This is a genomic window from Niallia taxi, assembly GCF_004005475.1.
Taxonomy (GTDB): domain Bacteria; phylum Bacillota; class Bacilli; order Bacillales; family Cytobacillaceae; genus Niallia; species Niallia taxi.
On the sequence record NZ_RZTZ01000002.1, the window covers coordinates 574,825 to 632,495 of the forward strand.

A 57,671-nucleotide genomic window follows, 5' to 3' on the forward strand; every position below is an offset into this window, starting at 1 on the left:
TGACAGCATTAAGATAAAGGTCGCGCTTGATAACGGTAATATTGTAGGCTTTGCTGCAGAAGATTACTTAAAACAGCATAAGAAACGGGATATTCCAGATCCTGTTATTTCAAAAGCTGAGGCACAAGATAAAATCAGTAAAAACGTAAAAATAATGCAGGATGGGTTAGCAGTCATACTTAATGATTTGAATCAAGAAGTGCTTTGCTATGAATTTATCGGGACATTGGATGATGATACGTATCGCATTTATATTAATGCAGAAACAGGCACAGAAGAAAAAGTGGAAAAACTCAAAAATGCTGAACCATTATATGATGAAGTTGTTTAATCAAGAAAGCAGTAGGAAAGTACTATTTCCTGCTGCCTTTTTTGCTGTTATTTTGAAGGTGACTATTGATATCCAGCAATTTTCTGCGATAATATAGGTAAAAAGAATTACTATTAAATTGCACAAGAAGGCGTGGTACAGTGATAAACATTGGAGATACTTTAATTTTAGAACCAGCTCATAGTGAAACTCCAGAACAATATAAATGCCGTTTAGTTGAAATGAACGATAACGAAATTTTTATAGATTATCCTATTAATTCCAAAACAAAAAAAGCCGTATTCCTGCTTAATGGCACACAACTGAAGGTCAGCTTCGTGACAAGCCATGGGACAGTTTATATGTTCGATTCCGAAATAATAGGGCGCCAAAAGCAAGGGAATATTCCGATGTTACTTCTGCATTATCCACCGAAAGACCAGTGGATTAAGATCCAAAGGAGAGAGTATGTAAGGGTGGAAACGAGTGTGGATGTTGCGATTACTTCCATTGATAATGAACTAAAACCGTTTGCTACCATTACAACAGACATAAGTGCAGGTGGTGCTGCAATTCTTGTTCCAAAGAATTCAAATATGAAGCCAGAAACAATTGTTGAGCCGTACTTTGTTCTACCGATGCAAAATGGCGAATATTACTATCCGAAAGTAAAAGCACATGTTAAAAGTATTTTTCATCATAATGAAACACACAACAAAGCACCGCTTGAGTTTCTTGAAGTAAGTCCTGCTGATAGACAGCTATTCTTGCGTTTTTGCTTTGATCGTCAACTCTCATTCCGTAAGAAAGGCTTGGAACTCTGAATAAACTGTTCCTCATATTCCGATACTAATATTAAGTAAAATAAGCAAATACAAGTGGAGGTATCGGAATATGAAGCGCCTTGAACGGTTATTGATTAAGCTAATTGCCATTCAATTGTTTTTTTTGCTAGCTGGACAAGTACTTATATCTGCAAACATACTACCAGGATTGCAAACTCTTGCCCAATATGAAGGGGTAACGGAGTCGAATTATACCTCTATACTGGAAACAATTGGACTTAATCAGAAATAATGCAGGAAAAACCTTTCGATCTGGGATTTGAAAGGTTTTTTTAAATCATATGAATCCACAAAAAAATAGTATGGATTTTAATAGGTTTAATCAACAAATAAAAACATAAAATATGATAAAATAAACTTGCGAATAATAATTTGTTCTAAGTAAATTCAATAATTAACGTTGAATACGAAGAATGGATAAGGTTTCTAGGAGGAAATATGGATAAGAAAATCAGCATTGCAATAGATGGACCGGCAGCAGCCGGAAAAAGCACTGTAGCGAAAATTGTGGCAGAACAGCTCGGTTATATATATATCGATACTGGGGCGATGTACAGAGCACTAACCCTTAAGGCTATAAACAATGAAATAAGCTTAGAGGATGAGGCAGCATTAGTAGACATGCTTTCAAGTACAACAATTGAGCTGTTTCCCGGCGAAAAAGGGCAAAAAATCTTCTTGGACAGTGTGGATGTCACAGAAGATATTCGCAGAAGCAATGTAACTAACTCGGTGTCTATTGCTGCTAAGCATAAAGAAGTGCGGGAAGAAATGGTTCGCAGACAACAGGGGTTTGCAACTGGCGGCGGCGTGGTAATGGATGGTAGAGACATTGGAACACATGTTATCCCTACAGCAGAAGTGAAGGTATTTTTGCTTGCTTCTGTCGAGGAAAGAGCAGTTAGACGCCACAATGAGAATTTGAATAAAGGCTTTGAATCAGATTTAGAGCAATTGAAATCAGAAATAGCTGCAAGAGATAAGCTGGATTCTGAACGTGAAGTTGCTCCGCTTAAAAAAGCAGATGATGCCATTGAAATTGACACTACTTCTTTGTCCATTGAGGATGTTGTAGGTGAAATTATGGGATTAACAGAGGACAAAATTACTAACTGATGTCCTCTGATTAGCTGATAATGCACGCTAGTGTTTCTTACTTGACAAATAATCGCATTTATAAGAAGTTAGATAGAAGAAATAAATTTTTATTATTCTATTAATTTTTTATGAAAGCTATATGGGATAAGCAACCTGCTGCATAAAATTCCAATAGAAAAGTTGAAGGAGGAGTACATATGTCTGAAGAATTAAATGATATTGTCGTTCATAATTACACAGTTGGAGACCGAGTTTCCGGTAAGGTAACAAAAGTCGAAGAGAAGCAAGTTATTGTCGCGATTACTGACAGCAAACTGGATGGAATTATTCCAATCAGCGAATTATCAAGCCTTCATATTGAAAAGGCTGAAGATGTTGTATCAGAAGGTGAAGAGCTTGACCTTCAAGTAATTAAAGTAGAAGAGGATGCTCTTGTTCTGTCAAAAAGAAAAGTTGATGCAGAAAAAGCTTGGGAAAGCTTAGAAGAGAGATTTAATTCTGGCGAAATCTTTGATGCAGAAGTGAAAGATGTCGTTAAGGGCGGTCTTGTTGTTGATTTAGGCGTACGCGGTTTTGTCCCTGCTTCCCTTGTGGAAGCTCATTATGTGGAAGACTTTTCTGACTACAAAGGCAAAACCATCTCCTTTAAAATTGTCGAATTGGAAAAGGATAAAAATCGTTTGATTCTTTCTCATAAGGCTGTAGTTGAAGAGCAAAAGAGCAAACAAAAACAAAATGTGCTTGAATCATTGCAGGAAGGGCAAACACTTCAAGGTGTTGTTCAAAGAATAACTGATTTTGGTGCGTTTGTTGATTTAGGCGGAATTGACGGGTTGGTTCACATCTCTCAACTGTCACATGAGCATATCACAAAACCTTCTGATGTTGTTCAGGAAGGTCAAGAAGTGAATGTGAAAATCCTGAGCGTTGACCGCAATAATGATCGCATTTCCTTGTCTATTAAGGATACTTTGCCAGGACCGTGGGCAAATATTGCTGAAAAAGCGGAAAAAGGCAGTATTTTAGAAGGAACAGTTAAACGCATTGTGTCATATGGTGCATTTGTTGAAGTATTCCCAGGTGTTGAAGGACTTGTCCATATTTCACAAATTGCTCATAAACACATCGGTACACCGCATGAAGTTCTTAAAGAAGGTCAAACTGTTCAAGTGAAAGTACTCGATGTAAATGAAGAGGAGCAACGTCTTTCATTAAACATCAAAGACTTGACTGAAAAAGAGCAGGAAGAAGATGAAGTATATGAGCTTCCAGAAGAATCAAAAGGCTTCCAGCTGGGAGATATGATTGGGGAGCAATTGAAAAAATTAAAGCAACAATAATAGTATAGAGCTGTCTTGAAAAGAGCAGTTCCTTCTCCGTTATGAGAAGGGACCGCTCTTTTTTTATGAGAACTTATTCACTGTATTTATTATCATTTAATGCGCGGCCTTCCGCAGGGCTTTGCAATCTTGTCGCCCCATTATAATGGATGGCCTGATCTCTGTCAGATTCTACACGATGACTTTTTTTCAATTTTTTTTCTTGTCGATCTTTACCCACTTAAACACACCCCCTAACAATAGAATGATAAATAATACCGCACTTTATTCAGATAATTTCCTTGAGATTTTGCTTGCCTGCTTTTTTCTTAGTTTAAAGTACATATTAAATTGACATAATGGAAAAAGTAGGAGTGTGAACAGATGATGGAAGGTAATTTGTTTTATTGGTTCGCGTGGATGCTTTGGATAATGTCGACCTTTTTGATGGACAAGGATAATCGAAATAGGCTATTTTACGCATCCATATTATTAATTGCAATGATTTTATTTCCTTATCATTTTTTTATAGGCGGTGTGGAAGTATCCGTCTTGTTGATAATCCAATTAGTAGCAGCATTTATATTTGCCTCAAGACTGAAGCTATCTCTGCAGCTCTTTTCCGTGTTAACTTCGTTTATGACAATGCTTGCATATGTTTCTTTCCAGCTATTGAGCATTCTTGATCCAGTGTGGCTGATTGCTGACAAAGGTTTGCTGCTAGCTGCAACGCTTGTCCTATTAGCCCTTTTATTACATAAGTCTGTATTTTGCCAAGTCATAATGATTGTATTAGGAAGTTCATTTGGTGAAGTAGTGTATGGCAGCTTGCTGCATTATTATCGTATGGATGTTGGAATTGGGTCACCTGCCTATTTTGACAGTCTGCTTACAGGGATTAGCAGTTTGGCAGTACTTCACATGACGAAAGTCTTTCTTGCAAGATGGGAACAGCATATTTACTTACTTGAAAAGGAGAAGCAAAAACTATGATGAATACATTTACATATCCAATCATGTTTGGACTTGTGATCGGCACTGCCCTCCGTATGTTTATGCTTCGTACAGATTACCGACAGTATCCAACGTATTTACATGGGAAGATTATACATATTGCCCTAGGGTTTATTGCGGCTGGTCTAGGTACAGTCGCCATCCCCTCGATATTAGACAAGGATTTCACCGCAGTGACCTTTTTAACTGTTGCAGCCTCACAATTTCGCGATGTTCGCAATATGGAGCGGAACACACTAACAGAGCTAGATAGCTATGAAATGGTGCCTCGGGGAAAGACATATATTGAAGGAATTGCGATTGCCTTTGAAAGCAGAAACTATCTTGTAATGTTTGCAAGCTTACTTTGCACCTTTGGATATATAACCTTTCACATCTGGGGAGGCTTAGTCGCTGCCATTATCTCCTTTTTTATTAGCCGGAAGCTGATGTCAGGTGGAAAGCTTCGTGACATTGTAACAATTGATTATGTGGAGCCGAGATTCGATGGACCGGGCCTTTATGTTGATAATATTTATATCATGAATATCGGGATACCGGCACGGCAGGAGGAAGTATTGAAATATGGTATGGGCTTTATCCTGACACCAAAGAATTTCAATGCGCGAACAACCATTGCTAATCTCGGCCAAAGACAGGCAATTTTGTATGATGTTTCAACAGCTTTAGGAGTATACAGGGATTCAGGAACACCTGCATTGGTCCCCTTGGCGAAAAGAGACTTAGAGGATGGAAGGGTTGCTGTGTTTATTTTGCCGCAAAACAACGAAAAGCAAAAAGCGCTTGAAATAATTGGCGCTGTCCCAACCCTTGAAAATGCCATCCGTATGCCGAGCAAAAGGCTGCGACGGGAGGAAGAAGCACGGTGACAATTGAAAAGTATATATTAGCAGCTATTACAACAAAACCGGACAAAGTAGCCCCAGGAACAGGCGTCTTTTATTGCAGTGATGTTAATGAAATGGAAGCAGTTGCAACAAACCTGGAGGCGATTCTTGACGGAATAGCCCATAAAATTAGTGAGGACGTATTTATTATCGTCAAGCATTGACTTATCAGGGTATTAGCAAAACTATGTATAGGCCATCTCCCCCTACAATAAACAAATTTCTAGCTCTTGCCTGTACAAGGCCACTCTGTTAAGATATATTAGTTAGGGGACTGCCTCAAAAAATAGGTAATCCCCTAATTGTTTTTAGTTAGTATTAAAAAGGTGGCATTTAAACAATCTTTATTTCCTTATGATAGACAAAAACACATGGCAGTAAATTAGCAGCTTGGAATAACAAATATACATAGTATTTTGTGAACATAAAGCAAAAAGACTATTTGAAGTATGGAAGGGTGTAAGTAAGAATGGCGAAACCTGTAATAGCAATAGTAGGAAGGCCTAACGTAGGTAAGTCTACTATTTTCAATAGAATTGTTGGAGAAAGAATCTCCATTGTAGAAGATATTCCTGGAGTAACAAGAGATAGAATATACAGCTCAGCAGACTGGCTGAATCATGATTTCAATCTAATCGATACTGGCGGAATCGACATTGGTGATGAGCCGTTTCTTGATCAAATTAGAGCACAGGCAGAGATTGCGATTGACGAGGCAGATGTTATCATTTTCATCACAAATGGCCGTGAGGGAGTAACAGCCGCTGATGAAGAGGTTGCAAAAATCCTGTATCGTGCAAAGAAACCTGTTGTTCTTGCGGTTAATAAAATTGATAATCCAGAGATGCGTGAGCAAATTTATGATTTCTACTCATTAGGATTTGGCGAGCCAATGCCAATTTCAGGATCACATGGCTTAGGTCTTGGGGACCTTCTGGATGAAGCAGCTAATCATTTCCCGAAAGGAAATGGACAAGAATATGATGATGATGTTATTAAGTTCTCCCTTATCGGACGCCCGAACGTTGGGAAATCCTCACTAGTAAACGCCATGCTTGGAGAAGACAGGGTAATTGTCAGCAATATTGCTGGTACAACAAGGGATGCGATTGACTCTCAAGTAACTGTAAACGGTGAAAAGTACGTAATCATTGATACTGCTGGTATGAGAAAAAAAGGGAAAGTGTATGAAAGCACAGAGAAATACAGTGTGCTGCGTGCATTAAGAGCGATTGAAAGATCAGACGTTGTTTTAGTTGTTATTGATGGAGAAGAAGGCATTATCGAGCAAGACAAAAAAATCGCAGGCTACGCTCATGAAGCTGGCAGAGCTGTCATCATTGTCGTAAATAAATGGGATGCTGTCGAAAAAGACGAAAAGACAATGAAAACATTTGAACAAAATATTAGAGAACATTTCCTATTCTTGGATTATGCACCGATTGTGTTCTTGTCTGCTAAGACGAAAAAACGTATTCATACATTAATTCCGATGATTAATGTTGCGAGTCAAAACCATACATTAAGGGTAGAGACAAGTGTATTAAATGATGTAGTTATGGATGCCGTTGCGATGAATCCAACACCAACTGATAAAGGAAAACGTTTGAAAATATACTACACGACTCAAGTTGCAGTCGGACCGCCAACATTTGTTGTGTTTGTTAATGATCCTGAGCTAATGCATTTCTCTTATGAGCGTTTCTTACAGAACCGTATACGAGATGCTTTCGGCTTTGAAGGAACACCAATAAGAATTTTTGCGCGTGAAAGAAAATAATAGAGGTGGATCTAATGGGTAATCAAACAAAAGTCGCAATGATCGGAGCTGGAAGCTGGGGAACAGCACTTGCACTTGTACTTGCTGACAATGGACACACTGTGCATCTTTGGGGAAAAAACGAGCAGGATATTGAAGAAATAAATAAAAATCATATTAACAAAAGATATCTTCCGGAAATTAAGCTTTCAGAAAACATTATTGGATTTACTTCCATGCAAGAAGCATTGCAGGATGTCCATTTTATCGTCATGTCTGTGCCGACAAAAGCGATGCGTGAAGTGATGCAGCAAATGATTCCTTATTTGGATGAGCCGAAAACATTTATTCATGTTAGTAAAGGCATCGAGCCAGGCACGCTTCTTCGTATATCTGAAATTATGGAAGAAGAAATACCGGAGCAACTATTGAAAAGTATTGTCGTGTTGTCAGGACCAAGCCATGCAGAAGAAGTGAGCTTGCGCCATTTGACAACAGTTACCGTATCTTCAAAAAATATGGAAGAAGCAGAAAAGGTTCAAGATTTATTCATTAATTCTAAATTCAGAGTTTACACAAATCCAGATATAGTCGGAGTTGAGATTGGCGGAGCGTTGAAAAATATCATCGCTGTTTGTGCTGGTATAACAGATGGATTAGGGTTTGGAGATAATGCAAAAGCGGCACTTATCACAAGAGGGCTTGCTGAAATGGCAAGATTAGGAACGAAAATGGGTGCTAATCCATTGACGTTCTCAGGCTTAACTGGGATTGGTGATTTAATCGTGACATGTACAAGCGTCCATTCACGCAACTGGAGAGCCGGAAATCTGCTCGGAAAAGGCTGCCCGCTAGAAGAGGTCCTTGAGAACATGGGGATGGTCGTAGAAGGCATCAGAACGACGAAAGCAGGACATCAGCTTTCTGTAAAATACGGAATTGAGATGCCGATAACAAATGCCTTATACGATGTGCTGTTTAACGGGAAGAATGCAAGGGATGTCGTTGAAGGATTAATGACAAGAGACAAAACGCATGAGATGGAAGATCTTGTGAATATTCTTGCTTCCCAGTATACGGAATAATCATCACATTCCTAACTTTTTTGTTTCTGTTTTTTAGAAAATGTTCCATTACTTTAGGCATTTTCATGATACGAAATATATATTTATGCATACAATGCCTTGAAGCAACCTGGTGGAATGAACAGGTGATGGGCAATATAGTCATTAAATCAAAGTAAAGGTTCCCCTGCTTTTACTTTGATTTTTTTTGAGAAGAAAAATTGGCTATTTAACTGGTGTATACAAGCGAAATAAAATAATATTTTCAAAAATTGTCATAACCCTTTTTTTTCATGTGTATACATGATTTAGAAGGGTTATTTTTTTTGGCGTGAATAAAACCCTAAAAGAAAACATCACTCGTAGCATTTCTTTTAAGGTTTGCGATAAAGTCCGCTATTTTCCTGTGTTTGTGCTAGTTATGAGAATGGTTTAAAAGAAATTAGAGCTGTTGATTTACATTGCCTAGCAAAAAAAAAGGGGGAATTTTTAAAAGTAGTCATAATGAGATAGGACAACATCATAAATATATAATGTCTAAATGTATTATATGGATTTTTGTTAATCTCTACACTAGGGAGAGTTCAGGAGGGGATCATTTGGAAAAGGTTAATATTTTTAAGGATATTGCCGAGAGAACTGGCGGTGATATTTACTTAGGTGTAGTAGGTGCTGTTCGTACAGGCAAGTCTACTTTCATAAAGAAATTTATGGAATTGGTCGTGATTCCTAATATGGATAATGAAGGAGATCGTGCAAGGACGAAGGATGAGTTACCTCAGAGCGCTGCAGGCAAAACAATCATGACGACTGAGCCAAAATTTGTTCCAAACCAAGCAGCATCCGTTACTGTAGACGAAGGATTGGATGTAAATATCCGATTGGTTGATTGTGTCGGCTACACAGTTCCAGGTGCACAAGGGTATGAGGATGAAAATGGACCTCGAATGATTAATACTCCATGGTATGAAGAGCCGATTCCATTTCATGAGGCGGCTGAAATTGGTACAAGAAAGGTTATTCAAGAGCACAGCACAATCGGTGTCGTCATTACAACAGATGGGACGATTGGGGATATACCAAGAAGTAATTACTTAGAGGCAGAAAATAGGGTTATCGAAGAGCTGAAAGAGGTTGGTAAGCCTTTTATTATGATTATCAATAGTGCTCAGCCTTTTCATCCTAACACAGAAAAACTTCGCAATGAGCTGTCTGAAAAATATGATATTCCAGTCATTGCAATGAGTGTTGAAAGCATGAGAGAGTCAGACGTTCTTAATGTAATGAGAGAAGCATTGTTTGAGTTTCCAGTATTGGAAGTTAACGTAAACTTGCCGAGCTGGGTTATGGTTCTCAGAGAAAATCACTGGCTTCGTGACAATTATCAAGAGGCAGTTAAGGAAACAGTTAAAGATATTAAGAGACTGCGAGATGTAGATCGTGTTGTACAGCAATTCAGTGATTTTGAATTTATTGATAAGGCTGGTCTTGCTGGAATTGAGATGGGGCAAGGTGTGGCGGAAATTGATTTGTTCGCACCAGATGAATTATATGATGAAATCCTCAAGGAAATCGTTGGGGTGGAAATCAGAGGGAAAGACCATTTGCTTGAGCTAATGCAGGATTTTGCTCACGCAAAAACGGAATATGATCAAATTTCTGATGCATTGAAAATGGTGAAGCAAACAGGCTACGGTATCGCCGCACCATCTCTTGTTGATATGAGCCTAGATGAGCCAGAAATCATTCGCCAAGGCTCTAGATTTGGTGTAAGACTTAAGGCTGTTGCTCCATCCATCCACATGATAAAAGTAGATGTAGAATCCGAATTTGCACCAATAATCGGTTCTGAAAAACAGAGTGAAGAACTTGTCAGATACTTGATGCAGGATTTTGAGGATGATCCACTATCAATTTGGAATTCAGATATTTTCGGCAGAAGTCTTAGCTCCATTGTAAGAGAAGGGATTCAGGCAAAGCTTTCTCTAATGCCAGAAAATGCTCGATACAAACTGAAAGAAACACTAGAGCGCATCATCAATGAAGGCTCCGGAGGACTTATTGCTATCATTTTGTAGGAAACTCTCTATTGGGAGTTTCTTTTTTTTTATTTTATAATAATCAGCTTTGAGATACATCTTGAATTACGCAGGGGGCCATTGTTTCTAGAGGTTTTGGCTGACTGTAAAATTGTGGTTTCCTTATTACACTTTTATATCAATTACTGAAAAGATTGCTATCATTATATAAAATTTCTTGATAAGCTCAAACGATTATGATAATCTTTTAAAGGAATCAGCGTCATTACAGCGATTAAAGCATTATGATGTTTCTTATTAATGCTTGTCATGTTAGAAGTAGCATCATTTTTAAACAATGGTGTGAACGAGGAGAAAATATTCTTAATGACGTATAAAATTCCGATAAATTGTTTACAAATAATGATATGAAACGATTTTTTAGGATTTATTTGAAACATTTGGGAGGAGGTGAAAGGCATGAACAAGACAGAATTGATTAACGCGGTTGCAGAAGCAAGCGAATTATCAAAAAAAGACGCTACTAAAGCAGTTGATGCTGTTTTTGATACAATCTTGAATGCTTTAAAAGATGGTGATAAAGTACAACTTATCGGTTTTGGTAACTTTGAGGTTCGTGAGCGTGCAGCACGTAAAGGACGTAACCCTCAAACTGGTGAAGAAATCGAAATTGCAGCAAGCAAAGTTCCTGCTTTTAAACCAGGTAAAGCACTTAAAGACGCAGTGAAGTAATCTACATACATTGCATATTATTTCTCTAAAAACCGCGAATTACTCGCGGTTTTTTTGCTTTTTTTTACAGAATGGCATAAGTAGCAGCTGGCTTTACTATAGGATTTACAGTTAAGCGCTGGATGTAAATGGATGATAAAAGAATTAGCAGCCATTCGTGGTGTTAGTTGTTTTTATATGCTAATATGGTTAAAGGAAATTGGATTGATAGCTTTAGGAGGAAAAAAAGAATGTCGAATGTTGATTTGGCCAAGATAGAAGATGCGGTAAAACAAATTTTGGAAGCGATAGGGGAAGATCCTGAAAGAGAAGGATTGCTGGATACCCCGAAAAGAGTTGCCAAAATGTATAGTGACATATTCTCGGGATTAAATGAGGATCCGAGAGAATATTTCCATACGATTTTCGGTGAAGAACATGAGGAGCTTGTGCTTGTAAAAGACATTCCGCTGTACAGCATGTGTGAACACCATCTCGTTCCGTTTTATGGAGTGGCTCATGTGGCATATATTCCTAGAAACGGCAAAGTAACGGGCTTGAGTAAATTAGCAAGAGCAGTCGAGGCTGTAGCAAAACGTCCACAGCTTCAAGAACGCATTACATCAACTGTGGCTGATGCCATTATAGAAATGCTTGACCCTCATGGCGTTATGGTTGTCATTGAAGCAGAGCATATGTGCATGACAATGCGAGGAGTAAACAAGCCTGGTGCGAAGACGGTTACTACCGCGGTGCGCGGAAGATACGCAGAAAATGCAGAAGCACGTGCAGAAGTGCTTGCATTAATAAAATAAGACACGACGTATAGGCCTTTTTAAGTGGTGTTGTCAGGTGTTTATGCTATAATAATCTAGACTTTATACAAATATAATGACGATTTTGTTAAAAAAGATACAAAGAGAAATTTTGGGGGAACAAGGGTGATATTATGATGTTATTTCAAGAAATGGTGGAAATGGTGCGGGAAGAGGTTTTGCAAAAGATTGCTCATCCTTATCTTTTTAAGCATATAGACAACCCGGTAATTGATGAAGACAAGCTTTTGTTAACCGTATTTCTGTTAAAGCAGGCTGACTTAAACGACAGTCAGGTCATCACTTATGCCACAACGAAGATGCTTATTCAAATTGCCCTTGATACCCATGAACTTGTAACAAATGACAGCGTTCATAAAGGAATAGAAAAGAACAGGCAGTTGACAATATTGGCAGGTGACTTTTACAGTGGCCAGTATTACAAGCTGCTGGCAGACCTGGAAGATTATGAAATGATAAAAGTATTCGCTGAAGCGATTAAAGAAGTGAATGAGAATAAAATGATCATTTATCAGCAGGCGTTTGCTGGACTGTCTGAAATGAGAGAGGCAATTGTAGCAGTGGAATTTTCCATCCTGGAAAAATTGATCGACCGTTTCCGCTTGGATAATTGGAAAAACTTTGCGATGTCCTTTCTATTTCTAAACAGAATGCTGCAAGACAGGAATACATATAATTTGACTGGTAATTCATTTTTATTCAACAGGCTGACTAAGCATAGTGAAGAGCTCGCCCGTCTCGCAGAGGAAAATAAATATCTTTTGTTTGATCCGTTTATTCAAGAGGCAACTGACATGCTCACAGAAGCACTAACGAGCTCTAAAAATGTCGAGGACAGCATTACAGCAAGGACAACAGCAATATTGGATAAAATAAAACAACAAATGTATGTGGAAGAAGGGTAAGAGGCAATGCGGGAGCACCAATCAAAGGAAGAAAAAGTGCACCATGTATTCGAAAAAATATATGGCAATTATGACAAGATGAATACAGTGATAAGCTTTCAACAGCATAAAATTTGGCGCAAAGACACAATGAAAAAGATGAATGTCACAAAAGGTGCTAAAGCTTTGGATGTTTGCTGTGGTACTGCCGACTGGACAATCAGTCTTGCAGATGCTGTTGGGCCGACTGGTGAAGTCAAAGGGCTTGATTTCAGCGAGAATATGCTGAGCATTGGGAAAGAAAAAACCAAGGGCTACAGCAATATTGAGCTGATTCATGGGAATGCGATGGAACTTCCATTTCCAGATGACAGCTTTGATTTTGTGACAATCGGGTTTGGTTTGCGAAATGTGCCAGACTATTTGCAAGTTCTTAAGGAAATGAAAAGAGTAGTGAAACCAGGAGGCAAGGTTGTCTGTCTGGAAACATCGCAGCCTACAATGCCTGTTTTTAAGCAAGGCTATTACTTATATTTCCGCTTCATCATGCCGATGTTCGGAAAGCTTTTTGCCAAAAGCTTTAAGGAATACTCATGGCTTCAGGAATCGGCACGGGATTTTCCCGGCATGAAGGAACTTGCTTCTCTTTTTGAAAAGGCAGGCTTGTCAAATGTGACGTTTAAACCATACAGCGGTGGTGTAGCTGCTGTGCATATTGGCTTTAAAGAAAAATAATGTCTGTATCTATTTTTATGCAGCAGTTAAAGACGGGTGAAGTTTAGTGAAATTAAAAATGATGTATTCATTTTTGAATTCGGATTTGGAGATAATTGAAAAAACACTTGAAGAAACAGTGAACGCCAACACTTCCATTTTAAGAGATTCGTCACTACATCTTCTCAAGGCAGGCGGCAAGCGGATTAGACCAATTTTTGTCCTGCTTGCAGGCCAAATCGGCCAATATGATATCCATGTCATTAAAAAAGCAGCTGTTGCTCTAGAGCTCATTCACATGGCTTCCCTTGTGCATGACGATGTTATTGATGACTCAGACCTGCGCAGGGGCCAGCCGACGATTAAAGCAAAATGGGATAATAAAGTTGCCATGTATACAGGCGACTATATCTTTGCTAAATCACTTGAAATTATGAGTGAGCTAAAGAAGCCTGCTGCGCATAAGGTGCTGGCTGATACGATAGTGGAGGTTTGCATAGGAGAAATTCAGCAGATTAAGGACAAATATTACTTTGAACAGAATGTCAGAGATTATTTCCGCCGTATAAAAAGAAAAACGGCCCTCCTCATTTCAGCTAGTTCTTTAGTAGGTGCAATTGCTTCTGATGTGGAAGAAAAGCATCAGAAAAAACTACATAAGTTTGGATATTACGTTGGGATGTCCTATCAAATTATTGATGATATTCTAGATTTTGTTGGTACAGAAGAAGAGCTCGGAAAGCCTGCTGGCGGTGATTTACTGCAAGGCAATATCACATTGCCTGTTCTGTATGCAATGGAAGATGAAGGTATTCGTAAAAGGGTGTCCACCGTACACGAAGAGATGGATCGGGAAGAGCTTTTAGAAATTATTGAGCTGATTAAGAGTACAGATGCTATTGACCGTTCGATGAAAATAAGTAATGCTTACCTGCAAAAAGCATTGGATGCAATTGCAGACCTGCCAAAGGGAAGAAGTAAAACAGCACTTATTAATATTGCAAAATATTTAGGTAAAAGAAAGTTCTAAGTTAAGCTTTGCAAAGTACTTCTATGTATGATATCGTTTTCATAAATACTAGTTTTTCTTTTTACATTCATACATAGGAGTGAATCAAATGGAGAAGACGTTTTTGATGGTCAAACCGGATGGAGTGCAAAGAAATTTAATCGGCAAGATTGTGGAGCGCTTTGAAAGTAAAGGATTCCAGCTTGTTGGTGCAAAATTAATGGTTGTGTCGCAAGACCTTGCCAAGCAGCATTACCAAGAGCATGTGGACAAGCCATTTTTTATGGAGCTCGTTGATTTTATTACATCAGGACCAGTATTCGCAATGGTATGGTCTGGTGAAGATGTAGTGACAAAGGCGAGGGCCATGATGGGCAAAACGAATCCGTTGGATGCGGCCCCTGGCACAATTCGAGGAGACTTTGGTGTAGTAATGAGAAAAAACGTCATTCATGGCTCTGATAGTGTGGATAGCGCTGCTAGAGAAATCGGTTTATTTTTTAAGGAAGAAGAATTAGTAGAGTATAATAAGTTAAGCAATACATGGGTCTATTAATCCAGTAATAACTGTCCTTTAAGGCGAAAAGCTTCACATTAACAATTGTGAGGCTAGCTTTAAAGGACAGTTTTTTTAATTTCTAACAAGTATGAATGTGGGCACAATCCAAATAATAGGAATACGCGTAATAGGCGATATTTGCCTTTCAATCATAAACACACCTAAATTATTACCCCATTTTCAAGAAATATCGTTTATACTAATAAAAAGAAAATTAATAGCAGCAGGATGCGAGGTTTAACTATGGAAAAAGACTACCAAGAGTTCATCAAAAATTTTCATCAAGTATCAGGCATCGATTTATCTTTGTATAAGGAAGCACAAATGAAAAGAAGATTGACGTCCCTTTACGAAAAAAGAGGATATCGTTCCTTTAAGGAATACTCGATGGCAATCGGCAAAAATAAGGAGCTTCTTGAGGAATTGCTGGACCGCATGACGATTAATGTGTCAGAATTTTACCGTAATTTCAGAAGGTGGGAAATACTGGAAAATAAAATATTGCCAAACCTGATAAAAACCAGTGCTAATCTAAAGGTTTGGAGTGCTGCTTGTTCAACGGGCGAGGAGCCTTATACGCTTTCCATGATTCTGTCAAACCATCTGCGTCCGTCCAACTTTCAGATAAAAGCAACTGATATCGACATAAATGCTATTGAAAGAGCAAAGGTAGGTCTTTATGTGGAGCGTTCATTAAATGAGGTTCCAGCAGTACAAAAGCAAAAGCATTTTAGTCAGTCGGGGAGTATGTTTAAAATTAGTGATGAAATAAAAAGGCCTGTTACCTTTAAGCAGCAGAACCTATTGTCAGATCCATTCCAAGGGCCTTTTGATTTAATAGTCTGCCGCAATGTTATGATATATTTTACAGAAGAAGCAAAGGATATTTTATATCAAAAGTTTGCGAATGCTTTAAGACCAGGCGGAATATTTTTTGTTGGCAGTACAGAGCAAATTTTTAATCCTGGCAAGTACGGATTAGAAACAGAGGATACTTTTTTCTATAAAAAGATGTAAAATTTAAGTTTTTTATAGCTTTCAAGGATTTTTTACTATCCATATTCGCAAACGTATGATATATTGAAACATATTTCCTTTAAAGCGTTGAAGGGAGAAAGGATTTTGATATGAGATATTTAACTTCAGGGGAATCACATGGTCCAAAACTAATTACAATTATAGAAGGTCTGCCAGCAGGTATGCCATTAACTGCTGAGGACATTAACGAACAGCTTGCTAGAAGACAAAAAGGGCATGGCCGAGGCAGAAGAATGCAGATTGAAACAGATACTGCTGAAATCGGTGGCGGAATTCGACACGGCCAGACACTTGGCTCACCAGTGTCGCTTATTGTTGAAAATAACGACTGGAAGCACTGGACAAAAGTCATGGGTCAAGGACCGATTGATGAAGAGGAATCAAGTGAAATTAAACGGAAGATTTCCCGTCCAAGACCAGGTCATGCTGACTTGAACGGTGCCATTAAGTATGGACACCGCGACATGCGCAACGTACTAGAAAGATCTTCAGCAAGAGAAACGACAGTTAGGGTTGCCGCAGGTGCTGCAGCAAAGAAATTATTGTCCTTATTAGGAATCAAGATTGCTTCACATGTCTTGGAAATAGGCGGAGTGAAAGCGGACATACAAGAATATCCTTCCATTGATAAAATCATTGAGCTAACGGAGCAGTCTCCTGTCAGATGCTTAGATCCTGTTGCAGAGAAAAAAATGATGCAAGCTATTGATGATGCGAAGACAAATGGAGATTCCATCGGTGGAATCGTAGAGGTTATCGCAGAAGGCATGCCTGTTGGTGTTGGCAGCTATGTTCATTATGACAGAAAGCTTGATGCGAAGCTTGCAGGTGCGATTATGAGTATTAATGCATTCAAAGGAGTCGAAATTGGTATCGGCTTTGAAGCGGCAAGCAAGCCTGGAAGCGAAGTACATGATGAAATCATTTGGGACAGCATTCATGGCTACACCCGCAAAACGAATCGCTTAGGCGGCTTTGAAGGCGGAATGACAACAGGTATGCCTGTTATTGTTAAGGGTGTTATGAAGCCGATTCCGACGCTTTACAAGCCATTAAACAGTGTTGATATTGAAACAAAGGAACCTTTTGCAGCAAGCATTGAGCGCTCAGACAGCTGTGCTGTTCCAGCAGCAGCAGTTGTTGCAGAAAGTGCTGTTGCATGGGAATTGGCAAGTGCAATCGTTGATCAGTTTTATTCTGACCGTTTTGAAGGCTTGCTTGAAAATGTGGAAAAGCATCGTCAATATGCGAGGGAATTTTAATGAAGACAGTTCAAGTTGATGCAGGCTCTAAATCGTATCCTGTTTTTATCGGCGATAACACAGTCACACAATTAAATGGATTTATACAAACCCATTTACCTGAATGCACAAAGGTGCTTATTATAACAGACGAGACAGTTGCAGCGCTCCATTTACAAGCACTGCAGCGGGAGATAACAGGATTTCCTGTTGTTTCCCATATCGTTCCTGCAGGAGAACACGCAAAAACATTTGATGTGTTTTACAGCTGCCAAAGCTTTGCACTTGAAGAAAAGCTGGATAGAAAATCACTAATCATCGCTTTAGGCGGAGGGGCTGTCGGTGACCTTGCCGGTTTTGTCGCATCCTCCTATATGCGTGGCATTCCGTTTATTCAGGTGCCAACAACCATTCTTGCACATGATAGTGCAGTTGGCGGGAAAGTAGCCATCAACCATCCGCTCGGCAAAAACATGATTGGTGCTTTTTATCAGCCAGAGGCGGTATTTTACGAGACTAGTTTTCTTCGTACATTGCCTGCGCTTGAGCTCCGAAGCGGATTCGGTGAAGTAATAAAGCATGCCTTGATAAGTGATAAAGACTTTTATGAATCATTGCTAAATGAGATTGATGAGCTCGAGAAAGTACCAGAAAAGACATGGGCAGTGCTATTGGAAAAGGGGATTCTTGTCAAAAGCAAAATCGTTGCCAAGGATGAAAAGGAAGCAAATGTCCGTGCATTTCTTAACTTTGGCCATACACTCGGCCATGCGATTGAAGCGGAAATGGGCTATGGGAATATGTCGCATGGTGAAGCAGTTGTTATCGGCATGTTGTTTGCATTGCGCCTAAGCAAAAAGAAGCTTCAGCTTGATTTCTCCATCAACAACCTTGAAGCTTGGCTGCAATCATTGGGATATGAGACAAAGGTTCCAGCACATTTAAAGGTAGATGCCCTGATTGATAGAATGAAACAGGATAAGAAATCTGTAAGTGGAACAATCCACTTTGTCCTGCTTGATGCCATTGGCAATCCGGTTATCGTTAAAATGGATGAACAAGAATTGATGGAAGAACTACATATTTTCAAGGGAGAATAGAGCATGATTAGAGGAGTAAGGGGAGCAATCACGGTTGAAGTAGATGAAGAAACGGTGATTTTGGATGCAGCAGAGAGGCTTGTAAAGGAAATGATAGGAAAGAATGCAATCATAGCGGACGATGTTGCGTCTGTATTCGTTTCTGTAACAGATGACTTAACTTCTGCCTTTCCTGCCAAAGTGATTCGCCTTCAAGAGGGATGGACTTATGTTCCTGTCATGTGCATGAAGGAAATTGATGTGCCGAATTCATTGCAAAAGTGCATCCGCATTATGATACATGTTAATACGAATACGGCTCAAAAGGATATTAATCATATATATTTAGAAAGAGCGATCCAATTAAGACCAGATCTTAAGCAAGAGAATTAATACATTATAGAGGTGAATGTTGATGAAATGGAAAGAGCAGTTATTAGGGCTTCATGCATATCAGCCTGGTAGAACGATTGATGAAGTGAAACGTGAATTTAATCTAGAAAAAATTGTTAAGCTTGCTTCGAATGAAAATCCTTTCGGCAGCTCACCGCATGTTACAGAGGAACTAAAAAAAGTAGATGGTTCTTTTGCTTTATATCCAGATGGCTATGCAACAAACCTGCGCCATGCACTAGCTGAGTTCCTTCAAGTGTCTCCTAGTGAGCTTGTGTTGGGAAATGGCTCTGATGATCTTATTCTCATGATTTCAAGGGCATTGTTGGCACCAGGTAGAAATACAGTTATGGCAAGCCATACATTTGGTCAATACAAGCATAATGCAATAGTGGATGGAGCAGAAGTAAGAGAAGTTCCATTGACTGAAAAGGGTGAACATAACCTGCCTGCAATGCTCGAAGTAATGGATGAAAATACAAGCGTCGTTTGGGTATGCAGTCCTAATAACCCAACTGGAACTTACAATTCAGAGTCGTCATTAGTCGAATTTTTGAAGCAGGTTCCAGAGGATGTGCTTGTCGTTTTAGACGAAGCTTACTATGAATATGTGGTAGCAGAAGATTACTATGATGCATTAGAGCTAGTTAAACAGTTCCATAACTTGATTGTGTTAAGAACATTCTCAAAAATCTATGGTCTTGCAGCGTTCCGTGTTGGATATGGAGTTGCTTCAGAAAGCTTAATCCAAACATTAGAACCGATTCGTGAGCCTTTTAATGTTAATACTTTAGGGCAAATTGCTACACAAGCTGCCATTTCGGATCAGGACTTTGTGAAAAGCTGTTCTATTAAAAACCGCGAAGGCCTTACACAGCTGTATTCTTTCTGTGAGGAACACGGGTTAACATATTTTCCTTCTCAAACAAATTTCATTTTAATTGATTTTAAAGTGGATGGAAATGAAGTATTTCAATACTTAATGAAACATGGATATATCGTGCGTTCTGGTGTGCCGCTAGGTTTCCCGACATCTGTCCGCATTACCATTGGTTCAAAAGAAGAGAACGAAGGTCTGCTTAATGTTCTTACCACGTTCTTGCAAGAGAAAGCAGCAGCCATATAATTTTAGCGAAAAGAGAAGGCGGTGATAGGATGAATGGTCGCGTCTTCGTTATCGGATTGGGACTTATTGGAGGATCATTAGCACTATCCATAAAAAACAATCATCCGCATTGTACGATCATTGGGTTTGATATAGCCGAAAAAAATAAAAAGCTTGGTAAAATGCTTGGCGTCATTGATGATTGTGTAGATACACTGGAGGATGGGGCAGAAGAGGCTGATTTAATCATTATCGCAACACCAGTCAGACAAGCGGAAATGATGATTGAAAAATTGGCGCAGATGCCATTGAAAAACGATGTTCTTGTGACTGATGTTGGAAGCACAAAAGGAAAAGTCGTCGAAAAATCACGTCTTCTTCAAGAAAAAGGCATTACCTTTATTGGAGGCCATCCAATGGCAGGCTCACACAAAAGCGGTGTGTCTGCCTCCAAAGCACTTTTGTTTGAAAATGCCTTTTATTTGCTGACACCAGAGGAAACGGTTGATAAGAATTCTGTGCAATTATTAATGAACTGGTTATCTGGTACAAGAGCGAAGTTTTTAGTAGTATCTCCTGAAGAACATGATTTGTTGACAGGAGTAATCAGTCATTTGCCACATATTGTTGCAGCATCTCTTGTCCACCAAGCAGACGATGTTGCAAAATCAAACGAGCTTGTTACAAGGCTTGCAGCAGGTGGTTTTAGAGATATAACGAGAATTGCTTCAAGCAGTCCAGCGATGTGGCGTGACATATTATTGCATAATAAAACAGTTCTTCTTGAGCTTCTCGACAAATGGACGAAGGAAATGGAGAAGGTCAAAACACTGATCAAGACAGAAGAGGCTGATGAGATATTTGATTATTTTCAAGTAGCGAAAAATGTCAGAGATGAACTTCCGCAAAATCAAAAAGGTGCAATTCCGGCATTTTATGATTTATATGTAGATGTACCTGACTATCCAGGAATCATTTCAGAGGTTACAGGATTTCTGGCGAAGGAAAATATAAGTATTACCAATATCCGTATCATTGAAACAAGAGAAGAGATATATGGTGTACTTGTAATCAGCTTTCAGACGGAAGAGGATCGAAAAAGGGCGCAAGCTTGTATTGCTGCGTATTCCACTTACGAAACCTCAATCGGATAAAGACTTGTATGGATTAGGTGATAAAAATGGATCGAAAACAGTTGAAGCGTGCATCAGGACCATTGACAGGCGAAATTGCAATACCGGGCGATAAATCTATTTCCCACCGCTCTGTCATGTTCGGCGCAATTGCAGAGGGTAAAACGACAGTAACTAATTTCTTAATGGGCGAGGATTGTTTAAGTACAATCTCTTGCTTCCAAAAGCTCGGCGTCAGCATTCAGCATGACAATGAGAAGGTTATTATTGAGGGTAAAGGACTTGATGGTCTTCAAGAACCAATGGAATTGCTGGATGTCGGCAATTCAGGCACAACCATCCGACTTATGTCAGGTATTCTTGCAGGCAGAGATTTTCACAGCACATTAGCAGGTGATAGCTCTATTGCTAAAAGACCGATGACAAGAGTTGTAGGTCCTTTAAGAGAGATGGGTGCGAAAATCGATGGAAGAAGCAATGGTGAATTTACACCTATATCCATTCGTGGAAATTCGTTAAAGGCAATCTCTTATAAGCTTCCTGTTGCAAGTGCACAGGTGAAGTCTTCTATTCTATTTGCAGGACTGCAGGCAGAAGGAACAACAACTGTCATAGAGCCGGTATCCACGAGAGATCATACGGAAAGAATGATCAAAAGATTCGGTGGCAATATTAATGTTGATGGGAAAAGTATTCATATTACAGGCGGCCAGCGTTTAACAGCGGCAGATATTCATGTACCTGGAGACATTTCCTCTGCGGCATTCTTCCTTGTTGCAGCAAGCATTGTTCCTGATAGCTCTGTAATATTAAAGAATGTTGGCCTAAATCCGACCAGAACTGGTATTATGGATGTTCTCACGAATATGGGTGCAAATGTATCCATTTTGGACTCTAATGATGAGTTTGAGCCGACAGGGGATCTTCGCATTGAGGCATCTACTTTAAAAGGCACTACAATTGATGGGGAAATCATTCCACGGTTGATTGATGAAATTCCGATTATCGCACTGCTGGCAACACAAGCAGAAGGAACGACCATCATTAAAGATGCGGAAGAATTGAAAGTGAAGGAAACGAATCGTATTGATACGGTTGTTAATGAATTAAAAAAGCTAGGCGCAAATATTGAAGCAACAGAGGATGGCATGATTATCCATGGTGGTGCGCCACTTAAAGGTGCTGTAGTAGACAGCCATGGAGATCATCGCATTGGCATGATGCTTGCAGTTGCATCGTTAGTTACAGATGGTGCTGTTATTCTTGAGAATGCGGAAGCTATTGCTGTTTCCTATCCTTCCTTCTTTGAACATATGGAAAGTTTGACAAAACAATAAACCAGCACTAAACAGAGTGAAAAACTCTAAGTGCAAATAAACCCCATTTTCGAATGGGGTTTATTACGTATTAAGCAGAAAACGAGATAACATTCACCAAATTAGGCATAAAACAAATAAATTCATCATAGCTTGTCTTAAAAAAGCTTGGTGGTGAAAAAATGGCCTATATTATTGAAAATATAAACATTTTAAAGAAACAGGCTTTAAAGAAAACTTCTATGCTCGTAGACCAAAATCGTATTGATGCGTTAAAGGAAACCTTTTGGAAGGGAATTATGAGAATGGATGGAAGTCCATATATTATGACTCCAACACCTATAGTTTACGACAATCATGTGAAGGAATTGCTGGATCCGAAGCAGCAACGAGACTATATTCAAGAAAACCTTATAAAAAAAGGCTGTACAATGTTCGTTACAGCATGTAATGTCAAAAAGGAAAGGGAGCTTTTAGGCGAGCTGAATAAGACAAAAAACAGGCTGTTGAATTGTGCAGTCGATTATGTTATATGTATTAAAATCCCTCTGAAAATCCTTACAACAAGTCTTATCAGAACCTGTAAAAAAGAAAAGATTCCTGCTATAATCATTGAAATAAATAATTCGAATGATTTATATAAGGTGCCATGGGGCTGGATTAAGGAAGCAATCTTTCCATTTAATTGTCCACTTATCCCTGAATTTTTAATGAGTGATGAGGAAGAACGAAAAAAAGCACAAATAGCATGGGCAGCAATTATGCGTGATACTAATATACCTTCTGTCAAAAAAGAATTAGCGGAATGTGATATCATTCCATATGAGGCACTCATTAAAATGGGCATTTACCCTTTTAAAGGCAATATTTATCAAAGCGGAGAAGTGACCTATAATCTTTATGAGAAAAGCCGTACAATCATAAATATTGATGAAAAGGAATTATTTCATTATCATTATAATAGAATCCTTGTCACTTACCATAAAGGCAAATGTATAAGAGCTGGCGAGAAAGTGTTCTATCATCCGGGATTTGGGGAGCAGATGGAAATAAAAGTACCTTCCTTCTTTAGCGCAGGAGGAGTTTAGAAAGGATACAAGATGGAAAAAGTAAACGAAATACTATCATTATTAGAGAATGGTCAACAAGCAAAAGCTTTATCATATTATGAGGAAATACTTAATCAAGGCTCGAATGAAGAACGATTCGTGTTAGGGGAGGAATTGTTCCAGCTTGGTTTTCTTGAGGAAGCTAAAGCATTATTCCAAATTTTATTGGAGGCATACCCAGAAGAAGGAGAGCTTTTGGTTATGCTTGCAGAAGCAGAGATGGAAATTGGCAATGAGGAAGAGGCCATTTCACAGCTGGAAAAAATTAACCCGGAAGATGCTAGCTATCCACAAAGCCTTCTTCTATTAGCAGATTTATATCAAATGGACGGGCTTTATGAGGTGAGTGAGCAAAAGCTTCTTCAAGCAAAAAAACTCCTTCCAAATGAAGTTATCATTGATTTTGCATTAGGAGAGCTCTATTCTGAGCAAGGCAGGATTACAGATGCCATTAAAGCATACAAAGTCGTTGCCGCAGAGCAGTCAACAGTTGCCGGTGTTAATGTTAACGGAAGAATTGCCGACAATTTAAGTGCAGGTGGAGCCTTCGAGGAAGCAATCCAATTTTACGAGCTTGCGATTGAAGAAAAAGTGGAGATCAATACAGTGTTTAACTTAGGCTTGACAGCATTGCAAGCAGGACAGCTGACTATTGCCATCAATCGTTTTGAGGAAGTAAAAACATTAGATCCATCCTTCCAATCTCTATACCTATATCTTGCTAGAAGCTATGAGCAAGAGGAAATGCTGCAAGAAGCATATGAAACAGTACTTGAAGGCTTAAAGCATGATGAGTTCAATAAAGAACTGTTTTTGCTTGGCGGAAAACTGGCGCTGAAAAACGGCATAGAGGAAGGAGCCGAAAAGCATTTTAGAGAAGCATTGGCAATCGACCCAGAATTTGCTGAAGCGGTGTTGCTGTTAAACAAATTGTTTTTGACACAGGAACGCTTCGAGGATATTATCGAGCTAATAGAACTAATGGATTCTCAAGATATAGAGGAGCCGCAATTATTATGGGATGCTGCAAAAGCCTATCAAGGAAATGAAAATTATTCAGTGGCATTAAACAAATACCAAGAAGCATATACTTTCTTTAAAGAACTCCCAGACTTTTTATACGATTACGGATATTTTCTTTTGGAAGAAGGAAAAAGACAGGAAGCTGCAGAAGTGTTTAATAGCCTTTTAGAAAAAGATCCGAGCAATGAAGAATTTATCGAAATCGTTCAGCGTTTAACTAGCGGCCAGTAAACATTTAGCCTTTTGCAGCAAGAAAGATTATGGTGTTAATACAAAAAAATGGTTGCAAGCAGAGGAGGGAAACAAACATGAAAACCCCTGTATCTGTCAACGAAAAAAAAGACTTCATTCGTTGGTTTCTGAATCACTATCAATTAAAAAGAAGAGAATGTGTTTGGATTTTAAATTATTTGATGAGTCATGATCAGCTTATGGAAAAGGTGCATTTTGTTGAAAATGCAGAAAAGTGCCCAAGGGGATTGGTCATGTCCACACATTGTGTTGATGAAGTCCCGTTTCGCTTTTATAAGGAAAATGTCATGACGACAGATGCGGAAAAGTCCTTTCATGATATTCGCTTAAACAGAGATGAAGACATCTATATCCAACTGAATTTTTATGGTTCCAATAAGGCGCATCAGTATGCTGCCGTGCTTGTGGAAAATCCTTTCATGCCAAAAAATTTGCATATTAGTGAAAAAGACCGATTCATTGCAGAGCAATTTCTTGTTGCCAGCATAGAAAAGTTCCAAAAGGAAAAGCTGCTGGAGCTAATAGACGAGGCGCTTGATAATGGAGACGAACATGCATTTCGGGAGCTGACGGATCGTCTGAAGCAATTACAAAGCACTGAGAGCTAAAAACAAATACAATTAAAGCAGTCTGGCTAAGCGATATATCGTTTGCCAGACTGCTTTTTTGTTCTGTCCTATATAAAAAGACCAAAAACAAATGGAAACTTTTTATGCTATTATAAAAGAAAATAATAATATAAAGGAGGTGGCTGCCTGCATGAATTGGTTACGGTTTATATTAGGAAATCGGTCATTTATTTGGCTGCTGCTTATCGTAAACTTACTTGGGACAATCTATGGCTATTACTGGTATAGATTTCAATTGGCGGAAACGCCGGACATTTTCTTATTATTTGTCCCAGACAGTCCTACCGCAAGCCTGTTTTTTGTGATCGTTTTAATCGCATTTCTCTTCAAACGGAACACGCCTTTATTTGAGGCATTAGCACTCCTTACACTATTCAAATATGGTGTTTGGGCAGTTGTTATGAATTTCCTCGTTTTTGCTAAGACAGGCACTGTAGAGATAGAATCGCTTATGTTAATTGTTTCTCACGGTGCGATGGCCATACAAGGGCTTTTATACATACCATATTACCGAATAAAATGGGTGCATGTTAGCATTGCAGCTATATGGACATTACATAATGATGTTATTGATTATGTATTTGATATGATGCCAAATTACAGCATTCTCAACGAGTCTATGGACCAAATCGGTTATTTCACATTTTGGCTGAGCATTTTAAGCATTGCTATTTGTTTTTATGCAGCTAAAAGAAAAAACACGTTAACGATTTCTTAAACAAGCAAGTCAAATCCAAAATTTTTTAGTCTATCCTTGTCCGTCCTGACATACATTTTTAATAGTATATCGGGGAGGGACAAGTATGAAGAAGGCTAAATTGGTTGTGTTATTAATGTTATTAATCCTGCTTAAGCCTATTTCTATATCTGTTTATGCAGACCAAGATTCGCCTATAGACGAGTTAGATACATTATCAGATGAAGCACTGCAGTTGGTAAAATCAGAAAGATACGATGATGCAAAAAAAATCCTTGATTATTTTTCTAACCAATTCAGTATAGTGAAGCAGCAAAAGCGGACATTTACAATGGATGAGCTCCAAATCCTCACAGGTGCCCGTGATGAAGCAGTTGAGGTAATCACAAGCCCGTCTGCTGATACGAACGAGCGGATTAACTCTGCGATCAAGTTCAGATTAGCAGTTGATGCAGTTTCAAGCGGCCAGCAGCCTCTGTGGACGCAAATGGAAGAGCAAGTGATGGCATCCTACAGGGAAATGAAGGATGCTGCCATAAACCAAAACAAAGTGGAATATGAAGCGAAATTAAATTCCTTCCTGACGCTTTACCAAATTATAAACCCAAGCTTGAAGCTGGATGTGACAACAGCGCAATTTCAAAAATTAAATACACTTGTGGATTTCCTCGATACATACCGCCTTCAAGTCTTCACAAAAGCTGAGACAAAAGAGCTGGACGAGTTAGAAGCAGAGCTTGAGGACGTATTTAATCAAGTGTATGAAGATGAAGCAGATCCGTCCCTTTGGTGGGTAATTATTTCAACTGGAAGCATCATTATCCTTACATTATCCTATGTAGGTTGGAGAAAATATTTAGGAGATAAGGAAGAAAAGAGAAGAAGACATAAAAGGCCATAACATTTGACTCTAAGTTTCTCCCTGCTTAAAATAATAACTACTAACTAAAAGATATGGGGGAAAAGCATGTTTATTATATACTTCATCATCATACTCATCATTCCTCTATGGGCACAAATGAGGGTAAGTGGGGCATACAAGAAATATTCGAAAGTAGCTGCTTCTTCTAATATGACTGGAAGAGAAGTCGCCAGAAGAATTTTGGATTCCAACGGATTATATGATGTATCTATTGAAGAAACGAGAGGCGTTCTGTCTGACCACTACGACCCACGGTCAAAGGTAGTTCGTTTGTCTACAAATAACTATCATGGGCATTCTGTTGCCGCTTGTGCAATCGCGGCACATGAAGTTGGCCATGCCATTCAAGACCAGCAAGAATATGCTTTCCTCCGTTTCCGGCATGCATTGGTTCCGGTTGCCAATATCGGCAGCAATTTTTCGTGGATACTTATATTAATTGGAATGCTGCTAGGTGCAAGTAATTTTGTTTTATTAGGAATTATTTTTATGGCAGCAGCCGTACTGTTCCAATTTGTAACACTTCCAGTCGAGTTTAACGCATCAAATCGAGCAATGGATGAAGTAGTCGCATTAGGAATAATTCGTAATGATGAGGAAAAAGAAACGAAAAAAGTCCTAAATGCAGCAGCCCTTACCTATGTTGCTGCAGCAGCAGTAGCCATACTCGAATTGCTGCGACTAATTATGATTTATACAGGAATGCAAAGAAACGACTAGTCTATGGAATAATATCCATAGACTTTTTTTTTCAGTATTTATTTCCATAAGCGAAAGGTAGTTGTATAATTATAGCTGATTTTATATTTAGTGTTCTTATTACATAAAGAAAAGAAAGAAGGGTTAATTTGCAGGCTGAACGAGCATTACCTACTAACCAACCGATAACGGTCTATCGTATTCTGTTTGCGATAAGCCTAGGTCATTTTATCAATGATTGCATGCAATCAGTAGTACCGGCATTGTTCCCGATTATTGGGCCTACGATGAACTTGAATTATACAGAAATCGGTTGGATTGCCTTTACACTCAACATCACCTCCTCTATCATGCAGCCAGTTTTTGGCGTGCTGGCAGACAAAAAGCCGCTTCCTTATTTTTTGCCGATCGCAATGTTTTCAAGTTTGCTTGGCATGCTTGGCCTAGCACTGGCACCTAATTTCATAAGCGTGCTAGTTTCTGTCCTGTTTATCGGATTTGGGTCAGCTATTTTCCATCCGGAAGGGTCAAGAGTAGCCTACATGGCAGCAGGAAGCAAACGAGGCTTGGCACAAAGCATATATCAGGTCGGAGGCAATGGCGGCCAATCACTTGCCCCTTTATTTACAGCCTTTATCTTTATAGGAACAGGCCAATTTGGAACAATCTGGTTCACACTGCTTGCAGCAGCAGGTATGTTTGTATTGTTTTTCGTGTCAAACTGGTATAAACAAGAGCTTCTTGTCAAAGTACCGGCAGCAAAAAAGACACAAGCACCAACAGAGAAACGCATGCTGAACAAGGAAATCATCCTAGCCATTTGCTTATTAATCTTTTTAGTGTTTGCAAGGAGCTGGTATGGTGCTGGGATTAATAACTTTTTCCATTTTTATATGATTGAGAAATTTCACAGCAGCATTAAGCATGCACAAATATATGTTTTCTTATTTATGCTTGCAGGTGTTGTAGGCACATTCTTTGGCGGACCGCTGGCAGACAGATTTGGCAAACGCACGATTCTGCTTTTTTCCTTAATTGGCGCAGCTCCGTTTGCATTAATGCTGCCACATGTTCCTCAATGGCTCATTGCACCGCTACTTGTGCTTATCGGCTTTATTCTCCAATCAAGCTTTAGTGTAACCGTCGTCTATGCTCAAGAGCTGCTTCCAGGTATGATTGGACTTGTATCAGGACTAATTGTCGGCCTAGCGTTTGGGATGGGAGCATTAGGAGCTGTTATTTTTGGAGTAATTGGCGATTTATACAGTCTGCAGACAATCATGGTATTTTGCAGTGTGCTTCCTATTTTAGGAATACTTACGGTATTACTTCCAAGCGATGCAAAGGTTAGAGAAATTCATCAACGAACATAAAAAAAGAAGGGGGATGGTAATCCTCCTTCTTTTAATGCTCAATCGGCCGTTTGTATTCATCTAAAGTAAAGCCTTCACCCAATACATCATGAACAACGGTGACAGATACAAATGCATGTGGGTCAACGCTTGTGATAATGGATTTCAGTCGGACAATCTCTGTTTTTGCAACAACACAGTAAAGGACTTCTTTATCTTGCTTCGTAAATGACCCGTGTCCTTTTAGCACTGTCACACCGCGATCCATTTCCTTCATAATTTTATCCGCAATATCTGGATTTTTATCAGAAATGATGATGGCTCCTCTTGCTGCATAAGCACCTTCTTGCATGAAGTCAATCAGCCTTGTGCCAACAAAAACAGCAACAAGTGTATACATTGCCTCTCGATAACTCAAGTATGTCAGCAAGGACAGCGTGATAACACATGCGTCGAACAGAAACATCGTTTTTCCAATACTCCAATGGAAGTATTTATTAACAAGTCTTGCAATAATATCGACTCCGCCTGTTGTACCGCCGAAACGAAAGATTATGCCAAGACCAATCCCAATAAAGGTTCCAGCAAACAAGGATGCAAGTGTTAAATCCTCCCGGAGTGGAATATGCAGTTCAATTTGCGGCAGCTGGAAAAACCATAAAAATACAGACACACTAATTGTGCCAATAATCGTGTAGATGAGAACATTTCTGCCAAGCAGTTTCCAGCCGATAAAAAACAGCGGGACATTTAGAATTAAATTTGTGATGGAAGGATCCCAGTTGAATCTTGCGTACAAAAGGAGCGTGATTCCTGTGAAGCCACCCTCTGCCAAGTTATTTTGCATATTAAAATGTACAATTCCAAAAGAAAAGATAGCCGAACCGAGCATAATGAAGAAAATATTTTTGAGCTTTAACGTCTTAAACATCTTTTCGCCTGCTTTCTATGTATAGCTGTCATTAATATAGCCTTAGTATGGACCATTTATGTTGGAGCCTATCCATTATATCGAATAGGTGTTATATGAGCAATCTCCTATTGCTAAAAAGCCCGATTGCTGATAGCTTCATATAAAAGGTATTTTTCCCGTAAATAATAATCAAAAACATTTGTAAAAAAAGAAAATGTTAGCTAACATGAAGGGGAATAGGAAGAATAATGCAGCTTTGAGGTGAAAAGGTTTGAAAACAATGCAAGAGCTTCAAAAAGAAGTGGATGACTATATCGGACAATTTAAAGAAGGCTATTTCAGCCCATTGGCCATGATGGCAAGGCTCACTGAAGAGCTTGGAGAGCTGGCCCGTGAAATAAATCATTATTATGGAGAAAAGCCAAAAAAAGCTTCTGAAAATGAAAAGGAAATTGCTGACGAGCTTGGTGACATGTTATTTGTGTTAATTTGCTTGGCAAACAGCTTAAACATCAATCTCGAAGAATCTCATAATAAAGTGATGCATAAATTTAACACGAGAGATAAAGACCGCTGGACTAAAAAGGACTAGTAGGTTCTTAAGTACGATTATTTATAATAAATACAAAATACATAGAAGAATAGCAATAAAGGAGCGTACGAATAGTGGAAAAAGTAAGAATTGTCATTGCAGGACCTAGAGGAAGAATGGGCAAGGAAGCGGTTTACCTGACAGGACGTACTGATCATTTCGAGTTAGTTGGCGTTTTGGATTATAAGCATGAGGGGAAAAGATTAAATGAGCTAGATGATTTCACATCACCTGCTTATGATGTACCAATCTATACAGATATCGAAAAATGTCTGCAGGAAGTTAAACCAGATGTATTGATTGATTTGACTACTCCAGAGTTTGGGATGTTCCATGCTAAAACGGCTCTTCAATATGGAGTTAGACCGGTCGTTGGGACAACAGGCTTTACGAATGAAAACCTAGCAGAGCTTGAGGCGTTATGCGAAGAGATGGATCGAGGCTGCATTATTGCACCGAATTTCGCATTAGGCGCTGTTCTGATGATGAAATTTTCTAAGCTTGCCGCTAAATATTTTGATGATGTGGAAATTATCGAGTTGCATCATGACCGCAAGCTGGATGCACCAAGTGGAACTGCTGTTAAAACGGCCGAATTAATTGCAGAAGTAAGAAAGCCGAAGAAACAAGGGCATCCAGAGGAGAAGGAAACAATACAAGGTGCTAGAGGAGCAGACTTTGACGGAATGCGCATTCACTCTGTCAGACTTCCAGGATTAATTGCCCATCAGCAGGTAATGTTCGGTGCTGACGGTGAAACACTTACATTGAAGCATGATTCCTACAACCGTACCTCGTTTATGTCTGGTGTTAGGTTTGCTGTTGATGAAGTGCTAAAGGCAAATGTGCTTATATATGGTCTTGAAAATATAATGGAGTAGAGGTGTAATTAATGAATATTGCATTAATAGCTCATGATAAGAAGAAAGATGATATGATTCGTTTTGTTGTTGCTTATAAAAAGATTTTTGAAAAGCATTCCTTGTTTGCGACAGGTACTACTGGTACAAAGATACAAGAGGCAACTGGATTGGATGTACATCGCTTTTGTTCAGGGCCATTAGGAGGAGACCAGGAAATAGGTGCATATATTGCCAACAATAATATGGACATGGTCTTTTTCTTTCGCGATCCGTTAACTGCACAGCCTCATGAGCCAGATGTAACGGCACTTCTCCGCTTATGTGATGTTTACTCTGTTCCATTGGCTACAAATATGGGAACAGGAGAAGTGCTGATAAGAGGTCTGGAACAAGGGGATATAGATTGGAGAAACATTGTACATGGAAATACAGACAGAGTTACAGAGATTTAATATACAAGATGTAGATATATTGGCAATTGGCGCCCATGCTGACGATGTAGAGATCGGCATGGGTGCAACCCTTGCCAAATATGCAGCAGCAGGCAAAAACATTGTTATATGTGATTTAACACATAGTGAGCTTTCCTCCAATGGGACAGTTGAAATCAGACAGAAAGAGGCGCTCGCCGCCGCAAAGCTACTTGGCATTAAGGCGCGTTTTACTCTCGACATCAAAGACAGAGGCCTTTGGAATGTAGACGATAATATTGCAAGCATTGTGGAGGTTATAAGAACAGTTAAGCCGAAAATCGTTTTCGCTCCATATTGGGAGGATCGCCATCCTGATCATGGTAACAGTTCGAAACTAATTGAAGAGGCAGTATTTTCGGCAGGTGTTCGCAACTTTATGGTAAAAGACACGGAGGCCCATCGTGTAAGCAGTCTGTATTTTTATATGATAAATGGGTTCCATAAGCCTGATTTTGTGATTGATGTTAGCGAATATATGGAAGCAAAAAAACAAAGCTTAAACTGTTATGCAAGTCAATTTATAAAAACAGCAGGTAGTGTGGATACACCGCTTGTCAACGGCTATATTGAAACCGTTGAAGCGAGGGAACGACTTTTTGGGAAAGAAGTCGGAACATTCTATGCGGAAGGCTTTAAAACAAAGAAGCCTATAGTTATACATAATGATTTATTGGGTGGTAGTTTATGAAAAAGCTGAAGATAGGAATAACTTGTTACCCGACTGTTGGGGGATCTGGCGTCGTCGCGACAGAATTAGGAAAGCTGCTTGCTGAAAAAGGACATGAAATACATTTTATTTCATCAAGTATGCCTTTCCGTCTGAACAAAATGTACCATAACATATTTTTTCATCAAGTAGAAGTCAGTCAATATTCTGTTTTTCAATACCCGCCATATGATATTGCCTTAAGCAGTAAAATGGCTGAAGTGATAAACAGAGAGGAGCTCGATCTCCTGCATGTTCACTATGCGATTCCGCATGCTGTTTGTGCCATTTTGGCAAAGCAAATGAGCGGAAGAGATGTTAAGATTGTGACTACACTGCATGGAACAGATATCACTGTTTTAGGCTATGATTCATCACTTGCAGACAGCATTCGTTTTGGCATTGAGAAGTCGGATGTTGTGACAGCAGTGTCGGAATCTCTTGTGAACCAATCATATGATGTAATTGGTCCGAAAAAAGACATTAAAACAGTCTATAACTTTATTGATGAACGTGTATATCGCAAGGTGGATTCCTCTCATTTAAAAAAGGAATTTGCCATCCATCCAGACGATAAAGTCATCATTCATGTCTCTAATTTCCGTCCGGTAAAGCGTGTTACAGATGTTGTGAAGGCATTTAAAGGTATAGCTGAAAAGATGTCTGCAACACTTCTGTTAGTTGGGGATGGTCCTGAAATGTCAAATGTATGCAAGCTTGTTGACGAGCTCGGCTTAAAAGGGCAGGTTCGCTTTTTAGGAAAGCAGGAAAACCTGGAGGAGCTATACAGTATAAGTGATTTGATGCTGCTTCTATCAGAAAAGGAAAGCTTTGGTCTTGTTGCACTTGAAGCGATGGCTTGTGGTGTACCTTGTGTCGGCACAAATGTTGGAGGTATTCCTGAGGTAATTGTTGATGGTGAAACAGGTGTGATTTGCGAGCTTGGCAATATCGATGAAATAGCGGAAAAGTCAGCAGCCCTTCTCCTTGACGAGCAAAAGCATAGACAGTTTGCTGCTAACTCAGTGATAAGAGTGAGAGATCATTTCCGTGGTGAAACGATTGTCAGTCAGTATGAGAAGATATATGAGGAATTAATTCTCTCAGGAGAATACATATGAAACAGCCATTTCTTTCTGCCACCCCGATAATTGAGGCAATAGAAAATGCAGGCTTTACTGCCTATTTTGTCGGCGGTGCGGTAAGAGACTATTTGCTGAAAAAACCTATTCATGATATTGATATAGCGACATCTGCAACCCCAGCTGAAGTGAAGAATATCTTTCACACAACCGTTGATATCGGGATAGAGCATGGTACGGTTATGGTCATACATGAGAATGAGACATATGAAGTAACTACCTTTCGAACGGAAAGCGAATATGAAGATTTCAGGCGACCAAAGGATGTAGAATTCGTCCGCAATCTTCGTGAAGATTTGCAAAGAAGAGACTTTACGATGAACAGCTTAGCCATGGATAAAAATGGTACAATCATTGATTATTTTGACGGAAAAACAGCTCTTGCGAATAAAATGATTGAAACGGTAGGATCTGCTGATGAGCGGTTTACAGAAGATGCACTACGTATGATGCGTGCGATTCGATTTGTCAGCACACTCGGATTTAAGCTAGAAGACAAAACGAGAATTGCCATTGAGGGCAATAGACATCTCCTAGAAAAGATTGCAGTGGAAAGAATAACAGCAGAATTTGAAAAATTATTGCTTGGAAAAGCAAGGGATGAAGCAATTTTGCTGATGGTTCAATTGAAAATTTTCGAACATCTGCCAATGCTGACATCCCATAGAGACGGGTTGATGCATATGGCATCCTTTTCTTTGGAGAACTTAAATATAGAAGAAATGTGGTCTGCCCTTTTGATTGCTTGTAATGTTTCAGCAAAAGAAGCAGATGCTTTTCTGCGTAAATGGAAGCTTCCTGTAAAGCGGATTAAAACAGTCCAACATATTATCAAAAGCGTGTTGGAACGAAAGAATAAAGGGTGCTGGACACGCTTGTATTTATATCATTCTGGCTTAAATATTGCAATAAGCGCAGAAAAGGTATTTAGCGTTATAACGGCAAAACAGCAGGATATTGTCAGTGTAAGGGATGGCTTTGCAGCACTTCCGATTAAAGGAAGGGACGAGCTGCAGGTAACAGGACGTGACCTTTTAGAGTGGAGCATAAAGCCTGCTGGTCCATGGATGAAAGAAACGATTGCTGCTATTGAAAATGCTGTTGTGGAAAAGAAGCTTACAAATGATAAACAGGCTATAAAGGAGTGGCTTAAGCAGTGGGAAATGATTTAAGAACAAAGCTGTTACAGGCCTTCGCTGACAGGCCGAATGAATATATATCTGGCCAAGAGCTAGCCGAGGTTCTAAGGTGTTCAAGAACAGCTATATGGAAACATATAGAGGAATTGCGCAAGGATGGTTTTGTGCTCGAAGCAGTAAGGAAAAAGGGCTATCGAATTGTTGAGGTACCTCATAAAATAATACCAGATGAAATTAGATTAGGTTTAGAAACAAAACAATTAGGAAGAAGTATCCATTACGAGGAAACAGTCGATTCCACCCAACGAATTGCCCAAAGACTCGCTTATGATGGAGCTGCGGAAGGTACGATTGTCATTGCAGAGGAACAGCTTGGCGGAAGAGGGAGATTAGAGCGATCTTGGCATTCCCCAAAATATAAGGGTATATGGATGAGCATTATTTTGCGCCCTCGCATTCCGATTATGCAAACGCCCCAGCTGACACTATTGATGGCTGTCGCTGCAGTTAAGGGAATAGAGCAGGCAACTGGGTGTGAGCCTGGTATAAAATGGCCGAATGATTTGCTCCTGAATGGAAAGAAAATCAGTGGGATTTTAACAGAGCTTCAAGCTGACAGTGACCGCATACATTCCTTGATTATTGGAATTGGCATTAATGTTAATCTTGAATTAGAGGATTATCCAGAAGAGCTCCGTAACACAGCTTCGTCGCTGTTCATTGAAACAGGGAAGGAATGGGACAGGGCAACAATTGTCCAAAGCATACTGCTTGAGCTTGAGAAGCTGTACAGCCTGTACTTAGAAAACGGATTTTATCCGATAAAGCTTCTTTGGGAAAGCTATGCAGTCAGTATCGGCAAACGAGTAAAGGCGACGACCTTGAATGGCAGCTTTACGGGGATTGCTAAAGGGATAACAGATGAAGGAGTCCTGCTTCTAGAAGATGATAATGGCAAAGTCCATCACATCTATTCAGCGGACATACTGATTGAATCTTAATGTTTTTAGTAGTAAGACATTTAGTTGTCTGCTATAATGCTATTGCTGGGCGGTATCATAAGAACCGCACCAAAAATGCATGCAATAAAGTAAGATATGATAAGGATGTATCTGCCTAGATCCAAACAAATAAGGACAAGGACAGAGGGATAAACAATAAACAAGTAACAGTATCCTTCTATTTTTTTAGAGGGATTTTTTTGCTTTTTTTTACGATTCCCCTCTTCCGATCAAAGGAGGAAAAAGAATTGAAAACAACAAGTGATTTCATCAAGATGAAAAATGCAGAGAAAATTAGTATGGTGACCGCTTATGATTATCCGTCTGCCAAACAAGCAGAACTTGCAGGTGCTGATATGCTGCTTGTCGGTGACTCTCTTGGAATGGTAGTGCTCGGCTATGAGTCTACTATTAATGTGACGATGGAGGATATGATTCATCATGGAAAAGCGGTCAGACGCGGAGCGAAGAATAGCTTCATCGTCATTGACATGCCTTTCATGAGCTATCATCTTTCAGATAGAGACACTTTACTAAATGCAGCAAGGCTTATTCAGGAAACAGGAGCAAATGCTGTTAAACTGGAAGGCGCAAATGATGTTTTTGATAAAATTCGATTGCTAACAAATGCAGGAATTCCAGTGATGGCACATCTTGGCTTAACGCCCCAGTCTGTCGGTGTATTAGGGGGCTATAAAGTACAAGGGAAAAGCAGGGAAGACGCACTAGAGTTGCTCGAAAATGTGAAGAAATGTGAAGAAGCAGGAGCATTTTCGGTTGTTTTAGAATGTATTCCCATGCAGCTTGCAAGGGAAGCAGCAAAGGCGATTAATATTCCTACTATTGGCATTGGAGCAGGTTCCGACACAGACGGTCAGGTTCTTGTCTATCATGACATGCTCACATATGGTGTCGATAGGGTTGCGAAATTTGTTAAGCAATACACTAATATAGATGAGCCGATTGCACAGGCCCTTATAAATTATGTGCAAGAAGTAAAAACGGGCACATTTCCGGAAGTAAAGCACAGCTACACGATGAATGAAAGTGTATTGGATGGTTTATATGGAGGGAAACGATGAAAATTATCACAACGAAGGCAGAACTGCAGGAATTGACATTAAGCTTGAAGCAGCAAAAAACAATCGGCTTCGTACCAACGATGGGATACTTACATGAAGGTCATCGTGCTTTATTAAAGGAAGCAAGAAAAGAAAATGATATTCTGATTTTAAGTGTGTTTGTCAATCCGCTTCAATTTGGTCCAAATGAAGACTTGGAATCCTATCCAAGAGATATAGAGCAGGATAAGCTTACAGCAAAGAATGAGGGTGTCGACTATTTGTTTATGCCATCAACAGAAGAAATGTATCCAAGCACACCTTCTGTCACAGTGCATGTTCAGAAAAGAGCAGATGTATTATGTGGCAGAACAAGACCAGGCCATTTTGACGGTGTTGCCACAGTACTAACAAAGCTGTTCCATCTAGTTCAGCCCGATAATGTTTACTTTGGAAAAAAAGATGCACAGCAAGTTGCTGTTGTTGATGGATTAATAAAGGATTTTCATTTTCCAATTACCCTTCATGCCGTTCAAACGGTCAGGGAAGAGGATGGACTTGCGAAGAGCTCAAGAAATGTGAAGCTATCCCCTGAGGAAAGGCAAGAAGCAGGCATTCTCTATCAAACACTATCCATGGCAAGAGAAGAACTGATAAAGGGTAATCATGATATCAGGGCTATTACGGATTCGTTAAGAAAAAGGTTGGAGACAATTACGAGCGGTAAAGTTGATTATCTGGAAATTTTGACATATCCTGAGCTACAAGAACCGATCCATTGGGAAGGCACGCTTATAATTGCAGTTGCTGTCCGCTTTACTAACGCCAGATTAATTGATAATATCATTTTTGATTTACATGAAATGGTTATTGGAAAAGGAGCAAGCACATGTTCCGAACAATGATGAATGGGAAAATCCATCGAGCAAAAGTGACAGAAGCAAATTTGAATTATGTTGGCAGTATTACAATTGATGAGGACATTTTGGATGCAGTGGATATGCTTCCAAATGAAAAGGTACAGATTGTTAACAATAATAACGGCGCTCGCCTGGAAACATATATTATTCCAGGAAAAAGGGGCAGTGGAACAATCTGTCTAAATGGTGCAGCGGCAAGACTAGTGCAGGTTGGTGATACAGTTATCATCATTTCCTATGCAGTTATGACGAATGAAGAAGCACAACTTCATAAACCAAAGGTTGCCATTATGGGAGAAAACAATCGGATTGCAGAACTGCTGAGCCAGGAACCAGAAAAGACAATTCTGTAAAGTTAAAATGAACAGGCTTTTTGTTATAATTCTGCGCATTTGTAAAAGCTATTAATGCGTGAGAAGAGGAACAAAAAGCCTTTTTGCTGCAAGTTTTAGCATTTCAGTGGAAATGCAGGCAGAGCAATTCGGTTGAAGAACACTTTTAAAGGTATTATTGGACAATAAATATGCAGTAATTTCTTTTCCTTTTCTCTATTTTATGATACCGTTTGAATGACTGAAAGTTAGAGGTGGATGTAATGGGGAATAAATATGTGGTGGTCGATTTGGAAACAAACGGGAATTCACCAAAAAAAGGAGATCGCATCATTCAGTTCGCGGCAGTCGTGATTGAGGATGGGAAAATAGTAGAGGAGTATTCCTCCCTGTTGAATCCTCTGCAGCCAATTTCTCCCTTTATAGAGGAACTGACTGGCATAAATGATGAGATGGTGGAGTCGGCGCCATTATTTGATGAAATTGCAGAAAAGGTGCAGTCCTTACTTAAGGATGCCTACTTTGTTGCACATAATGTAATGTTTGATCTGTCATTCTTGTCAGATGAATTGGAGCAGGCCGGTTTTGAAGGGTTTTATGGACCGATAATTGACACGGTGGAAATGGCTAGAATTTTGTTTCCTACTGCGGACAGCTACAAGCTGACAGATTTGGCAATTCAGGAAAACATCGAGCATGACCGTCCACATCAGGCTGATAGTGATGCGTATGTAACAGCAGAGCTGTTGCTTATTATGCTAAATAAATTAGAAGAACTGCCTTTGCAAACAATTAGGCAATTAGAAAGCTTGAGCGGTGCATTAAAAAGCGATTTGGACCAGCTTCTGGATCAAATAGCCATCAAACAGCAGAAAACGAATTCTTTTATGCGTGAAGGGCTGGAGATATACAGAGGATTGGCGCTTAAACTGGAAGACACGGGAAAAGCTGCAAAAAAGAATCTGCAGGATTACATAGAGTTTAACGAAAAAGACATTGAGGATAGAATGAGGCAAGTGTTGCCGAACTATGTTACAAGAGCTGGTCAGCAGGAGATGATTCAAGACGTGCTCAAGTGTTTTAATGGAAACATTCATGGGCTAATCGAGGCTGGAACGGGTATTGGCAAATCATTGGCTTATTTGCTTGGAGCTGCCTATTTTGCCAAAAAGGAAAAGAAGCAGATTGTCGTCAGCACCTTCACAACACAGCTGCAGGAACAGCTTACTCACAAGGATTTACCAATCCTTGAGAGCATTATTCCATTTCCTATCATGTCCACTGTGCTGAAGGGAAGAAACCACTATATCAGCTTAGATAAGTTTGAGGTTTCTCTTAAGGAACAGGATGATAACTATGATATCGTTTTAACGAAAATGCAAATTTTAATCTGGCTGACAGAAACGCAGACAGGTGATAAGGATGAATTGAATCTGTCGAGCGGGGGCCTTAAGTTTTGGCATAAAATAAAAAATAACGGCAACTTTTCCTTGCCTTTTTCTAAAGAATGGGTGCCAAAGGATTTTTACCGACGTACAAGAAATGCGGCACAAAAGGCTGATATTATCATCACTAATCATGCTTTAATGCTTAATAATCTTACAGCAGACAAGGGTCTTCTGCCTAATTATGAATATGCGATTATTGATGAAGGACATCATTTTGAGAAAAATGCCATAAAGCATTTTGGGCACCAGTTTTCCTATGTCGGCGCAAAGCTTAGCTTCCAAGCTATTGGAACATACGAGCAGAAACAGCTGCTTTATAAACTGCTCTCCAATTTTGATGAGGTTCATGATGAAAAAAACAAGCTAAACAGACTGCTAGCAGATCTCTTATTGGAGCTTGATGAGCTGTTTAGAACAATATTAAGATATGTTAAAAGGACTGCAAATAAGTCTTCAAATAAAGCAAGCATTCGAATTAAAAGAGACGGGTCTATTCAATGGAATCAAATGGAAATTGTCGCAGAGCGATTTATTTTTTTACTGAAGGACTGCAAAAACGCGCTTTTACAATCACTTGAAGCCTTTTATGGAAAAACCGATATATCCGCACTTCCCATGAATCAAGTGTTGGCAGCGGATAGAATAAAAGGAATCCTTGAGGAATGGGATAAATACATGCTGACACTGCGCCAGATTTTTCTTCGAGAGGAAGAAAATATAACATGGCTTGAGGTTGATTGGAAAAGCTTTCCCCATCAAGCAGTTCTTTATGCTCAGCCCCATTCCGTTTCAGAGCTGCTTTTAACGCATTTGTTCGCAAAAAAGAAAAGTGTTGTGTTCGCGTCTGCAACATTAACTGTAAATAACAGCTTTGATTATTATGTAAAGGCATTAGGGCTTGCTGAAACAAACCATGTAGAAAAACAGATTCCTTCTCCGTTTCAATATGATAAGCAGGTCAGACTGATAGTGCCAGATGAAGTGCCGGAGATTAATAATGTGCCGCTTGGTGAGTATATAGAGGCGGTAACAGGACATATTGTGACAATCGCTCAGGCCACGAGCGGACGTATGTTGATTTTGTTCACATCCAATGAAATGCTGAAGAAAACATATGAGCTTATAAAAGAAAAAGGAAGCCTTCTTGATTATGCTATTCTTGCTCAAGGCATCACGACTGGAAGCAGGATGAGGCTGACTAGAAATTTTCAGCGCTACGATAAAGCCATCCTTCTTGGAACGAACAGCTTTTGGGAGGGTATTGACATTCCGGGAGAAGATTTGACGTGTTTAATTATTGTTAGGCTGCCATTTTCTTCACCTGATGAGCCTTTGAATGAAGCCAAAAACGAACGTATCAAAACTTTGGGAGGCAATCCGTTTCTTGAAAACAGCTTGCCAGAAGCAGTACTTCGATTCAAGCAAGGCTTCGGCAGACTGATTCGGACTGAAACAGATAAAGGGTTCATCGTGATACTTGATAGAAGGATATTGACAACAACTTATGGGGAGACGTTTTTGAAATCAATTCCACATGTGCCGTTGATTAGAAAGAAACTCGATGATATTGAATTTTTTATTAAGGAATGGATTTAATGCTTTTCGTCTTGTGTTAAAATAATAGACGAACTAAGGATTAGTTAAGAGGTTATCATCTAATCCTTAGTAACTAAAAAAAACATATATAAAGAAGTGATGAAATGAAAAAGTGGATTTGGTCTTGTGCTGGGCTTGTCGTGATTATACTGGGCATTGTCGTCTATACATATGTAACAGCATATAAGCCTGTATCAAAGGCAGAGGAGACCGCAGAAAAAATCGCAAAAGAAGAAGCTGGGGTTGTGAGTATTGATAAATTTTCGCTTTATAACGGTAATGATAGCTACTATGTTGTAGAGGGGAAAAACAAGGATAAAGAAGATGTAATTGTTTGGATTGAAGAGAAGACCCATGGCATTACTGTTGAAAACAAAAAAGATGGGCTGACAAAACAAGCGGTTATTAATAAAATATCATCGGAGAGGGAACTAAAAAAAATTGATACTGTCCGACTAGGCATGCTTGAGGGTATTCCGGTTTGGGAAGTATACGCACATACCGATGATGATTTGATAAATTATTTTTATTTTGACTTTGAAACAGGAGAATTACTTAGAAATATTGAAAATATTTAGACAGATGCTAACTCAAGCATCTATAATTTAATCATCCTGACCGACTCTGCTTCCTTGTCAGAGTCTCGCTGGAATAAGTCTAATTTTTCGGAGAATGGATATTTGGAGGAGAAAAACAATGAATGTTCAATTAGCAAAAAGAGTAAATGCTTTAACACCATCAACAACTCTTGCGATTACAGCAAAAGCAAAATCCTTGAAAGAAGAGGGGCATGATGTAATCGGTCTGGGGGCAGGCGAACCAGATTTTAATACTCCTCAAAATATCATTGATGCTGCTGTAAAAAGCATGAATGAAGGTCATACTAAGTATACGCCGGCAGCAGGTCTGCCACTATTGAAAAAGGCGATTATCAATAAGCTTCAAAGAGATCAGGGTCTTGCCTATGAACCTAATCAAATCATTGTTACAAATGGTGCTAAGCACGGTTTGTATACTTTATTCCAAGTGCTGTTGGATGAGGGAGATGAAGTCATCATTCCTATTCCTTACTGGGTGAGCTATCCGGAGCAAGTAAAGCTTGCTGATGGTGTGCCAGTATATGTGGATGGGCTAGAAGAGAATGAGTTCAAAATTACGCCTGACCAACTAAAATCAGCAATTACTGCAAAAACAAAAGCAGTTATCATTAATTCACCAAGCAATCCGACAGGTATGATTTATACGAAAGAAGAATTGCTTGCACTTGGAGAAATTTGTCTTGAGCATAATGTTCTGATCATTTCAGATGAAATATATGAAAAGTTAGTCTATGGTGAAAACGAGCATGTTTCCATTGCTTCTCTTTCACCAGAGTTAAAAGAAGCTACAATCGTTATAAACGGTGTGTCTAAATCACACAGCATGACAGGTTGGCGTATCGGCTATGCTGCAGGAAACAAAGCAATTATATCTGCAATGACGAACCTTGCAAGCCATAGCACTTCCAACCCGACAACACCTTCCCAGTATGCAACAATTGAGGCATATGAGGGACCACAGGATTCTGTTGAGGAAATGAAGGACGCATTCAGTCAAAGACTGGATATCATTCATCAGAAATTAAATGATATTCCTGGTGTTACTTGCCTTAAGCCAAAAGGAGCTTTCTATTTATTCCCGAATGTGGAGAAGGCTGTGAAATTGACAGGCTACACAGATACAGATGAATTTGTAAGTGCCCTGCTGGAAGAAGCGCTTGTAGCTGTTATTCCTGGCTCTGGTTTCGGTGCGGACAATTATATTCGCTTATCTTATGCAACAAGCTTGGAGCTGCTTGAAAAAGCGGTCGACAGAATCCATCATTTTGTCGAAAGCAAAGCAGCAAAAGAAACAGTATAATACGAAAAAACGGCAAGCTGAGTCTTGCCGTTTTTTTATTTAAGAACAGAATTTTCTCAAAATGCGCTCCTGTTAGCGATTATGTTGATTGTGAAACTTAAGAAGGGTATAATGTAATGATAGATAGCAAGTAAAATTATGTAGAAAAAAGACTTTATATCTGCAAAAAATATTGCTTTTTTAGCAATACTGCCTTAAAGGGAAAGAATGGATTATTTACTTTTTTCTTTTACAAAAGGTCTGCCTAAAGGCTTTGCTATTACATATAAAATTTTGATTTTATCGGTTTTGGAGGAGTATATTGTGATTAAATCAACTATAGCTGAATTACCTAAACATGTTGATAAAGAAGTAAAAATCGGCGCTTGGATTGCCAATAAACGTTCAAGTGGAAAAATCGCGTTTTTACAGCTGCGTGACGGTACTGGATTTGTACAAGGTGTAGTCGTAAAAAGTGATGTACCAGAAGAAGTTTTCCAAGCAGCTAAATCTGTAACACAGGAATCTTCCGTTTATGTGACTGGAAAGGTACAAACGGACGAGCGTTCGCCATTCGGATACGAGCTTCTTGTATCTGGAGTTGAAGTGATCCATGCATCTGTCGACTATCCAATCACACCAAAAGAGCACGGAACAGAATTTTTGATGGATAACCGTCATTTGTGGCTTCGTTCTAAACGCCAGCATGCGGTTATGAAGATTAGAAATGAAATCATCCGTGCGACATATCAGTTCTTTAATGAAAATGGTTTTGCGAAGGTGGATCCGCCAATTTTAACAGGCAGTGCACCTGAAGGAACAACAGAGCTATTTGCAACGAAGTATTTTGATGAGGATGCTTACTTGTCTCAAAGCGGACAGCTTTATATGGAAGCTGCTGCAATGGCACTAGGAAAGGTTTTCTCCTTTGGTCCGACATTCCGTGCGGAAAAATCGAAAACTCGCCGTCACTTGATTGAGTTCTGGATGATTGAACCGGAAATGGCTTTCTATGAATTTGAGGATAATCTTGTCGTTCAAGAAGAGTATGTTTCCTTTATTGTTCAATCCGTTTTAGCAAACTGCCAGCTTGAATTAAAAACATTAGGAAGAGATTTGTCAAAGCTTGAGCAAATTAAAGCACCATTCCCGCGTATCAGCTATGATGATGCTATTAGCTTGCTTCATGAAAAAGGCTTTGATGATATTCAATGGGGAGATGATTTTGGGGCTCCACATGAAACAGCAATTGCAGAAACATACGATAAGCCTGTGTTCATCACACATTACCCAACTTCATTAAAGCCATTCTATATGCAGCCAGACCCGAACAGGGATGATGTTGTTTTGTGTGCTGACTTGATTGCACCAGAAGGCTATGGAGAAATTATCGGCGGTTCAGAACGTATTCACGACATGGACTTGCTTGAACAGCGTGTACAGGAGCATCAATTGGATGCAGAAACATATAAATGGTACTTAGAGCTTCGTAAATATGGCTCTGTTCCACATTCAGGCTTTGGATTAGGCTTGGAAAGAACAGTTGCTTGGATTAGCGGTGTGGAGCATGTTAGAGAAACAATTCCATTCCCAAGATTGCTGAACCGTTTGTATCCATAATATAAAAAACAGATAAGGGCAGAATGCATCTATTGAATCTTTAAGATATATGCATTCTCCCTTTCCTTTTTGTCTGTTATTAGGAAGCAGCATCCAAAATATTTCCTTCAATTGCCTGTGAATCCATGATACAAGCAATCTAATGAATTTGGTATACTAGATTAGAGGTGTTAAAATGAATAAATCAGTAATGTTAAAATGGCTTCAAGAAGGAAACATCCATATTCCAACCACACTTCTAACCCATTATCACACACTTAAACTTAATGAAAAGGAACTAGTTCTTTTGCTTCAGGTTCTGGCTTTTTTGGACAAAGGCAAGGAATTTCCTACCCCTTCCGAAATTGCCGCAAATATGTCGATAGACTCAGTTGAATGCCATGAAATGTTAAGTCAGCTTATTCGTCGAGGCTATATTACGATCATTGACGGTGTTAATGAGTTTGGCATCCGCTTTGAACGATATTCTATTGAGCCACTATGGGAAAAATTAATTGATCAATATATAGCGGCAGACAAAAAAGAAGAAGTGGAAGTCGACCATAAGAAAGAAACGGATTTATATACATGCTTTGAACAGGAATTTGGCAGACCGCTGTCTCCATTTGAAATAGAGACATTAGGTATGTGGCTTGACGATGACCATCATGATACGGTCATCATTAAAGCGGCCTTAAAAGAGGCAGTTATCTCTGGAAAGCTGAACTTTCGCTATATTGACAGGATATTATTTGAATGGAAAAAGAATGGAATTAAAACACTCCAACAGGCGCAGAACCATGGAAAGAAATTCCGTTCCTATCAATCAAGTAATAAGGAGCAAGAGCCAGAGGCACCAAAAACAAAATCCGTTCAATTTTATAATTGGCTGGAGCAATAAAAAAGCAAAAGGAGGCTGTTGGAACTCTCTTTTCCTAATGTGGTATAAGGAGAAGGGAACGGCAGTCTCTGCTTTTTTATAAGGAAAACGAATAGTGATTATATATAGCCAAAGAGCTGCTTCTTTGGGAAAACTAGCAAAAAGGGCTGAAGAAAATGCTGAAAAAAGATCAGATTAGACATTGTCTTGATGTAATGGGTGAAATGTTTCCTGAAGCACATTGTGAGCTTGTGCATGCAAACCCATTTGAACTAGTAATCGCGGTTGCTTTATCCGCCCAGTGCACTGACGTTTTAGTAAATAAAGTAACAAAAGACCTATTTCAAAAATATAAAACACCAGAGGACTATTTAAGTGTGCCATTAGAAGAATTGCAAGATGATATTCGTTCTATTGGTTTATATCGAAATAAGGCAAAGAATATTCAAAAGCTGTGTCAAATGCTTTTAGAAACATACAATGGCGAGGTTCCAAAGGATAGAGATGAATTGATTAATCTTCCCGGAGTTGGCAGAAAAACAGCTAATGTTGTTGTATCTGTTGCCTATAATATTCCGGCGATTGCTGTTGACACCCATGTGGAAAGAGTTAGCAAACGATTAGGCTTTTGTCGTTGGAAGGATTCTGTGCTTGAGGTGGAGAAAGCATTAATGAAAAAAGTGCCAGAAGAGGAATGGTCTGTTACACATCATCGAATGATATTTTTTGGAAGATATCATTGTAAAGCTCAAAACCCGCAATGTGAGGTATGCCCACTTCTAACAGAGTGCAGAGAAGGCAAAAAGCGAATGAAAAAAGCCGGTGTTCTTGTATGACGAACCCGATTCTCCTTGATATACCTAATGAGTTGAAGCATCAATCCCTTCAGTCAGAAGACGAAAAAATAGAGGTGATTTGTGCTGAGACCTTTCAGGCAGAGCGTCCATTTATGCATGATGCAGCCTTTTATCATGGTCATCAAACAATGCTCCCTTGGCAAGGAGAAAATGTAAAAGAATGTGTTTCTGCTGTTTTTATCTTGTGGAAAGGGATAAGCTCAGAAGTGGAGGAAGCCGTTAAAAGCAGGGATAAAAAGAGTACGGTTGTTCTTATGGAAAAAGGGATCCGGTTGTTTTTAGAATGCTTGTATTGGTCCAATGATATGCCTGTTAACATCAAAGATGGTATATTCGCACGAGAACTTAAGATAAAGCCGTTTAACGGTCTGGAGAGGCTTTTATACATCCTATCAAGACCAGGCGGCTATCATTCCTATCGCCAGCTGGATGAGTTATTTAAAGAGCTGGAAAAACAGTTTGCCATAAAAATGATTAAACGTAAATAAAAAAATCGTTCCCCTATAAGGGAGAACGATTTTTTTTATGGTGTTGTTGTGCTTTGTTGAGTTTGGTCAGCAGAATCTTCTGTCTGTGTCGATTCATCAGCCTCATTTTCATCTGGCTCATCTTCATTTTCATCAGGTTCATCTGCTTCTTCATCATCTTTATTGTTGCCATTACCATTACCGTTGTTTCCGTTGTTGTTACCATTGCCGTTGCCGTTATTACCGTTGTTGTCACCATTACCATTACCGTTATTATTGTTCTTTTTATCCTCTTCAGTGCCTGTATTTTGATCATCTGTCGTTGTGTCATCGTCGACCGTTTCATTTTCATCTGTTGCAGGCTGTTCCTCAAGCTTCGCAGGAACCTTAACTGATGCGGAAACAGCGTCACTTGTCATGCTGCTGCTCTTAGCTGTAATCGTAAAGGTGTAAGTACTGTCAGGATCAGGTTTAGCGATCTTGAGACTCGTATCAGATGTGGTTGTCAGCTGCTCTGCAGCACCACCATTGATACTAACACTCACATCAAATTTCACATCACTTGTATCCCCATAGCTCCATGACAGATTTACGGCATCATTATCTTTATCATAAGAAGCTTTAGCGTTTTTGGCCGGATCTAGTTTATTGTACTTCTCCGAAACCTTTTGAACCATATTGCCCTTGACCGCATATTCAGTCAAGATTTGGCTGCTAGGTGTGTAGCTGCTTGCAAGTCTTGCCGGATATGTGCCTTTTTCAATGCTGACCTTTTCTACACTGTCAGGCATTTTGAAATCGGCTGTTTCCACATCTTGCGAAATGTATTGCATGATGTTTTTAAAGAGCAGCTGGGCAATTCTTTGGTCGTTGCTGACCGTGTTTGAACGTAAATAGTTTTGCCTTTTTTCATAACCGGTCCAAACTGCCATTGTGTAATTCGTTGTATATCCCGCAAACCAGGCATCAGGTGAAGCACCTGCTGGAATATTGTATTTTTGCATTTCATCAGTAGAATAGTTTGTCGTACCTGTTTTTCCTGCCATAGGCAAGCCAGGAACGTTTGCAGTTGATCCTGTACCATATGCTGAGTTAACAACACTTTTCAGCATGTCTGTAATCATAAATGCTGTATAATCCTGCATTGCCACTTCTGATTCAGGCTCCATATTAATTTTTGTGCCATCATTTAATGTAAAGTAGCGGACAGAGTGAGGTGTATTGTATACTCCTTCATTACCAAACGCACTATACGCACCGGCAAGCTGAAGGCTAGTAATTCCTTCATCTTTACCACCAAGTCCACCGATAGAATATGATTCGTACATTTCATTAAGTGTAATACCTAAGTTGCTTGCGAATTGCTGCGCGTTATCGGCCCCAGCTGCACGGAATGCTTCCAATGCTGGAATATTTCTGGATCGTGCTAATGCCTCACGAATAGACATAGAACCAAGGAACTTGTTATCAAAGTTATTGATAGGCGTTTTAGCTGTATCATTATACGTTGTCGGCTTATCCTCAACCGTTTCGTATGTGCCCCATTTTAAATACTCAATTGCAGGACCATAGTCAAGGATTGGTTTAATTGTTGAACCTGGCTGACGCGGGTTTTCTGTTGCGTAGTTGAAGCCGAGCTTCACATCAGGATCACGGTCACCGCCAAGTGCGAGAATTCCGCCTGTTTTCGTATCAAGCAAGCTGATACCCGCTTGGAAGTCCTCATCAGGGAATTCGACGATATTGCCTTCATACATGACTTTATCAACATAATCCTGTGCCTTTGTATCCAATGTTGTATGAATTTCCAAACCATCTGTATACACATTGACATCTGGATATTTATCTTCGATTTCGGAAATGACTTGCTTAATAAATGGATCATATTTCATGTCAGAAGTTTCTCTTTTATCTTCTGCTACAAGTGAATCTGTTAATGAGGCAGCTTGTGCTTCCTTCATTTCGGAATCATTAATATATCCATGCTGGTTCATTAAGGACAAAACAATATTACGGCGCTTTTCTGCTCTATCCGGGTTTTTAAATGGATTATATGCGTTAGGTGCCTGTGGCATACCTGCAAGCATTGCCGCTTCTGGCAATGTTAGCTCATCCAAGTCCTTATCAAAGTAAACCTTTGCAGCTGTTTTAACACCGCTCATGTTTTCTGACATGAAAATTTTGTTTACATACATTTCGAATATTTCCTGCTTCGTATACTTACGCTCAAGCTGGATAGCAAGCCAAGCTTCCTGTGCTTTACGAGACAGCGTTTTTTGCGGCTGGTTAAAGAAGAAGTTTTTCACAACCTGCTGTGTGATTGTACTTGCTCCTTCTGATCCAAAGCCATTTGTAAAGTTAGCAATAACCGCACCGCCTAAACGGATCGGATCAATACCATGATGCTTAAAGAATCGTGAGTCCTCTGTAGCGATAAACGCATCCTTAACAAGGTCGGGAATATCTTCATACTTAACATAATCCCTGTTAACGGCTCCGATCTTTTCAATTGGTTTATCATCCTTGTCATAAATAGTCGAGGAAATAGAGTCCTTTAAGACGCTCTCATTAAGCTCAGGAGCATCCTTGACCATCACCGCAAAGGTAATTGCCCCTGCAATAATCCCGATGATACCAAGGCTGATTAGCACGAGGAAAATTCGTTTGAAAATCTGCTTCGCGCCTTTCTTTTTGCCCTTTGGCTTTTTTTCCTTCGGCTTTTTATTATTCTCTGATTGGAGCTGCTTACGGCGCTCCTCTCGCGTTTGGTATTTATCTGTCATACTAGTTCCTACCTTTCTTTTCCAAAAACAAAAGCAAAGAAATCACTTAATTGAAGCTATAAAGATAATCTATTACTCTAATATAGTCAATCCTCGCCTGAAAGCCAAGTGCTATCGGATGGGCGCTTTGCTTGAGCTCATCCTTTGTTATAGACTTTCTTCCTCCCTCTATCATTCTATCCCAAAACAGGAAGAGCTTTTCCGCCTCTAAATAGAATATCTCATCTGTTGTGGAAAATCGAATAATAACAAAACAGATTCCATTTTGATCGCAAACTGAACGCATATGCTTAATTTGATGATCATGGAAGTTATTAAGCGGGAAGGATGTCCCGTGCTTTGTTTCCTTAGCTTCAAAATCAATGTATTTGCCTTTATATACCCCATTATAATCCGTTGTAGACGCCTGTTTAAAGTATGCCTCTTTTATAACAGCGGCACTCCTTTTTGGGTAATCTACTTTAACAATTTGGACAGGAGTCGGCTTTTTATGGATGACTGCTTTACCAAGTTCCAAATAGTATTGGTTGGTTATGTTAATGTCCTCTTCTAGTGTCATGCCCCGATTGCTGTAGCTTTGTTTTTTTACAGATGGGCTAATTGATTTTACAGCAGGGATGTATTTTTTTCCGTTTGGATAATGCAGTTTCACCTTTTCACCTCGCAGCTTCTAACCTTAAAGAATAACTTCGTGATAACAACAAACAATATAACATAATTTCCGAAAAAGAAGGTGTCTTTTGTGATAGGTATAAATGAGCATTTCTTATCAGTTGAAGAGAAGCAACTTATAAAAGACATACGCTATTTAACAGAAAAAAATAACTTGGATAATATATCAAGAACAAATTGTTATCTCGAGTATTATACCATGAACAAAGAAATCCACTGGTCCTTCCTTGCGAGCCTAGTGTCACGTAATGCAGGCTGGAATATGTGTGACTTGGCTGGCACTTGGTTTCCTTTATCCTTAAACGAGCAAACTAGACTCAATTTATTTGCCACATACGAACGGGCAAACTGGATGATTTTCCAGGATGCATACCCACAGCTGCTCCTCTATGAGTATTCGACGAAAAAGAATGTGCCAATGTTTCATTTACTGCAATATTTTTCTGTTTCCTCCTTTATGGAAAAGGAATGGCTGCACTTTTGGCTCTATAAAAATAAGGAGAGGCTTGTCTATAGTCTTATCATTAACGAACAAAATGTGATCGAGAACCCAATAATAAAAAATAAGCTGTTCCAAAAAGAGGTTTTTCATACATTGGCTTACAGGTTTCAAGACCTGCTTCGCTTTAGCTCTGTGTTTTTTCCAACATTAAATGGCGACATATACGGAAGAAGTGTTTCTTCCTTCCGTTCACTGGACCGCAGGATAGAGCTTGGCAAAGAACTGTATACAATTCTCTTTCAAAAGAATCTGCATCCCATCTTTTTAGAGTTTGCTTTAAAGGTTGTTCACACTGGATCAAGGGCGGATTATGAAAAATACGTATACCCTAAACACCGTAATAACACACCGATGCTGCGAATGAGCTATCCTGTCATGACACAAAAGCCATTTACTAGTGTAGATTGGAGCAAGACAACGAAAGTGAAGGCAAAGTGGAAAAAACACGCACGTCCATTTAAAGAAGCTATTTTAATTACAGATTGGTATAAAAATAAACAAGAACAGCTGCATAAGCTTATAAAGCTAGAAACAATTATTTTATATTGGAAGAAAAGGTAAATGTCGAATCAATGAAGGGGGATTGGTGAATTCTTGCTTTCTTTGACGAATCACTTCTAGTTTTGTCATGCGTGCAGGACTTAAAAGGAAAAAGGAGAATTCAGTATACACAAAACGGAGCTTGGAGGGGATTAAATGTCTGTTTATAATAAAGAGGAATTGCTGAAAATGCTGCAAGGAATTCAAGAGGACGTGGAAGAGCTCGATGTTTTATTAAGAAACAGAAACGAATCAGTTAAGAAGGATATTATTTTGCATGAAAGAACACTTGATCATTTGGAAAGAGAGCTTACAGCTTTAGAAAGCAGATGCTTTAATACGCAAGAGGAAAAAGAGTATGTAACAGCAATCTTAAAAAGGCCAGTATCTTTAAAACTTGAACTAGGATCATAAAAGCAATAAAATAGAGGGAAAACATGTGTTACGGGTAATGGAGTGCAGTTATGATAAATAGTCAACGTTTGAGAGAATTAACAGAAGAATTACATGCTTGTGCTGATTATTTGGTTGACGTCTTCCAAAAAGTTAAAGCAAGCCAGGAAAGCAAGGACTTTTACGAGGTAGTTAGGCCATATGCAAACAAAGTAGCAGAACTGAATGCAGAGTGGAAGGAAATAGCAGAATTGTGGGTGAAAACGGAAAAGCCGCTTTATCTTCACCCAAGTCAAATTAGCACAGCGTCTGATCATTTGGAAGTAATTTCAATTCAGGCCTTTTATAAGGAAACAAGTAGAAAAAGATTTATGGATTCAGCCAAGTCAGTACAATTTATATTACAGACTGTTTTAGACAGACTATAAAGATCAGCATAATGTTTCTGGCAATGATGGTACTCTTGTACCTTGCTAAGGAAGCATTATTTTTTTTGATGTTGTTACAATACCAAGTAGGCACCATTGGGCACATTTTTCATAAGATAAAAAGGGAGTATGAACAGGAGGGGTTTTCTATGAACCAAAATATAAATATGCATGCACCATATTACGAGCATGCCTACATGAACGGCCATGCTTCATACCCCCAAAACATTCACTTTCAGCAGCATGGCCGCGCATTCAATCCATACATGAATATGAATCAAGGCTGGAACGGGATGATGAATCAGAATCATGCCGCACAAATGTACGGCAATGAAAACAATCAACCGTATTATCAGCAGCAGCAAGCTTATTCTGGTTATGAGCAAAATCAACATTATTTCCACCCGCAAAATGCCTATAAGCCGAACAATCAAAATGTGTTTCAAAATCCGCTGCAACAGCAAGAAGAGGTATATCAACATCAACCAATGATGCAAAACATGCAGCAGCAATATATGAATCCTTATCCGAAGCAATCATTTATCCCCAAAAAACAAGGCAATATGAAAGGGTTAATGAATTCATTCAAAACACAGGATGGCACATTTGACTTCAATAAAATGCTTGATACAGCAGGAATGATGATGAATGCGATGAATCAGGTTACAGGTGTGGTCAAGGGGGTAGGAGGAATATTCAAAGTGTAGCAGGCGGGAATGATCATAAAAAAACTTGCTGCCAAAAGCAGCAAGTTTTTTGCCTTTTCTTTTCTCTTACCAGCGATGGGCTTTTGCATTGCTTCGCAAAATAAGATTATTCCTAGAAACTTCCGTATGTCCATTTACTTGAGACTTGGAACGTTTAGGTCTAGTCCAATTGTGATGAAAAAGCTCAGAATGAGAATCCAAATTATCTTTGTAGCTCATCAAATCACCTCTTAGCAAGATTTAAAGAAAAAGGAATGTCCAAAAAGGAATGAACCTTTGTGGAACATCCTTTAGTATGTGTCAATTATCCTTTCTTTACTCACGACTAGATTTTTATATTATGAATGGATACTAATTTTTTTCCCTTTTTGTTTTTTGACAGTGATTGTCAACAGTCCATTTTGATAAACTGCTTTTACTTTCTTTTCGTCGACAGGATAGGGGAGAGCTATTGTTCTTGCACTTTGCTTGTATGTTTGGCTTTTATGAATGATTTGCTGCTTATTATTTTCCTCTTGAACAATCTCTAAATGGGTAACACTAATTGTGATACGGTTATCCATTATATCTATGTGTATTTGTTCTTTGTTTACTCCTGGCAGCTCTGCTGTGATGACATGTTCGTTCTCTGTTTCCTTAACAGAAACAGGGAAGGACACATTCGGAAAAGGATTGCTGAAGAACTCATCCATTGATTGCAGGAAGTTCTTTACAGGCTTTTCCTGAAAAAATTGGTTCATGGATCTTTTGAAAAATCCAAAGTTCTCCTGTCTGGCAGAATCGTTTTTTCTAGGGTCTGTTGGAAATTGCGACATCTTGCGACATCCTCCTTTTTGTTAAGCATTTTTGATTTAGTTTATGCACGTATGAAAGGTGGGTGCTTATCCGATAAAATTGGTTAAAATAAACTGGAGAATTACCTATTTTAAAATAATCGACAAATAGCTAAAATAAAATTAAAAACAAAGCATATAAGGAGTTAATAGTTATGGAAATAGTAACAATAGATAATCGGGAGCTGGCATATGTAGAAAAAGGAAAAAGCCATGCAAACACAGTTGTTCTTATTCACGGATTTTGTGGAAGTTCTGATTACTGGAAAAAAATAATCGAACCATTGTCTCATACATATCATATAATTGCAGTTGATTTGCGTGGCCATGGTCGTTCAACCTTTGATGGAGCAGCATTTGAAATGGAGGATCTAGCAAGAGACGTGAAAGTCCTCTTAGACAGGCTTGGATTACATTCTGTGTATCTTTTTGGCCACTCGCTTGGCGGATATGTCACATTGGCATTTGCGGAGCTATTTCCAGAAAGCCTGAAAGGATATGGTCTTATTCACTCGACAGCTTACCCAGATAGTGATGAAGGGAAAGCAGGCAGGCTAAAAGCAATTGAAAAGATTCAGGATTTAGGAATACAAGCATTTATTGATGGTCTTATCCCTAATTTGTTTGCAGATAACTATATGGCTGCAAATCCCGCAGATGTCGAAGACGTGAAGGAGATCGGATATAACACAGATCCCCTTGCTGCAATGGAAACATTGGCAGCTATGAGAAAGCGCCCGGATCGTAATACAGTAATCGATAATCAGGAAATCCCATTTCTTCTTGTGCAGGGACAGTTTGATAAGATTGTTCCTAAAGACAGGGCAGTAAACTCCTCAGCACCATTTGTAGTGGTGAAAGACATTGATGCAGGACATATGGGCATGATTGAAAACCCAGACGGCCTTCTTTCTATACTGGCAGAATTTATGGAGAGCTAAAAAGTCCAAGGTAATTGCTGGAAGGATATACAATCGGTTTAAAGGCGAAAAAGCTTAAAGTGCTTGTGTGCCAACATAATTTCAGATCTGAAATATTGGAGAAAAGGGCTTGTTGAAAACAGGTCCTTTTTCTTTTCATTTATATGCTGGAAAACCAAACGTTTATTCGGTATATTAGGTACAAGAGGTGAATGGATAAGCATGATAAGAAAAAAATCACTTTCTGAACTTATTGAAGAATTAAGAAAAAATGAAAATATCATCAACTGGCATGAGATGGAGCCACAGGAAGCAAAAACCAGGCCAATGCCAGAAAGTGTCGACAATAGAATTAAGCTTGCATTACAAAAACGAGGAATTGGCGAATTATACAGCCACCAATATTCAGCTTACGAAACATTGCAAAAGGGTGAAAATATTGTTGCAGTAACCCCTACTGCTTCAGGCAAAACATTATGCTATAACTTGCCTGTTCTTCAGTCCATTGCTGAAAATGACGCAAATCGCGCCCTTTATATTTTCCCAACAAAGGCGTTGGCACAAGATCAAAAAAGTGAGTTGAATGAAATCATCAATGAGATGGGCATTGACATTAAAAGCTACACGTATGATGGTGATACGTCACCAACAATTCGTCAGGTTGTCAGGAAAGCCGGACATATTGTCATTACAAATCCTGATATGCTTCATTCAGCCATATTGCCGCATCACACGAAGTGGGTCAGCTTATTTGAGAATCTAAAGTATGTCGTTATAGATGAACTGCATACATATCGGGGCGTTTTTGGTAGCCATGTGGCTAATGTTATTCGGAGACTGAAGCGGATTTGCAAGTTTTATGGCAGTGAGCCAATCTTTATTTGCACCTCTGCAACCATTGCAAACCCAAAAGAATTGGCAGAACAGCTGACAGGAAATCCAATGCGTCTCATTGACGATAACGGGGCACCAAGAGGCAGAAAGCATTTTGTTTTTTATAACCCGCCAATTGTAAATAAACCGCTTAATATCCGCAAAAGCGCAACGGTGGAAGTAAATCAGCTTGCTAAAAATTTTTTAAAAAACAAAATCCAGACAATTGTTTTTGCGCGGAGCAGGGTGAGAGTCGAAATAATTTTGAGCCACATCCAGGAACTCGTCAAAGATAAAATTGGACCGAAGTCGATTAGAGGCTACCGCGGGGGATATCTTCCGAAACAGCGCCGAGAAATTGAAAAGGGACTGCGTGATGGCGATATTTTAGGGGTAGTGAGCACAAATGCTCTGGAGCTTGGTGTCGATATCGGACAATTGCAGGTGTGTGTGATGACAGGATACCCTGGCAGTGTTGCAAGTACATGGCAACAGGCAGGACGCGCTGGCAGAAGGCATGGAGAAGCACTTATATTAATGGTGGCAAGCTCTACACCAATTGATCAGTATATTGTTCAAAATCCAGACTATTTTTTTGACAAAACACCAGAATCAGCAAGAATCAACCCAGAGAATTTGATCATTTTAGTTGATCATTTAAAATGCGCGGCATATGAGCTGCCATTTAAAGAAAAGGAAGAATTTGGTCCGCTCGATGTTCAAGATATTCTTGAATATTTAGTAGAGGAAAAAGTAATTCACCAAAATGGCAATACGTTTTACTGGGCTAATCAGTCTTTTCCTGCGGGCAATATCAGCTTGCGCTCTGCTTCACAGGAGAATGTAGTAATTATTGATCAATCCGATACAGCAAACCATAAAATTATCGGTGAGATGGACAGATTTAGTGCGATGACCTTATTACATGATGAGGCTATTTACTTGCATGAAGGTACTCAGTTTCAAGTGGAAAAGCTTGATTGGGACCATAAGAAGGCGTACGTCCGCGAGGTGGATGTTGAATACTACACAGATGCAAATCTCGCAGTACAGCTGAAAGTTTTGGAAATAGATAAAAGTGAAAACAGGCAAAAAACAGCTATTCATTATGGAGACGTCTCCATTAATATTCTTCCTTCCATCTTTAAAAAAATCAAGCTGTCAACATTTGAAAACATCGGATCTGGTCCGATTCATCTGCCAGAAGAAGAGCTTCATACAAGTGCTGCCTGGCTTGAACTTAAAGAGATAGATGAAAGTATTGGGGAAAAGACTTTAGAACAGCTGCTCCTGGGAATTTCCAATGTTCTTCAGCATGTAGTACCAGTACATGTAATGTGTGATCGTAATGATATACATGTTGTTTCACAAATTAAAGCAAATCATACAGGACTGCCGACAATCTTCTTGTACGATCACTATCCAGGTGGAATTGGACTGGCAGAAGATGTTTATAAGCGGTTTGAACATGTGAAGGCCGCAGCGAAAAATCTCATCCAAAAATGCCCGTGCGACGATGGCTGCCCTGCATGTATCGGAACCGAAATAGAAGGAATTGCGGCAAAGGCAAAAAGCATTAGAATACTTGATATGTTTTAATATGATAAATTAAAAGATTAATATTTTAGGTTTAATAGGAACTTATTATAGGAGAAGCCATGTCTATTAAAAATAAATTGCAGCGTTTAAAACCACATTTAAATACTGGCACAAGCAGTCAGGAGCCACGAGTTTCTAAGCCTGAGCTAACAGGAGTAGAAATTCCTTTTTTGGATGTATGGGCAAGTGAGAATGTCACTCCTTATTGGGTGGATGATAAATACTGCCTTATACGTGAGGTCAGATATCCAATTTCCTTTGAACATGGCAACTATGCCTTTCAAGATTTTTTGACAAGTGTACATGCATGGAATCAGTCTGATTATCGTCATCCGCTGTCCTCTAAAGGACACAAGGCAGAAGACCTGTTCTTTTTTGACACGGAGACGACTGGTTTAGGCGGAGGAGCAGGCAATAGTATCTTTATCCTTGGGTATGCAGTTGTAAAGGGTGCAGAGATTGTGCTGAAGCAGCATATTTTGCCAAATCCCGGTGCAGAGGTGCCACTGTTTAAAAGC

The 57,671-nt window shown here is 39.3% G+C and carries 61 protein-coding genes (2 of these 61 only partly in view); 55 read left to right on the forward strand and 6 right to left on the reverse strand.

All coding sequences use genetic code 11. The annotated features are described in order from the left end of the window. The 5 genes from ypeB to rpsA form a co-directional block, all read left to right on the forward strand. Positions 1 to 331: the final stretch of a germination protein YpeB gene (gene ypeB, locus EM808_RS07720; RefSeq protein WP_127737599.1), read on the forward strand. 1,016 nt of this gene lie to the left of the window's left edge; only the last 331 of its 1,347 coding nucleotides appear in the window; its start codon lies off the left edge, out of view; the stop codon is at positions 329 to 331. Between the two features lie 140 nt (positions 332 to 471). Next, a complete protein-coding gene (locus EM808_RS07725) occupies positions 472 to 1,134 on the forward strand; it encodes a flagellar brake protein (protein WP_127737600.1) in 663 nt (220 codons plus the stop codon). A 70-nt stretch (positions 1,135 to 1,204) separates the two neighbouring features. Then, positions 1,205 to 1,387, forward strand: a complete 183-nt coding sequence (locus tag EM808_RS07730; RefSeq protein WP_127737601.1) for a DUF5359 family protein — start codon at positions 1,205 to 1,207, stop codon at positions 1,385 to 1,387. 206 nt (positions 1,388 to 1,593) lie between these two features. Next, on the forward strand, positions 1,594 to 2,271 hold the full coding sequence (cmk, locus tag EM808_RS07735) for a (d)CMP kinase (RefSeq protein WP_127737602.1): 678 nt from the start codon (positions 1,594 to 1,596) through the stop codon (positions 2,269 to 2,271). Between the two features lie 179 nt (positions 2,272 to 2,450). After that, positions 2,451 to 3,593, forward strand: a complete 1,143-nt coding sequence (rpsA, locus tag EM808_RS07740; RefSeq protein WP_127737603.1) for a 30S ribosomal protein S1 — start codon at positions 2,451 to 2,453, stop codon at positions 3,591 to 3,593. A gap of 73 nt (positions 3,594 to 3,666) precedes the next feature. On the opposite strand, the gene EM808_RS07745 is transcribed toward rpsA, so the two are convergent. Next, complete coding sequence (locus EM808_RS07745) at positions 3,667 to 3,813, reverse strand: YpzI family protein (RefSeq protein ID WP_127737604.1); 147 nt, start codon at positions 3,811 to 3,813, stop codon at positions 3,667 to 3,669. Between the two features lie 143 nt (positions 3,814 to 3,956). Between EM808_RS07745 and EM808_RS07750 the strand changes: the two genes are divergently transcribed. The 26 genes from EM808_RS07750 to EM808_RS07875 all read left to right on the forward strand — a co-directional run bounded on the left by EM808_RS07750 (position 3,957) and on the right by EM808_RS07875 (position 29,057). After that, positions 3,957 to 4,565, forward strand: a complete 609-nt coding sequence (locus EM808_RS07750; RefSeq protein ID WP_127737605.1) for a YphA family membrane protein — start codon at positions 3,957 to 3,959, stop codon at positions 4,563 to 4,565. Further along, complete coding sequence (locus EM808_RS07755) at positions 4,565 to 5,455, forward strand: YIEGIA family protein (RefSeq protein ID WP_127737921.1); 891 nt, start codon at positions 4,565 to 4,567, stop codon at positions 5,453 to 5,455. The genes EM808_RS07750 and EM808_RS07755 overlap by 1 nt, the downstream gene beginning before the upstream one ends. Further along, positions 5,452 to 5,637 carry a capping complex subunit for YIEGIA gene (locus EM808_RS07760; protein WP_127737606.1) on the forward strand — a complete coding sequence of 62 codons (186 nt, stop codon included), beginning with the start codon at positions 5,452 to 5,454 and terminating at the stop codon, positions 5,635 to 5,637. Before EM808_RS07755 ends, EM808_RS07760 begins: the two co-directional genes overlap by 4 nt. A 305-nt stretch (positions 5,638 to 5,942) precedes the next feature. Next, on the forward strand, positions 5,943 to 7,253 hold the full coding sequence (der, locus tag EM808_RS07765) for a ribosome biogenesis GTPase Der (RefSeq protein ID WP_127737607.1): 1,311 nt from the start codon (positions 5,943 to 5,945) through the stop codon (positions 7,251 to 7,253). Between the two features lie 14 nt (positions 7,254 to 7,267). After that, positions 7,268 to 8,317, forward strand: coding sequence for an NAD(P)H-dependent glycerol-3-phosphate dehydrogenase (locus EM808_RS07770; protein WP_127737608.1), 1,050 nt, complete (start codon positions 7,268 to 7,270; stop codon positions 8,315 to 8,317). Between the two features lie 578 nt (positions 8,318 to 8,895). After that, complete coding sequence (gene spoIVA / locus EM808_RS07775; protein WP_127737609.1) at positions 8,896 to 10,374, forward strand: stage IV sporulation protein A; 1,479 nt, start codon at positions 8,896 to 8,898, stop codon at positions 10,372 to 10,374. A 420-nt stretch (positions 10,375 to 10,794) separates the two neighbouring features. After that, positions 10,795 to 11,067, forward strand: a complete 273-nt coding sequence (locus EM808_RS07780; RefSeq protein ID WP_016203034.1) for an HU family DNA-binding protein — start codon at positions 10,795 to 10,797, stop codon at positions 11,065 to 11,067. A 230-nt stretch (positions 11,068 to 11,297) separates the two neighbouring features. After that, entirely contained in the window at positions 11,298 to 11,861 is a 564-nt protein-coding gene (gene folE / locus EM808_RS07785) for a GTP cyclohydrolase I FolE (RefSeq protein WP_127737610.1), read from the forward strand. 134 nt (positions 11,862 to 11,995) lie between these two features. Next, positions 11,996 to 12,787 (forward strand): heptaprenyl diphosphate synthase component 1, encoded by a 792-nt coding sequence (locus EM808_RS07790; protein ID WP_127737611.1) that lies wholly within the window; start codon positions 11,996 to 11,998, stop codon positions 12,785 to 12,787. A 6-nt stretch (positions 12,788 to 12,793) separates the two neighbouring features. Next, complete coding sequence (locus EM808_RS07795; protein ID WP_127737612.1) at positions 12,794 to 13,501, forward strand: demethylmenaquinone methyltransferase; 708 nt, start codon at positions 12,794 to 12,796, stop codon at positions 13,499 to 13,501. A gap of 46 nt (positions 13,502 to 13,547) precedes the next feature. Further along, complete coding sequence (hepT, locus tag EM808_RS07800; protein ID WP_127737613.1) at positions 13,548 to 14,510, forward strand: heptaprenyl diphosphate synthase component II; 963 nt, start codon at positions 13,548 to 13,550, stop codon at positions 14,508 to 14,510. A gap of 88 nt (positions 14,511 to 14,598) precedes the next feature. Further along, positions 14,599 to 15,045 carry a nucleoside-diphosphate kinase gene (gene ndk, locus EM808_RS07805; protein ID WP_127737614.1) on the forward strand — a complete coding sequence of 149 codons (447 nt, stop codon included), beginning with the start codon at positions 14,599 to 14,601 and terminating at the stop codon, positions 15,043 to 15,045. 246 nt (positions 15,046 to 15,291) lie between these two features. Beyond that, positions 15,292 to 16,065: a CheR family methyltransferase gene (locus EM808_RS07810; RefSeq protein WP_127737615.1), complete on the forward strand. Its 774-nt coding sequence runs from the start codon at positions 15,292 to 15,294 to the stop codon at positions 16,063 to 16,065. Between the two features lie 110 nt (positions 16,066 to 16,175). Continuing rightward, positions 16,176 to 17,348 carry a chorismate synthase gene (aroC, locus tag EM808_RS07815; RefSeq protein ID WP_127737616.1) on the forward strand — a complete coding sequence of 391 codons (1,173 nt, stop codon included), beginning with the start codon at positions 16,176 to 16,178 and terminating at the stop codon, positions 17,346 to 17,348. Next, positions 17,348 to 18,427: a 3-dehydroquinate synthase gene (aroB, locus tag EM808_RS07820; RefSeq protein ID WP_127737617.1), complete on the forward strand. Its 1,080-nt coding sequence runs from the start codon at positions 17,348 to 17,350 to the stop codon at positions 18,425 to 18,427. Before aroC ends, aroB begins: the two co-directional genes overlap by 1 nt. 3 nt (positions 18,428 to 18,430) lie before the next feature. Further along, entirely contained in the window at positions 18,431 to 18,799 is a 369-nt protein-coding gene (aroH, locus tag EM808_RS07825) for a chorismate mutase (RefSeq protein WP_127737618.1), read from the forward strand. Between the two features lie 22 nt (positions 18,800 to 18,821). Further along, positions 18,822 to 19,925 carry a histidinol-phosphate transaminase gene (gene hisC / locus EM808_RS07830; protein ID WP_127737619.1) on the forward strand — a complete coding sequence of 368 codons (1,104 nt, stop codon included), beginning with the start codon at positions 18,822 to 18,824 and terminating at the stop codon, positions 19,923 to 19,925. 29 nt (positions 19,926 to 19,954) lie between these two features. Continuing rightward, positions 19,955 to 21,058, forward strand: a complete 1,104-nt coding sequence (locus tag EM808_RS07835) for a prephenate dehydrogenase (protein ID WP_127737620.1) — start codon at positions 19,955 to 19,957, stop codon at positions 21,056 to 21,058. 26 nt (positions 21,059 to 21,084) lie between these two features. Continuing rightward, on the forward strand, positions 21,085 to 22,374 hold the full coding sequence (aroA, locus tag EM808_RS07840) for a 3-phosphoshikimate 1-carboxyvinyltransferase (protein ID WP_127737621.1): 1,290 nt from the start codon (positions 21,085 to 21,087) through the stop codon (positions 22,372 to 22,374). A 161-nt stretch (positions 22,375 to 22,535) separates the two neighbouring features. After that, the gene (locus EM808_RS07845; RefSeq protein ID WP_127737622.1) at positions 22,536 to 23,441 is read left to right on the forward strand and encodes a hypothetical protein; all 906 of its coding nucleotides are present in this window, start codon (positions 22,536 to 22,538) and stop codon (positions 23,439 to 23,441) included. Between the two features lie 12 nt (positions 23,442 to 23,453). Next, positions 23,454 to 24,716, forward strand: a complete 1,263-nt coding sequence (locus EM808_RS07850) for a tetratricopeptide repeat protein (RefSeq protein ID WP_127737623.1) — start codon at positions 23,454 to 23,456, stop codon at positions 24,714 to 24,716. 77 nt (positions 24,717 to 24,793) lie between these two features. Next, positions 24,794 to 25,345: a ReoY family proteolytic degradation factor gene (locus EM808_RS07855; RefSeq protein WP_127737624.1), complete on the forward strand. Its 552-nt coding sequence runs from the start codon at positions 24,794 to 24,796 to the stop codon at positions 25,343 to 25,345. A 151-nt stretch (positions 25,346 to 25,496) separates the two neighbouring features. Further along, positions 25,497 to 26,084 carry a lipoprotein heptaprenylglyceryl N-acetyltransferase LhaT gene (lhaT, locus tag EM808_RS07860; protein WP_127737625.1) on the forward strand — a complete coding sequence of 196 codons (588 nt, stop codon included), beginning with the start codon at positions 25,497 to 25,499 and terminating at the stop codon, positions 26,082 to 26,084. 85 nt (positions 26,085 to 26,169) lie between these two features. Continuing rightward, the gene (gene ypjB / locus EM808_RS07865) at positions 26,170 to 26,964 is read left to right on the forward strand and encodes a sporulation protein YpjB (RefSeq protein ID WP_127737626.1); all 795 of its coding nucleotides are present in this window, start codon (positions 26,170 to 26,172) and stop codon (positions 26,962 to 26,964) included. Between the two features lie 66 nt (positions 26,965 to 27,030). Continuing rightward, positions 27,031 to 27,705: a zinc metallopeptidase gene (locus EM808_RS07870; RefSeq protein ID WP_127737627.1), complete on the forward strand. Its 675-nt coding sequence runs from the start codon at positions 27,031 to 27,033 to the stop codon at positions 27,703 to 27,705. 128 nt (positions 27,706 to 27,833) lie between these two features. Then, positions 27,834 to 29,057: an MFS transporter gene (locus EM808_RS07875; protein ID WP_225314675.1), complete on the forward strand. Its 1,224-nt coding sequence runs from the start codon at positions 27,834 to 27,836 to the stop codon at positions 29,055 to 29,057. A 31-nt stretch (positions 29,058 to 29,088) separates the two neighbouring features. Here EM808_RS07875 and EM808_RS07880 read toward each other — a convergent pair whose 3' ends face one another. Beyond that, positions 29,089 to 29,967: a YitT family protein gene (locus EM808_RS07880; RefSeq protein ID WP_127737628.1), complete on the reverse strand. Its 879-nt coding sequence runs from the start codon at positions 29,965 to 29,967 to the stop codon at positions 29,089 to 29,091. A gap of 262 nt (positions 29,968 to 30,229) precedes the next feature. On the opposite strand from EM808_RS07880, the gene EM808_RS07885 reads away from it, so the two are divergent. The 17 genes from EM808_RS07885 to EM808_RS07965 all read left to right on the forward strand — a co-directional run bounded on the left by EM808_RS07885 (position 30,230) and on the right by EM808_RS07965 (position 46,924). Continuing rightward, positions 30,230 to 30,541: a nucleotide pyrophosphohydrolase gene (locus EM808_RS07885; protein WP_127737923.1), complete on the forward strand. Its 312-nt coding sequence runs from the start codon at positions 30,230 to 30,232 to the stop codon at positions 30,539 to 30,541. Positions 30,542 to 30,615: 74 nt separating this feature from the next. Beyond that, positions 30,616 to 31,422, forward strand: coding sequence for a 4-hydroxy-tetrahydrodipicolinate reductase (dapB, locus tag EM808_RS07890; RefSeq protein ID WP_127737629.1), 807 nt, complete (start codon positions 30,616 to 30,618; stop codon positions 31,420 to 31,422). Between the two features lie 11 nt (positions 31,423 to 31,433). Then, positions 31,434 to 31,856, forward strand: coding sequence for a methylglyoxal synthase (gene mgsA, locus EM808_RS07895; protein ID WP_127737630.1), 423 nt, complete (start codon positions 31,434 to 31,436; stop codon positions 31,854 to 31,856). Continuing rightward, positions 31,825 to 32,565 carry a bacillithiol biosynthesis deacetylase BshB1 gene (gene bshB1, locus EM808_RS07900; RefSeq protein WP_127737631.1) on the forward strand — a complete coding sequence of 247 codons (741 nt, stop codon included), beginning with the start codon at positions 31,825 to 31,827 and terminating at the stop codon, positions 32,563 to 32,565. Before mgsA ends, bshB1 begins: the two co-directional genes overlap by 32 nt. After that, the gene (gene bshA, locus EM808_RS07905; RefSeq protein ID WP_127737632.1) at positions 32,562 to 33,704 is read left to right on the forward strand and encodes an N-acetyl-alpha-D-glucosaminyl L-malate synthase BshA; all 1,143 of its coding nucleotides are present in this window, start codon (positions 32,562 to 32,564) and stop codon (positions 33,702 to 33,704) included. Before bshB1 ends, bshA begins: the two co-directional genes overlap by 4 nt. Continuing rightward, positions 33,701 to 34,897 (forward strand): CCA tRNA nucleotidyltransferase, encoded by a 1,197-nt coding sequence (locus EM808_RS07910; protein WP_127737633.1) that lies wholly within the window; start codon positions 33,701 to 33,703, stop codon positions 34,895 to 34,897. Before bshA ends, EM808_RS07910 begins: the two co-directional genes overlap by 4 nt. After that, a complete protein-coding gene (locus EM808_RS07915) occupies positions 34,882 to 35,865 on the forward strand; it encodes a biotin--[acetyl-CoA-carboxylase] ligase (protein ID WP_127737634.1) in 984 nt (327 codons plus the stop codon). The genes EM808_RS07910 and EM808_RS07915 overlap by 16 nt, the downstream gene beginning before the upstream one ends. A gap of 248 nt (positions 35,866 to 36,113) precedes the next feature. Beyond that, a complete protein-coding gene (gene panB, locus EM808_RS07920; RefSeq protein ID WP_127737635.1) occupies positions 36,114 to 36,947 on the forward strand; it encodes a 3-methyl-2-oxobutanoate hydroxymethyltransferase in 834 nt (277 codons plus the stop codon). Next, the gene (gene panC, locus EM808_RS07925; RefSeq protein ID WP_127737636.1) at positions 36,944 to 37,831 is read left to right on the forward strand and encodes a pantoate--beta-alanine ligase; all 888 of its coding nucleotides are present in this window, start codon (positions 36,944 to 36,946) and stop codon (positions 37,829 to 37,831) included. Before panB ends, panC begins: the two co-directional genes overlap by 4 nt. Beyond that, positions 37,816 to 38,199, forward strand: a complete 384-nt coding sequence (gene panD / locus EM808_RS07930; RefSeq protein ID WP_127737637.1) for an aspartate 1-decarboxylase — start codon at positions 37,816 to 37,818, stop codon at positions 38,197 to 38,199. The genes panC and panD overlap by 16 nt, the downstream gene beginning before the upstream one ends. Positions 38,200 to 38,441: 242 nt before the next feature. Continuing rightward, positions 38,442 to 41,222: an ATP-dependent DNA helicase DinG gene (gene dinG, locus EM808_RS07935; RefSeq protein WP_127737638.1), complete on the forward strand. Its 2,781-nt coding sequence runs from the start codon at positions 38,442 to 38,444 to the stop codon at positions 41,220 to 41,222. Positions 41,223 to 41,326: 104 nt separating this feature from the next. Beyond that, the gene (locus EM808_RS07940) at positions 41,327 to 41,800 is read left to right on the forward strand and encodes a cell wall elongation regulator TseB-like domain-containing protein (protein WP_127737639.1); all 474 of its coding nucleotides are present in this window, start codon (positions 41,327 to 41,329) and stop codon (positions 41,798 to 41,800) included. Positions 41,801 to 41,918: 118 nt separating this feature from the next. Further along, positions 41,919 to 43,121 carry a pyridoxal phosphate-dependent aminotransferase gene (locus tag EM808_RS07945; protein ID WP_127737640.1) on the forward strand — a complete coding sequence of 401 codons (1,203 nt, stop codon included), beginning with the start codon at positions 41,919 to 41,921 and terminating at the stop codon, positions 43,119 to 43,121. A 306-nt stretch (positions 43,122 to 43,427) separates the two neighbouring features. Beyond that, on the forward strand, positions 43,428 to 44,720 hold the full coding sequence (gene asnS, locus EM808_RS07950) for an asparagine--tRNA ligase (RefSeq protein WP_150908953.1): 1,293 nt from the start codon (positions 43,428 to 43,430) through the stop codon (positions 44,718 to 44,720). A 175-nt stretch (positions 44,721 to 44,895) separates the two neighbouring features. Continuing rightward, positions 44,896 to 45,600 carry a DnaD domain-containing protein gene (locus tag EM808_RS07955; protein ID WP_127737642.1) on the forward strand — a complete coding sequence of 235 codons (705 nt, stop codon included), beginning with the start codon at positions 44,896 to 44,898 and terminating at the stop codon, positions 45,598 to 45,600. Between the two features lie 155 nt (positions 45,601 to 45,755). Then, positions 45,756 to 46,415: an endonuclease III gene (gene nth / locus EM808_RS07960; RefSeq protein WP_127737643.1), complete on the forward strand. Its 660-nt coding sequence runs from the start codon at positions 45,756 to 45,758 to the stop codon at positions 46,413 to 46,415. Then, positions 46,412 to 46,924: a YpoC family protein gene (locus tag EM808_RS07965; RefSeq protein WP_127737644.1), complete on the forward strand. Its 513-nt coding sequence runs from the start codon at positions 46,412 to 46,414 to the stop codon at positions 46,922 to 46,924. Before nth ends, EM808_RS07965 begins: the two co-directional genes overlap by 4 nt. Positions 46,925 to 46,959: 35 nt before the next feature. Here the strand turns inward: EM808_RS07965 and EM808_RS07970 are convergent, their stop codons facing one another. Continuing rightward, entirely contained in the window at positions 46,960 to 49,686 is a 2,727-nt protein-coding gene (locus tag EM808_RS07970; protein WP_127737645.1) for a transglycosylase domain-containing protein, read from the reverse strand. Between the two features lie 46 nt (positions 49,687 to 49,732). Continuing rightward, positions 49,733 to 50,338, reverse strand: a complete 606-nt coding sequence (gene recU, locus EM808_RS07975) for a Holliday junction resolvase RecU (protein WP_127737646.1) — start codon at positions 50,336 to 50,338, stop codon at positions 49,733 to 49,735. 90 nt (positions 50,339 to 50,428) lie between these two features. Here recU and EM808_RS07980 point away from each other — a divergent pair, with 90 nt between their 5' ends. The 4 genes from EM808_RS07980 to EM808_RS07995 all read left to right on the forward strand — a co-directional run bounded on the left by EM808_RS07980 (position 50,429) and on the right by EM808_RS07995 (position 52,928). After that, positions 50,429 to 51,421 carry a DUF2515 family protein gene (locus EM808_RS07980; protein ID WP_127737647.1) on the forward strand — a complete coding sequence of 331 codons (993 nt, stop codon included), beginning with the start codon at positions 50,429 to 50,431 and terminating at the stop codon, positions 51,419 to 51,421. Between the two features lie 135 nt (positions 51,422 to 51,556). Beyond that, entirely contained in the window at positions 51,557 to 51,814 is a 258-nt protein-coding gene (locus EM808_RS07985; protein ID WP_127737648.1) for a hypothetical protein, read from the forward strand. Between the two features lie 50 nt (positions 51,815 to 51,864). Continuing rightward, complete coding sequence (locus EM808_RS07990; protein WP_127737649.1) at positions 51,865 to 52,221, forward strand: YppE family protein; 357 nt, start codon at positions 51,865 to 51,867, stop codon at positions 52,219 to 52,221. A gap of 149 nt (positions 52,222 to 52,370) precedes the next feature. After that, entirely contained in the window at positions 52,371 to 52,928 is a 558-nt protein-coding gene (locus EM808_RS07995) for a YppG family protein (RefSeq protein WP_164849591.1), read from the forward strand. Between the two features lie 66 nt (positions 52,929 to 52,994). Here EM808_RS07995 and EM808_RS08000 read toward each other — a convergent pair whose 3' ends face one another. Together EM808_RS08000 and EM808_RS08005 are read right to left on the reverse strand one after the other, a co-directional pair. Then, positions 52,995 to 53,147, reverse strand: a complete 153-nt coding sequence (locus EM808_RS08000; RefSeq protein WP_127737651.1) for a YpzG family protein — start codon at positions 53,145 to 53,147, stop codon at positions 52,995 to 52,997. A 119-nt stretch (positions 53,148 to 53,266) separates the two neighbouring features. Next, positions 53,267 to 53,743, reverse strand: a complete 477-nt coding sequence (locus EM808_RS08005; protein WP_127737652.1) for an Hsp20/alpha crystallin family protein — start codon at positions 53,741 to 53,743, stop codon at positions 53,267 to 53,269. Positions 53,744 to 53,916: 173 nt separating this feature from the next. Here EM808_RS08005 and EM808_RS08010 point away from each other — a divergent pair, with 173 nt between their 5' ends. The 3 genes from EM808_RS08010 to EM808_RS08020 form a co-directional block, all read left to right on the forward strand. Beyond that, positions 53,917 to 54,702, forward strand: coding sequence for an alpha/beta fold hydrolase (locus tag EM808_RS08010; protein ID WP_127737653.1), 786 nt, complete (start codon positions 53,917 to 53,919; stop codon positions 54,700 to 54,702). A gap of 204 nt (positions 54,703 to 54,906) precedes the next feature. Further along, positions 54,907 to 57,153 carry a DEAD/DEAH box helicase gene (locus EM808_RS08015; protein ID WP_127737924.1) on the forward strand — a complete coding sequence of 749 codons (2,247 nt, stop codon included), beginning with the start codon at positions 54,907 to 54,909 and terminating at the stop codon, positions 57,151 to 57,153. Positions 57,154 to 57,212: 59 nt separating this feature from the next. Beyond that, positions 57,213 to 57,671: the 5' end (the start) of a ribonuclease H-like domain-containing protein gene (locus EM808_RS08020; protein WP_127737654.1), read on the forward strand. 807 nt of this gene lie beyond the right edge of the window; 459 of the gene's 1,266 nt are visible here — the first part of the coding sequence; it begins with the start codon at positions 57,213 to 57,215; its stop codon lies off the right edge, out of view.

Excerpts from the sequence above, each read along its gene's own strand:
- EM808_RS07730 (WP_127737601.1), top strand. The coding sequence starts at position 1,205 with ATGAAGCGCCTTGAACGGTTATTGATTAAGCTAATTGCCATTCAATTG.
- cmk (WP_127737602.1), top strand. The coding sequence starts at position 1,594 with ATGGATAAGAAAATCAGCATTGCAATAGATGGACCGGCAGCAGCCGGA.
- rpsA (WP_127737603.1), top strand. The coding sequence starts at position 2,451 with ATGTCTGAAGAATTAAATGATATTGTCGTTCATAATTACACAGTTGGA.
- EM808_RS07750 (WP_127737605.1), top strand. The coding sequence starts at position 3,957 with ATGATGGAAGGTAATTTGTTTTATTGGTTCGCGTGGATGCTTTGGATA.
- EM808_RS07755 (WP_127737921.1), top strand. The coding sequence starts at position 4,565 with ATGAATACATTTACATATCCAATCATGTTTGGACTTGTGATCGGCACT.
- der (WP_127737607.1), top strand. The coding sequence starts at position 5,943 with ATGGCGAAACCTGTAATAGCAATAGTAGGAAGGCCTAACGTAGGTAAG.
- EM808_RS07770 (WP_127737608.1), top strand. The coding sequence starts at position 7,268 with ATGGGTAATCAAACAAAAGTCGCAATGATCGGAGCTGGAAGCTGGGGA.
- EM808_RS07780 (WP_016203034.1), top strand. The coding sequence starts at position 10,795 with ATGAACAAGACAGAATTGATTAACGCGGTTGCAGAAGCAAGCGAATTA.
- folE (WP_127737610.1), top strand. The coding sequence starts at position 11,298 with ATGTCGAATGTTGATTTGGCCAAGATAGAAGATGCGGTAAAACAAATT.
- EM808_RS07790 (WP_127737611.1), top strand. The coding sequence starts at position 11,996 with ATGATGTTATTTCAAGAAATGGTGGAAATGGTGCGGGAAGAGGTTTTG.
- EM808_RS07795 (WP_127737612.1), top strand. The coding sequence starts at position 12,794 with ATGCGGGAGCACCAATCAAAGGAAGAAAAAGTGCACCATGTATTCGAA.
- ndk (WP_127737614.1), top strand. The coding sequence starts at position 14,599 with ATGGAGAAGACGTTTTTGATGGTCAAACCGGATGGAGTGCAAAGAAAT.
- EM808_RS07810 (WP_127737615.1), top strand. The coding sequence starts at position 15,292 with ATGGAAAAAGACTACCAAGAGTTCATCAAAAATTTTCATCAAGTATCA.
- aroC (WP_127737616.1), top strand. The coding sequence starts at position 16,176 with ATGAGATATTTAACTTCAGGGGAATCACATGGTCCAAAACTAATTACA.
- aroB (WP_127737617.1), top strand. The coding sequence starts at position 17,348 with ATGAAGACAGTTCAAGTTGATGCAGGCTCTAAATCGTATCCTGTTTTT.
- aroH (WP_127737618.1), top strand. The coding sequence starts at position 18,431 with ATGATTAGAGGAGTAAGGGGAGCAATCACGGTTGAAGTAGATGAAGAA.
- hisC (WP_127737619.1), top strand. The coding sequence starts at position 18,822 with ATGAAATGGAAAGAGCAGTTATTAGGGCTTCATGCATATCAGCCTGGT.
- EM808_RS07835 (WP_127737620.1), top strand. The coding sequence starts at position 19,955 with ATGAATGGTCGCGTCTTCGTTATCGGATTGGGACTTATTGGAGGATCA.
- aroA (WP_127737621.1), top strand. The coding sequence starts at position 21,085 with ATGGATCGAAAACAGTTGAAGCGTGCATCAGGACCATTGACAGGCGAA.
- EM808_RS07845 (WP_127737622.1), top strand. The coding sequence starts at position 22,536 with ATGGCCTATATTATTGAAAATATAAACATTTTAAAGAAACAGGCTTTA.
- EM808_RS07850 (WP_127737623.1), top strand. The coding sequence starts at position 23,454 with ATGGAAAAAGTAAACGAAATACTATCATTATTAGAGAATGGTCAACAA.
- EM808_RS07855 (WP_127737624.1), top strand. The coding sequence starts at position 24,794 with ATGAAAACCCCTGTATCTGTCAACGAAAAAAAAGACTTCATTCGTTGG.
- lhaT (WP_127737625.1), top strand. The coding sequence starts at position 25,497 with ATGAATTGGTTACGGTTTATATTAGGAAATCGGTCATTTATTTGGCTG.
- ypjB (WP_127737626.1), top strand. The coding sequence starts at position 26,170 with ATGAAGAAGGCTAAATTGGTTGTGTTATTAATGTTATTAATCCTGCTT.
- EM808_RS07870 (WP_127737627.1), top strand. The coding sequence starts at position 27,031 with ATGTTTATTATATACTTCATCATCATACTCATCATTCCTCTATGGGCA.
- EM808_RS07880 (WP_127737628.1), bottom strand. The coding sequence starts at position 29,967 with ATGTTTAAGACGTTAAAGCTCAAAAATATTTTCTTCATTATGCTCGGT.
- EM808_RS07885 (WP_127737923.1), top strand. The coding sequence starts at position 30,230 with ATGCAAGAGCTTCAAAAAGAAGTGGATGACTATATCGGACAATTTAAA.
- mgsA (WP_127737630.1), top strand. The coding sequence starts at position 31,434 with ATGAATATTGCATTAATAGCTCATGATAAGAAGAAAGATGATATGATT.
- bshB1 (WP_127737631.1), top strand. The coding sequence starts at position 31,825 with ATGGAAATACAGACAGAGTTACAGAGATTTAATATACAAGATGTAGAT.
- bshA (WP_127737632.1), top strand. The coding sequence starts at position 32,562 with ATGAAAAAGCTGAAGATAGGAATAACTTGTTACCCGACTGTTGGGGGA.
- EM808_RS07910 (WP_127737633.1), top strand. The coding sequence starts at position 33,701 with ATGAAACAGCCATTTCTTTCTGCCACCCCGATAATTGAGGCAATAGAA.
- panC (WP_127737636.1), top strand. The coding sequence starts at position 36,944 with ATGAAAATTATCACAACGAAGGCAGAACTGCAGGAATTGACATTAAGC.
- panD (WP_127737637.1), top strand. The coding sequence starts at position 37,816 with ATGTTCCGAACAATGATGAATGGGAAAATCCATCGAGCAAAAGTGACA.
- dinG (WP_127737638.1), top strand. The coding sequence starts at position 38,442 with ATGGGGAATAAATATGTGGTGGTCGATTTGGAAACAAACGGGAATTCA.
- EM808_RS07940 (WP_127737639.1), top strand. The coding sequence starts at position 41,327 with ATGAAAAAGTGGATTTGGTCTTGTGCTGGGCTTGTCGTGATTATACTG.
- EM808_RS07945 (WP_127737640.1), top strand. The coding sequence starts at position 41,919 with ATGAATGTTCAATTAGCAAAAAGAGTAAATGCTTTAACACCATCAACA.
- EM808_RS07955 (WP_127737642.1), top strand. The coding sequence starts at position 44,896 with ATGAATAAATCAGTAATGTTAAAATGGCTTCAAGAAGGAAACATCCAT.
- nth (WP_127737643.1), top strand. The coding sequence starts at position 45,756 with ATGCTGAAAAAAGATCAGATTAGACATTGTCTTGATGTAATGGGTGAA.
- EM808_RS07965 (WP_127737644.1), top strand. The coding sequence starts at position 46,412 with ATGACGAACCCGATTCTCCTTGATATACCTAATGAGTTGAAGCATCAA.
- EM808_RS07970 (WP_127737645.1), bottom strand. The coding sequence starts at position 49,686 with ATGACAGATAAATACCAAACGCGAGAGGAGCGCCGTAAGCAGCTCCAA.
- EM808_RS07985 (WP_127737648.1), top strand. The coding sequence starts at position 51,557 with ATGTCTGTTTATAATAAAGAGGAATTGCTGAAAATGCTGCAAGGAATT.
- EM808_RS07990 (WP_127737649.1), top strand. The coding sequence starts at position 51,865 with ATGATAAATAGTCAACGTTTGAGAGAATTAACAGAAGAATTACATGCT.
- EM808_RS07995 (WP_164849591.1), top strand. The coding sequence starts at position 52,371 with ATGAACCAAAATATAAATATGCATGCACCATATTACGAGCATGCCTAC.
- EM808_RS08000 (WP_127737651.1), bottom strand. The coding sequence starts at position 53,147 with ATGAGCTACAAAGATAATTTGGATTCTCATTCTGAGCTTTTTCATCAC.
- EM808_RS08005 (WP_127737652.1), bottom strand. The coding sequence starts at position 53,743 with ATGTCGCAATTTCCAACAGACCCTAGAAAAAACGATTCTGCCAGACAG.
- EM808_RS08010 (WP_127737653.1), top strand. The coding sequence starts at position 53,917 with ATGGAAATAGTAACAATAGATAATCGGGAGCTGGCATATGTAGAAAAA.